Annotated in this window: 45 protein-coding genes, 3 tRNA genes and 1 riboswitch; of the genes, 19 read left to right on the top strand and 29 right to left on the bottom strand. The window is 51.5% G+C overall.

The genetic code is table 11. The features are described 5' to 3' along the window. Positions 1-235: 235 nt before the first annotated feature. The 7 genes from B4923_RS00245 to B4923_RS00215 all read right to left on the bottom strand — a co-directional run bounded on the left by B4923_RS00245 (position 236) and on the right by B4923_RS00215 (position 6,689). On the bottom strand, positions 236-988 hold the full coding sequence (locus tag B4923_RS00245) for an SDR family oxidoreductase (RefSeq protein ID WP_109052349.1): 753 nt from the start codon (positions 986-988) through the stop codon (positions 236-238). Positions 989-1,118: 130 nt separating this feature from the next. Continuing rightward, a complete protein-coding gene (locus B4923_RS00240) occupies positions 1,119-1,553 on the bottom strand; it encodes an acetyl-CoA carboxylase biotin carboxyl carrier protein (protein WP_109052348.1) in 435 nt (144 codons plus the stop codon). 93 nt (positions 1,554-1,646) lie between these two features. Beyond that, positions 1,647-2,570 (bottom strand): nitrogen assimilation transcriptional regulator NAC, encoded by a 924-nt coding sequence (nac, locus tag B4923_RS00235; RefSeq protein ID WP_109052347.1) that lies wholly within the window; start codon positions 2,568-2,570, stop codon positions 1,647-1,649. Between the two features lie 220 nt (positions 2,571-2,790). Continuing rightward, the gene (locus B4923_RS00230; protein ID WP_109052346.1) at positions 2,791-3,885 is read right to left on the bottom strand and encodes an ABC transporter ATP-binding protein; all 1,095 of its coding nucleotides are present in this window, start codon (positions 3,883-3,885) and stop codon (positions 2,791-2,793) included. 9 nt (positions 3,886-3,894) lie between these two features. After that, entirely contained in the window at positions 3,895-4,956 is a 1,062-nt protein-coding gene (locus tag B4923_RS00225; protein ID WP_170115988.1) for an extracellular solute-binding protein, read from the bottom strand. Between the two features lie 30 nt (positions 4,957-4,986). Continuing rightward, the gene (locus tag B4923_RS00220) at positions 4,987-5,790 is read right to left on the bottom strand and encodes an ABC transporter permease (protein WP_109052345.1); all 804 of its coding nucleotides are present in this window, start codon (positions 5,788-5,790) and stop codon (positions 4,987-4,989) included. After that, complete coding sequence (locus tag B4923_RS00215; RefSeq protein WP_109052344.1) at positions 5,787-6,689, bottom strand: ABC transporter permease; 903 nt, start codon at positions 6,687-6,689, stop codon at positions 5,787-5,789. Before B4923_RS00215 ends, B4923_RS00220 begins: the two co-directional genes overlap by 4 nt. Positions 6,690-7,189: 500 nt before the next feature. Here B4923_RS00215 and B4923_RS00210 point away from each other — a divergent pair, with 500 nt between their 5' ends. Further along, positions 7,190-8,410 (top strand): pyridoxal phosphate-dependent aminotransferase, encoded by a 1,221-nt coding sequence (locus B4923_RS00210; protein ID WP_109052343.1) that lies wholly within the window; start codon positions 7,190-7,192, stop codon positions 8,408-8,410. Next, positions 8,403-9,095 (top strand): SDR family NAD(P)-dependent oxidoreductase, encoded by a 693-nt coding sequence (locus tag B4923_RS00205; protein ID WP_109052342.1) that lies wholly within the window; start codon positions 8,403-8,405, stop codon positions 9,093-9,095. Before B4923_RS00210 ends, B4923_RS00205 begins: the two co-directional genes overlap by 8 nt. 10 nt (positions 9,096-9,105) lie before the next feature. On the opposite strand, the gene nac (B4923_RS00200) is transcribed toward B4923_RS00205, so the two are convergent. From nac (B4923_RS00200) to pxpB, 4 genes are read right to left on the bottom strand one after another with little or no spacing between them, the layout of a single operon-like run. Beyond that, a complete protein-coding gene (gene nac, locus B4923_RS00200; RefSeq protein WP_109052341.1) occupies positions 9,106-10,005 on the bottom strand; it encodes a nitrogen assimilation transcriptional regulator NAC in 900 nt (299 codons plus the stop codon). A 22-nt stretch (positions 10,006-10,027) separates the two neighbouring features. After that, complete coding sequence (locus B4923_RS00195) at positions 10,028-10,798, bottom strand: 5-oxoprolinase subunit PxpA (protein ID WP_109052340.1); 771 nt, start codon at positions 10,796-10,798, stop codon at positions 10,028-10,030. A 38-nt stretch (positions 10,799-10,836) separates the two neighbouring features. Beyond that, positions 10,837-11,823 (bottom strand): 5-oxoprolinase subunit C family protein, encoded by a 987-nt coding sequence (locus tag B4923_RS00190; RefSeq protein ID WP_109052339.1) that lies wholly within the window; start codon positions 11,821-11,823, stop codon positions 10,837-10,839. Then, complete coding sequence (gene pxpB / locus B4923_RS00185; RefSeq protein ID WP_245929468.1) at positions 11,820-12,488, bottom strand: 5-oxoprolinase subunit PxpB; 669 nt, start codon at positions 12,486-12,488, stop codon at positions 11,820-11,822. Before pxpB ends, B4923_RS00190 begins: the two co-directional genes overlap by 4 nt. 430 nt (positions 12,489-12,918) lie before the next feature. Here pxpB and B4923_RS00180 point away from each other — a divergent pair, with 430 nt between their 5' ends. From B4923_RS00180 to B4923_RS00165, 4 genes are all read left to right on the top strand, one after another. Further along, positions 12,919-13,845 (top strand): DMT family transporter, encoded by a 927-nt coding sequence (locus tag B4923_RS00180; protein ID WP_109052661.1) that lies wholly within the window; start codon positions 12,919-12,921, stop codon positions 13,843-13,845. 181 nt (positions 13,846-14,026) lie between these two features. Next, positions 14,027-14,701, top strand: a complete 675-nt coding sequence (locus B4923_RS00175) for a TetR/AcrR family transcriptional regulator (protein WP_109052337.1) — start codon at positions 14,027-14,029, stop codon at positions 14,699-14,701. An 8-nt stretch (positions 14,702-14,709) separates the two neighbouring features. After that, positions 14,710-15,438 carry an SDR family oxidoreductase gene (locus B4923_RS00170; RefSeq protein ID WP_245929461.1) on the top strand — a complete coding sequence of 243 codons (729 nt, stop codon included), beginning with the start codon at positions 14,710-14,712 and terminating at the stop codon, positions 15,436-15,438. A 737-nt stretch (positions 15,439-16,175) separates the two neighbouring features. Continuing rightward, positions 16,176-17,381 carry a benzoate/H(+) symporter BenE family transporter gene (locus tag B4923_RS00165; protein WP_245929460.1) on the top strand — a complete coding sequence of 402 codons (1,206 nt, stop codon included), beginning with the start codon at positions 16,176-16,178 and terminating at the stop codon, positions 17,379-17,381. A 425-nt stretch (positions 17,382-17,806) separates the two neighbouring features. Here the strand turns inward: B4923_RS00165 and B4923_RS00160 are convergent. Together B4923_RS00160 and B4923_RS00155 are read right to left on the bottom strand one after the other, a co-directional pair. Further along, positions 17,807-17,882: transfer RNA gene (locus tag B4923_RS00160), tRNA-Gly, on the bottom strand. Positions 17,883-18,128: 246 nt separating this feature from the next. Further along, positions 18,129-19,055: a D-2-hydroxyacid dehydrogenase gene (locus tag B4923_RS00155; protein ID WP_109052335.1), complete on the bottom strand. Its 927-nt coding sequence runs from the start codon at positions 19,053-19,055 to the stop codon at positions 18,129-18,131. Positions 19,056-19,351: 296 nt separating this feature from the next. Here B4923_RS00155 and nhaA point away from each other — a divergent pair, with 296 nt between their 5' ends. Both nhaA and B4923_RS00145 read left to right on the top strand, forming a co-directional pair. Continuing rightward, positions 19,352-20,539 carry a Na+/H+ antiporter NhaA gene (nhaA, locus tag B4923_RS00150; protein ID WP_109052334.1) on the top strand — a complete coding sequence of 396 codons (1,188 nt, stop codon included), beginning with the start codon at positions 19,352-19,354 and terminating at the stop codon, positions 20,537-20,539. A 77-nt stretch (positions 20,540-20,616) separates the two neighbouring features. Further along, on the top strand, positions 20,617-20,871 hold the full coding sequence (locus B4923_RS00145; protein WP_109052333.1) for a ribbon-helix-helix domain-containing protein: 255 nt from the start codon (positions 20,617-20,619) through the stop codon (positions 20,869-20,871). A 254-nt stretch (positions 20,872-21,125) separates the two neighbouring features. Here the strand turns inward: B4923_RS00145 and B4923_RS00135 are convergent. From B4923_RS00135 to orn, 3 genes are all read right to left on the bottom strand, one after another. Continuing rightward, positions 21,126-21,201: transfer RNA gene (locus tag B4923_RS00135), tRNA-Gly, on the bottom strand. A gap of 70 nt (positions 21,202-21,271) precedes the next feature. After that, positions 21,272-21,347, bottom strand: a tRNA-Gly gene (locus tag B4923_RS00130). Between the two features lie 212 nt (positions 21,348-21,559). Continuing rightward, entirely contained in the window at positions 21,560-22,102 is a 543-nt protein-coding gene (gene orn / locus B4923_RS00125; RefSeq protein WP_109052332.1) for an oligoribonuclease, read from the bottom strand. A 196-nt stretch (positions 22,103-22,298) separates the two neighbouring features. Here orn and rsgA point away from each other — a divergent pair, with 196 nt between their 5' ends. From rsgA to mscM, 3 genes are all read left to right on the top strand, one after another. Continuing rightward, a complete protein-coding gene (gene rsgA, locus B4923_RS00120) occupies positions 22,299-23,348 on the top strand; it encodes a small ribosomal subunit biogenesis GTPase RsgA (protein ID WP_109052331.1) in 1,050 nt (349 codons plus the stop codon). 71 nt (positions 23,349-23,419) lie between these two features. Beyond that, the gene (gene asd, locus B4923_RS00115) at positions 23,420-24,379 is read left to right on the top strand and encodes an archaetidylserine decarboxylase (protein WP_109052330.1); all 960 of its coding nucleotides are present in this window, start codon (positions 23,420-23,422) and stop codon (positions 24,377-24,379) included. Between the two features lie 44 nt (positions 24,380-24,423). After that, positions 24,424-27,747 carry a miniconductance mechanosensitive channel MscM gene (mscM, locus tag B4923_RS00110; RefSeq protein WP_109052329.1) on the top strand — a complete coding sequence of 1,108 codons (3,324 nt, stop codon included), beginning with the start codon at positions 24,424-24,426 and terminating at the stop codon, positions 27,745-27,747. A gap of 53 nt (positions 27,748-27,800) precedes the next feature. On the opposite strand, the gene epmA is transcribed toward mscM, so the two are convergent. Further along, complete coding sequence (gene epmA, locus B4923_RS00105; RefSeq protein WP_109052328.1) at positions 27,801-28,778, bottom strand: elongation factor P--(R)-beta-lysine ligase; 978 nt, start codon at positions 28,776-28,778, stop codon at positions 27,801-27,803. Positions 28,779-29,286: 508 nt separating this feature from the next. Between epmA and frdA the strand changes: the two genes are divergently transcribed. From frdA to frdD, 4 genes are read left to right on the top strand one after another with little or no spacing between them, the layout of a single operon-like run. Then, the gene (gene frdA, locus B4923_RS00100; protein ID WP_109052327.1) at positions 29,287-31,083 is read left to right on the top strand and encodes a fumarate reductase (quinol) flavoprotein subunit; all 1,797 of its coding nucleotides are present in this window, start codon (positions 29,287-29,289) and stop codon (positions 31,081-31,083) included. After that, on the top strand, positions 31,076-31,810 hold the full coding sequence (locus B4923_RS00095) for a succinate dehydrogenase/fumarate reductase iron-sulfur subunit (RefSeq protein WP_109052326.1): 735 nt from the start codon (positions 31,076-31,078) through the stop codon (positions 31,808-31,810). Before frdA ends, B4923_RS00095 begins: the two co-directional genes overlap by 8 nt. Before the next feature lie 13 nt (positions 31,811-31,823). Next, the gene (gene frdC / locus B4923_RS00090) at positions 31,824-32,219 is read left to right on the top strand and encodes a fumarate reductase subunit FrdC (protein WP_109052325.1); all 396 of its coding nucleotides are present in this window, start codon (positions 31,824-31,826) and stop codon (positions 32,217-32,219) included. Between the two features lie 14 nt (positions 32,220-32,233). Beyond that, positions 32,234-32,590 (top strand): fumarate reductase subunit FrdD, encoded by a 357-nt coding sequence (gene frdD, locus B4923_RS00085; RefSeq protein ID WP_109052324.1) that lies wholly within the window; start codon positions 32,234-32,236, stop codon positions 32,588-32,590. Between the two features lie 517 nt (positions 32,591-33,107). On the opposite strand, the gene B4923_RS00080 is transcribed toward frdD, so the two are convergent. Together B4923_RS00080 and efp are read right to left on the bottom strand one after the other, a co-directional pair. After that, positions 33,108-33,239: an entericidin A/B family lipoprotein gene (locus B4923_RS00080; protein WP_109052659.1), complete on the bottom strand. Its 132-nt coding sequence runs from the start codon at positions 33,237-33,239 to the stop codon at positions 33,108-33,110. 186 nt (positions 33,240-33,425) lie between these two features. Further along, positions 33,426-33,992 (bottom strand): elongation factor P, encoded by a 567-nt coding sequence (gene efp, locus B4923_RS00075; protein WP_109052323.1) that lies wholly within the window; start codon positions 33,990-33,992, stop codon positions 33,426-33,428. A gap of 39 nt (positions 33,993-34,031) precedes the next feature. Between efp and epmB the strand changes: the two genes are divergently transcribed. Then, on the top strand, positions 34,032-35,084 hold the full coding sequence (epmB, locus tag B4923_RS00070) for an EF-P beta-lysylation protein EpmB (protein ID WP_109052322.1): 1,053 nt from the start codon (positions 34,032-34,034) through the stop codon (positions 35,082-35,084). Between the two features lie 166 nt (positions 35,085-35,250). Here epmB and B4923_RS00065 read toward each other — a convergent pair whose 3' ends face one another. Next, on the bottom strand, positions 35,251-35,595 hold the full coding sequence (locus tag B4923_RS00065) for a DUF4156 domain-containing protein (protein ID WP_109052321.1): 345 nt from the start codon (positions 35,593-35,595) through the stop codon (positions 35,251-35,253). Positions 35,596-35,976: 381 nt separating this feature from the next. On the opposite strand from B4923_RS00065, the gene B4923_RS00060 reads away from it, so the two are divergent. Then, entirely contained in the window at positions 35,977-37,410 is a 1,434-nt protein-coding gene (locus tag B4923_RS00060; RefSeq protein WP_109052320.1) for a capsule assembly Wzi family protein, read from the top strand. Between the two features lie 58 nt (positions 37,411-37,468). Here B4923_RS00060 and pgi read toward each other — a convergent pair whose 3' ends face one another. Further along, on the bottom strand, positions 37,469-39,118 hold the full coding sequence (gene pgi / locus B4923_RS00055; protein WP_109052319.1) for a glucose-6-phosphate isomerase: 1,650 nt from the start codon (positions 39,116-39,118) through the stop codon (positions 37,469-37,471). Between the two features lie 169 nt (positions 39,119-39,287). After that, positions 39,288-39,483: riboswitch (Lysine riboswitch) on the top strand. A gap of 123 nt (positions 39,484-39,606) precedes the next feature. On the opposite strand from pgi, the gene lysC reads away from it, so the two are divergent. Next, complete coding sequence (gene lysC, locus B4923_RS00050) at positions 39,607-40,983, top strand: lysine-sensitive aspartokinase 3 (protein WP_109052318.1); 1,377 nt, start codon at positions 39,607-39,609, stop codon at positions 40,981-40,983. A 73-nt stretch (positions 40,984-41,056) separates the two neighbouring features. Here lysC and B4923_RS00045 read toward each other — a convergent pair whose 3' ends face one another. The 4 genes from B4923_RS00045 to metH form a co-directional block, all read right to left on the bottom strand. Next, complete coding sequence (locus B4923_RS00045) at positions 41,057-42,703, bottom strand: Na/Pi cotransporter family protein (protein ID WP_109052317.1); 1,647 nt, start codon at positions 42,701-42,703, stop codon at positions 41,057-41,059. Positions 42,704-43,035: 332 nt separating this feature from the next. After that, entirely contained in the window at positions 43,036-45,147 is a 2,112-nt protein-coding gene (foxA, locus tag B4923_RS00040) for a ferrioxamine B receptor FoxA (RefSeq protein ID WP_109052316.1), read from the bottom strand. A gap of 213 nt (positions 45,148-45,360) precedes the next feature. Further along, positions 45,361-46,317, bottom strand: a complete 957-nt coding sequence (locus tag B4923_RS00035) for a helix-turn-helix transcriptional regulator (protein ID WP_109052658.1) — start codon at positions 46,315-46,317, stop codon at positions 45,361-45,363. Between the two features lie 306 nt (positions 46,318-46,623). Next, on the bottom strand, positions 46,624-50,307 hold the full coding sequence (metH, locus tag B4923_RS00030) for a methionine synthase (protein WP_109052315.1): 3,684 nt from the start codon (positions 50,305-50,307) through the stop codon (positions 46,624-46,626). A gap of 192 nt (positions 50,308-50,499) precedes the next feature. Here metH and iclR point away from each other — a divergent pair, with 192 nt between their 5' ends. After that, the gene (iclR, locus tag B4923_RS00025; protein WP_109052314.1) at positions 50,500-51,333 is read left to right on the top strand and encodes a glyoxylate bypass operon transcriptional repressor IclR; all 834 of its coding nucleotides are present in this window, start codon (positions 50,500-50,502) and stop codon (positions 51,331-51,333) included. A gap of 45 nt (positions 51,334-51,378) precedes the next feature. On the opposite strand, the gene aceK is transcribed toward iclR, so the two are convergent. The 4 genes from aceK to metA form a co-directional block, all read right to left on the bottom strand. Beyond that, the gene (gene aceK / locus B4923_RS00020) at positions 51,379-53,130 is read right to left on the bottom strand and encodes a bifunctional isocitrate dehydrogenase kinase/phosphatase (protein WP_109052657.1); all 1,752 of its coding nucleotides are present in this window, start codon (positions 53,128-53,130) and stop codon (positions 51,379-51,381) included. A gap of 52 nt (positions 53,131-53,182) precedes the next feature. After that, complete coding sequence (gene aceA / locus B4923_RS00015; RefSeq protein WP_109052313.1) at positions 53,183-54,490, bottom strand: isocitrate lyase; 1,308 nt, start codon at positions 54,488-54,490, stop codon at positions 53,183-53,185. A gap of 31 nt (positions 54,491-54,521) precedes the next feature. Next, entirely contained in the window at positions 54,522-56,120 is a 1,599-nt protein-coding gene (gene aceB / locus B4923_RS00010) for a malate synthase A (RefSeq protein ID WP_109052312.1), read from the bottom strand. Between the two features lie 277 nt (positions 56,121-56,397). Further along, on the bottom strand, positions 56,398-57,327 hold the full coding sequence (gene metA / locus B4923_RS00005; RefSeq protein WP_109052311.1) for a homoserine O-acetyltransferase MetA: 930 nt from the start codon (positions 57,325-57,327) through the stop codon (positions 56,398-56,400). Between the last annotated feature and the right edge of the window lie 344 nt (positions 57,328-57,671).

Raw genomic sequence — 57,671 nt, 5'->3', positions numbered from 1 at the left:
TGTGTTGGTATAGGAGTAAGGTACAGAAATGTGATCGTTATCACCAATGCGTTCTCATTATCGAATCGATAAGTAATACCTTACTTGGCAATAGGCAATAACATCCGTTGCTGCGATGCAAAACGCACGCAGGCCAGACGCACCTTACGAATGGGAAGCGGTATATAACCAGTGAGAATTGCGACAAGGCCGGATTTAATTACGCTGTAGCGCGCCGATTTCCTCCGGCAGGCCCTTACTGCGAACCGTCATCGGGGCGCATGGTTGATAAACCGCCGGGGACTTGTAACGTTGGCGTGATTTCGATATGTCCGAAATTGACGGCAACGGGGGCGGCCAGCACGAAAGCGACGGTATCGGCAATATCTTTCGCCTGCGGCAGTTCAAATCCATCAATAAAACGACGGCGCGCTTCTTCTTTATCGCCCATGACGTTGCCAAAAATATCCGTTGCCACGCGCCCCGGGCAAATCTCGGTGATCCGAACCCGCTTGCCGTAGCAATCTACCCGCAACTGGCGCGACAGCGCGTGTACGCCGGCTTTCGTGGCGTGATAAATCGAGTTGCCGTTAAAATTATAAATGGCGGCAATGGAGGTAATATTAATCACATGGCCGCAGTCACGTTCCATCATTCCCGGAACCAACAGCCGGCAGAGATGCAGCACGGCACGCAAATTGACATCGACCTGGGTATCAACCGCCTCTTCATCCGCATTCAGAATCGATCCCGGACGTGAAACGCCAGCGTTGTTAACCAGAATATCGACCTGGATTTCACGGCATAAGCGGGTTAAGGCATCCAGATCGCCGACGTCAAGCACATGCGGAATACAACCGGTACGCCCGGCCAGCGCCGCCAGCGGCTCCGCACGCCGGGCAACGGCATGGACGGTAATGCCCTCCTGACAAAGGCGCTCGACGATCGCTTCTCCCATCCCGGCGGAAGCGCCGGTCACTAAAGCCGTTTTATAATCTGAAAATGGCATTTGCCTCTCCTGTAAATGCTTCGGCATTCGCCTATGCTGGGCCGAAAATAGTGTGTGATACGACTTTATCCACTAAATATCGACGGGGATAAGACATAAATGGTTTGAGGCAATAAGGGGGACTTATTACTTACATTGCCCTTATCACGGCAATTTCGCTGTCATATTCAACGCTATCGCCATGGTTCACCGTCAGCGACGCCACGACGCCCGCAGTCGGGCTGCGCAACGGCAAATAAATCAGGCCGACTTTAATCAGCGCCAGTACGGCGCCTTTCTGCACCGAAGCCCCTACCTCAGCAAACGGCTTGCCGTTCAGCGGATGAAACAACAATACGTGGCCCGGCATTGTCGAACGTGCACTCTGCTGAACGGGAGCCGATGCCATCATCGCATCCGGCCGCAGGCTGGCCTGTTCTGATACGGAGGCTATCCGCTGTCCCGGCTCGTATCTCAGGCGCACTTTGTAGTGGCGACTATTGATCTCAATATCAGACAAGCCAGCCTGACGCATTTTTTGCGCGACCTGGCGAATATCTTTCATCGCTAATGAACTGTGCTGCATAGCCCCCCTGTCAACTACCTTGAAAATAAACCGGTTTACAGCCGCCTCGGCGACCAGATAAGAGGTTTTTCCTTGCCAGCCCCGGCGTGCGTATCATCCAACCAACGTCAGCGGTCGATTATCCACCGTGCGATTGGCCAACAATGACAGCAAAATGGTTTTCACCGCTTCAGCAGGTTGCGACAGCGGCAAATGATCTGACATACAGAACGAAAGCGGGGCCAGTACTTCCGGATTATCAATTTTCGCCATCCAGGCATTGGCGGATTTCAACATGACGCGCGCCGCCGATTCCGGCAGCACGGTACAGCCTAAGCCGGCGGCCACCGCGTTGGTCAGCGTCGTGATGGATTCAATCTCACATTTCACCCGGTAAGACAGGTGTTGCTGGACAAAAGCCTCATCCAGCAGCTTACGCATAATATTGTAGATTCGCGGCAGGAACAGCTCATAATCCACGACGTCGGCCAGCGAAATTTTTTTCTGCGGCGCGCCCAGCCCCATAGGACAAATGAAATAGAGTTCTTCTTTCATCAGCGGCAGAAAACGTAAGCCGTGGATCTCACGATTGCCATAGATCACCGCCATATCCATGCGGCCATTCATAATCAGTTCGCTGAGCGTGGTGCCGAAATTCTCATTGAAATAGAGCAAAATTCCGGGATGCTGGCGATGAACTTCTTCCATTAAAGGAATAGCCAACTGCTGCGCCGCCGTGCCAGGCGCCAACCCGACAGAGACTTCGCCAGAGAGAGACAGCCCGGAACCATCAATCGCATTTTGCGCCTGACTGCACTGCCGTAAAATCACCTGGGCATGGGTGTAGAGAATTTTCCCCGCTTCCGTTGGCGTCACGCCACGCTTCGTGCGTATCAGCAGTTGCTGATTCACTTCGCCTTCCAACGTCGCCAGTTGCTGACTTAGCGCCGGTTGCGCAATATGGAGAACATCAGCGGCCTGCGTCAGACTGCCGACATCAACGATTTTAATAAAATACTTAAGTCGACGGAGATTCATGACTGATTCCTCAAAGCGATGTACCGGAAATTAAATGAAGCAATATTGATACCACTTTCGCCTCACCCATCGCCTTCTCAGTCGAAATCAACATAAACATAATAAAATCATAAAAATAGAGCGCCATCGTCGTTAGGTTTTCCGCCATGCCCGCCGCCGCATCGCGGCAGATACGGCACTGCCACAAGGCAAACCGCGATGGCGAGAGGCAATCACCGGTTCAGGCGGCAATCACATGATTACTCTCGGTGTGCCAGTCCAAACGCACCTTCGCGCCAACAGGATAGATTCCCCCCGCGTTCTCACCCTGGGTTTGCCGCCAGGCGATCATCTCCTCGCCCCCTTCCAGCCGCAGCGTGTAATGCAACATATAACCGCGATAAACCACCTGTGTCACCTCGGCCTTCGCGCAGTTCACACCGGAGACATGCGTCTCGGCCGACAAGGGCCGAATAGAAATGGCTTCCGGTCGGACGGTAACCATCACCTGTTCCGCCGGCATCTCGCACTGCGTCACATCGAGCGCCAGTCCCGATGGCGTAACCAGCCGGGTGCCGCTCTGATGACGCTGTTCAATACGCGCTGGCAGAAAGTTTGAGGCGCCGATAAATCCCGCCACAAAATGGTTGACCGGCCGCTGATAAATCTCTGCCGCCGGAGCAATCTGCTCCAGCCGCCCGTTATGCATCACCGCAATCTTATCGGCCATGGTCAGCGCCTCGTCCTGATCGTGCGTCACCATAATGGTGGTCAGCCCCAATCGTCGTTGGAGATTGCGGATCTCAAGCTGCATGCTTTCCCGCAGACTTTTATCCAACGCGCCCAGCGGTTCATCCAGCAATAGCATATCCGGCTCAATCACCAGCGCGCGCGCCAGAGAAACGCGCTGCTGTTGACCACCGGAAAGCTGCGACGGCAGGCGATCGCTGAATGTTTTCAACTGAACCATATCCAGCGCCCGGGTCACTTTTTCACCGTACTCAGACTTTGACATGCCGCGCATTTTCAGGCCAAAGGCGACGTTTTCCGCCACGGTCATATGCGGAAATAACGCATAGTTCTGAAACAGCATACCGACATTGCGTCGGTGCACCGCCGTCTCAACGATCGAGCGGCCCCCGACCAGAATGTCGCCGGAGGTCGGCGAAACCAAACCGGCAATCATACGCAGGCAGGTGGTTTTTCCGCAGCCGCTGGGGCCGAGCAACGCCAGGATCTCGCCGGCGTTCACCACCAGCGAGACGTCATCTACCGCGACCGTTTTGCCATAGTGTTTACACAGGTTATCTAAACGAACTTCAAAAGATCTCAACATAGAACGGCCTCAACCTGAAAACGTCTGGTTATATTTTTCCAACAACTCGGCGCGACGTGGAATAATGTAGGTCCAGTCTGGCGTAAACAGATTCAGCTCATTCATTTTGCTTTCCGGATAAGCCAGGTATTTCAACGTCTCGGCATCGAACTCAATGTCGCGAACCGTTGGCGCGCTCAGCGTCGCTTCCGCCAGCATTTTCTGCACGGAGGGCTCCAGCAGCCGGTTTATCCAGGCCAGCCCGAGTTCACGCTGCGGCGCGCCTTTCACCAGCACCAACCCATTTATTCCGGTAAAAGCGCCTTCCTGCGGATAGGTCATATCCAGCGGAATACCTTTTTTGGTGTGCGGGTAGATGGCCTTCGAATATTCAATGCCGCCGATCATCGCCTGCCCTTGCGCCACCATCATGACCTGAGATTCGCCATCGTAAACCGTCATGACATTAGGCTTCAGCTGCGCCAGTTTTTCCCAGCCTTGATCGATAAGATACTGCGCTTCTTGCAGCGGCTTACCTGTCGCCAGCGCGGCCGCGACAATCAGCATCAGAATGCTTTGGGTGTTTTTCGGCGTATTCAGGATCATTTGATGCGCATATTTGGGATCGAAGATCTCGGCATAGCTTTTGATGGGTTGCATCATACTGGTATTAATAAACAGCCCGGCCATCGAAACCGAAAAGCCGACGCCATAGTTGTCATTGAATAAATAGCGGTCGAACACATTTTTCAGGTTCGGGATTTCATCAATCGGCAACTGCTCAATCAATCCTTCTTCTTTCGCCTGCGGCACGCCGATATCATCCATCGACATCACGCTATAAATAGGTTTGTTTTTCGTCGCCCGCAGCGACGCAATGTTAGCCAGCGTTGCGCCTTCCGTCGTTAATACCCGACAGGTGTAGTCTTTCTCAAACGCCGGGATCACCTCTTTTTTGATCAGCGCGCCCTGTGCCGAGTTATAAACACCAACCTGTAATATGCGATCTGCCGCATTTACCCTGGTATTCAGATAAGGAAGCAGCGCGGTGCCCGCCATCGCTTTCAAAAAGGTACGTCGCTTCATGGTCATATCAATTCCTCTTCTGGTGTTTTTAAAATGCTATGCAGCCATGGCGCGACGCAAACCGACCAGCCGCTCAAGCGCCAGGACGACAATCGTTGCCAGGACGATAATCAAGGTGGACATTGTTGCCACCGAGGGATCAAACACGGTGCCTATCTGGCGATACAACACCACCGGTACGGGAGTGTTGACCGAGTCAGCCAACCACATGGAAACCGGGTAGTTGTCGAAAGAAACCATGAAACAGAAGATGGCGCCTGACATCACGCCAGGGGCAATCTGTGGGAAAATGACATGACGAAACGTGGCGGCGCGACTGGCCCCCAGGGTTCTGGCCGCTTCTTCCAGACTGGGATTCACCAGCTCCAGACTGGTCAACACCGTGCGCACCACGTAGGGCGAGGTAACCACGGTGTGGGCCAGCAGCAGGTTAAGTTTGACGTTACCCCAGCCGTAGCTGGAAAACAGTTGCAGCAATGCCAGACCGGTGATCAATACCGGGAAAATCAGCGGCGACATCAGCAGACCTTTACACAGCGAGGAAAAAGGCAGCTTGCCGCGCACCAGCGCAAAGGCGGCGGGTACGCCGAGCAGCAGCGACAGTAGCGTCGAACCTATCGCCAGCAAGGTGCTAAACAGCAGCGCGCCGGTAAACTCGCGATTGGTCAGCACATTACGATACCAGTCGAGGGTAAAACCGGTCGGCGGAAAACTGACGAAGTAACCGTCGGAAAACGAAATCACCACGATAAGCAGGATAGGCGTCAGAATGAAAATCAGCATAACGGCGGCCATAATGTAAAGCAGCAGGCCGGAGAAACCACTCAGACTGTTATTCATTTCGTTTCTCCGTGCAGGCGGCGCCCGCTAAGCAGTTTCATAGACAGGGTATTCACGGCAATGACGATAAACACCAGAATGGTGGCGATGGCGGCGCCAAACGGCCAGTCATAAACCGCGACGATTTGCTGTTCAGCGAGGTTGCCAAGCATTTGCGCCTGTGGTCCGCCGATCAACGAGGGGATCACATAAGAGCCCGCCGCCAGCGAAAAGACCAGCGTCATACCGGCGACCAGCCCGGGAAGACTCAATGGCAGGGTCACGCGCAGGAATACGCTCCAGGGCGGCGCGCCTAACGTGCGGGCCGCAGATTGCAGATTGGGATCGATTTTTCCCAGAGCCGACGCGAGCGGTAACACCATCATCGGAAAGAAAATATGCAACGAACCGATAATGACCGCCCATTCGGTAAACATCAACGCGTTAGGGCGTTCAATGATCCCCAGATGCAGTAACACATAGTTAATAAGCCCGCTGGGACCGTTATTTAAAATCAACTGCCAGCCATAGGCGCGAACCACCACGCTCACCGCCAGAGGGGCGATAATGATTAGCGTCAACACGCGGGAGAACCATGCATTTCCGCGCACCAGCACGATGGCGATCGGATAGGCCAACACCGCCGCTATCAGCGCCGTGATCACACTGATACGCAGCGTGGTCCAGAGGACTTTGCTATATAACGCCACTTCGAAAAAATGAATATAATGAGAAAAGGTATAAGGAGAACCAATATCACCGGTGGACGATTGCGTCATTACGCTAAAAGACATCAGACGAATAGCGGGAACAAAAAAGAAAAAAATCTGAAACACCAGTAATGGTACAATCAATAACGAAGGTGATTGCCAGCGTATTAATTTTCGTGAGCGATTAACGGACTCTGAAATATCTGTCATTGAATTTCCTGTAAGTAAACTCATTTCAATCTATGGCGAAAGTCATTATTACCATGCCGGCATATCAAAACAGGATACAGAAAATCGGAAAAGTGATGATAATTAATTGAAATAAAATGATCTTTATTAGCCATTCATTTCCAAAACGGTAATATAATTGACAAGATAAACAATAATACTTTTTTAGTATGCTTATATTCTCTCTTGTTATGGATGGTTAATAACGAATTCTCTTTCTCTATCACCTTGGAAATTAAAGACAAAAAAAGACATTCCTCACTAACCCCCACTATTTCTCTTTCTATTTTCACCTGCGCCTTACTCACTATCGTTTTATGTTATGTCACCACAACAAAGTGCTATTTGATTAATAAATCTTTTCTCCCGTACTCTTTTCACGACCCTATGTCATCACCCTTATTCGACTGCCGCGGAGAAAAATATCTGATGGATGTTTTCGTAACGGGCCGTCCTTCCCTGACTTTTTGGATCTCTGCACCATGCCTGAAATAGCCGATCGCTTAAAGAATGTTACTGTATCTGCCTCCGTCGCAATGACGCAGAAAGCACGGGATCTTGCCGCTCAGGGCGTGCATGTTATCGGCCTGTCTACCGGCGAACCCGATTTCCCCACGCCGGAACATGCCACAGAAGCCGCCTACGCCGCCGCCCGCGCGGGCGATACGCGCTATCCGCCGACCGATGGCACGCCGGCATTGCGGGCGGCGATCCAACGCAAGTTCAAACGGGATAACCATCTCAATTATGAGGTCAGCCAGATCCTGACCGCCGGCGGAGCAAAACAGATCATTTTTAATGCCATCATGGCAACCTGTAATCCCGGCGATGAAGTGCTGATCCCGTCGCCGTCATGGATCAGCTATGCGGATATTGTGAAATTCGCCGGCGCCACTCCCGTGCCGGTCAACTGCCCGCAGGACAATGGTTTTAAGCCACGGCCCGCTGACCTGGAGGCGGCCATTACCCCCAACACGAAATGGCTGCTGCTGAATTATCCCGGCAATCCGACCGGCGCCGTTTGTACCCGGGAAGAGATGCAGGCGATTGCCGAGGTAATGCTGCGCCACCCTCATGTCTGGATCATGACTGACGATATCTACGAACACCTGATCTATGACGACGTCACCTTCTACACCATCGCTGAAGTGGAACCACGCCTGTTCGACCGTGTTCTGACGGTGAACGGCGTCTCCAAAGCCTATTCGATGACCGGCTGGCGGCTGGGTTTTTGCGGCGGTCCCGGCGATCTGATTAAGGCGATGAGCAATGTCAATACGCAGAACGGCGGCGGAGTATGCACGCTGACCCAGGCAGCGGCAGTGGCCGCACTGGACGGGCCACAGACTTTACTTAAAGAACGTGCGGAAATTTACCGCCAGCGCCGGGATTATGTTTTGGAACGACTGAGCGCCATTGAAGGCCTGCGCTGCCATAAACCGCAGGGGGCGTTTTATCTGTTCGTGAATATTTCCTCACTGATTGGTAAAACCACGCAGGGCGGACGCAAAATCACCAATGACGCCGATTTCGTGATGGCGCTGATTGAAGAACAGCACGTCGTTACCGTACAAGGGGCGGCTTACGGTATGAGTCCCTTTTTCCGGCTCTCTTATGCCACCAGCATGGAAATATTGGCTGAAGGCTGCGATCGTCTGGCGGCTTTTTGCGCAGGCATGCACGGAGGAGAACCCCATGCTTGAAGCACATCCGCGCGTAGTAATGGTTTCCGGGGCCTCTCGCGGCCTTGGTTTCCACATTGTGCAGCGTCTGCTGCAATCCGGCTTTACCGTCTCCGCCGGGGTGCGTAACCCTGCGGCGCTGACCGCAACGGCGCGGTTGCACGTTTTCCACTACGATGCGCTGGAGGCGGGATCGGGCGAAACCTGGGTTGAACAGACCGCGGCCAAGCTGGGCCGCATTGATGCATTGATCAACTGCGCCGGTATCAACCCTCGCGTGCGCGTACTGGACGACGGAGAAAAGGCCCTCGACAACATGTGGCGTATCAATGTGAAAGGGCCGTTACGCCTGAGCCGCGCCGCTCTGCCCTTTTTATTTACCGCTGGCAACGGCAGAGTGATTAATGTCGCGTCGCTTGCCGGCCGCCGGGTGGGCAGCAATGTCGGCTATGCCATGACCAAATTCGCCGTGGTGGCGCTGACGCACGGTATTCGCCAGGAATGCTGGGAGAACGGCGTGCGGGCAACGGCGCTCTGTCCTGGCTATATCGCCACCGACATGACCGCAGGAGAAACCGAAGTGACGCGCGAAGAGATGACGCAACCGGAAGATCTCGCCGAGATGGTCGATTTGCTGTTACGGCTGCCCAATAATCTGTCCATCGCGGAACTGCTGGTGAACTGCCGCAAGGAAGCAATGCTGTAGATCAGCCGGCTTACAGCGACGACGTTAATTCCATAAGCAGATCGCGTACCGCCGTTGCAGGCTCAGATAACGGCGAGAGATCGGAAACACACAGCGACAGCGTCTCTTCGATCACGGGTGAAGCAATGGAGCGAATGATCACATCCGGCGACTCCGATTGGATCCGATCGGCAATGGCGCGCGGCATAATGGTCACCCCCAAACCGGCGCCGACCGCTTTAGAAATACTCTTTACCGCCTCCAGTTCACCGATAATATTCATGCTGACCTGATTTTGACTGAATGCCTTATCCACGGCGCGCCGGACGAAATTATATTCCGGCGGCAACAGCATCGGCAGCGAACTGAGCTGTTCGACCGCCAATGGGCCGCCATCATCGTCGATATCAAAGTTCTCGTGGGCCACCAGGAAAAACTCCTCCACCAACTGTGGCTCGTAATGCAGTCCTTTGATGCCGCCGGTGCCATGGATCAGCGCCATTTCCAGACGGCCATTCACAATCAGTTCGCTATAGGCCTGCCCGACGCTTTCCACAAGATGCAGAAGAATGCCCGGATGACGCTTACGCATCTCGGCAAACAGCGTCATGGATAAGGTGGCGGCCACGCTGAACGGCGCCAGGCCAACGGATACCCGGCCAACCAGCATCTGACCGGCATTCAGCACCTCCATCTCCGCCTGCCGCATCTGACGCAGGATCGTATTGGCATGGCTATACAACACCTTGCCGGCTTCCGTCGGGATCACGCCCTGCTGGCTGCGGATCAGCAATTTGCGTTTAAAATGATCCTCCAGCGAGACAAGCTGCTGGCTTAATGCGGGCTGAGCAATGTGCAGAGCATCGGCTGCGCGAGTGATACTTCCTATATCAACGATGGTGATAAATGATTTTAACCGTCTGATATTCATACTCACCCCGATAAAATAAAGGTTATTGCGCCAACACTGCCGCCGCCGGTGCCACGGTGCCGCCGTTGGCTTCAATTTCACTCCTCACGATACGTGCCAGTTCGAGCGAACCCGGCGTATCGCTATGGATCAAAATCGAGCGGGCTCTCACCGCGATGACAGCGCCGTCAAACGTGGTGACCGTGCCATCAAGTAAAAATTGACGCACTCTGGCGCGCACGGCGGTTTCGTCATTAATCACCGAACCGGCAATGCCGCGCGGCACCAGTTGGCCTTTATTATCATAAGCGCGATCGGCCAGAAATAAGGTCAACGTCTTGAGCCCGCACTGCTTCGCGGCCTGCTCTACGTAAGTATCCGGCTGCGAGAAAATAATCAGCGCCGGATCAACGCTTTTTATCGCTTCCATCACCATCAACGCCAGAGAGAAATCGCGGTTAATCATATTGCCCATCGCCGCATGAAAGCTCACGTGCGCCACTTTCGCACCTTCCGCTTTCGCAATCGCGTAAAGCGCCCCCAACTGATACAGCACCTGCTGGCGGATCTCTTCCGCACTAAACGGCAGTTCTTTACGACCGAACCCTTTGCGGTCCGGAAATCCGGGATGCGCGCCGATTCCGACCCCCTGCGCTTTTGCCAGGCGCACCATGCGCGTCATAATGTCCGGATCGCCGGCATGAAAGCCACAGGCGATGTTGGCAGAAGAGACCGCCTGCATTAGCTTGTCGTCGTCACAAAGCCGGTAGACGCCAAAGCCTTCCCCCATGTCGGAATTAATATCTATTTTCATGATATCGCTACCTTTTCATAAAACATCATAGAAAATCGTTATCTGTCGACGGCCTGTACCAGCGCGCGAACGCCGTGTTGGATCGTCGTCAGATAGTTCTCAATCGCCTGCTCCACCGCGATGGCCTCCGCGGCGTCACTCTCGACCAGTTGCAGCTTGTTGCCCGGCGGCACCTGCGCCAGCCGCCACAGGTCATGCTCAATGATGCCGGCAATTTTCGGATAGCCGCCGGCAGTGTTGGCATCGCTCAGTTGAATAATCGGCTCCCCGGCCGGCGGCACCTGAACGATGCCGGGGATCAGACCGTAAGAACGCATCTCCACCACCTTTTCCGGCCTGAGCGGCTCGCCTGACAAACGATAGCCCGTGCGGTTACTCTGCATAGAAATCGTCCACTGCTGCGACCAGAAACGGCGGGCATCGGCAGCGAACAAATCGTATTCGCCGGCAGGAATCGCGCGCAGTTGCAGCACGCCCTCCGGCGTATGAGGAAAAAACGCGTTCAATGCCACGGAAGGAGGCTCAACGCCGATACCACCGTCAGGCAACGACCAGCCGTCAACCCGCCCGACAGGCAACATGTCGCCCGATTGCAACGGCCGCCCCTGCCATCCCCCGAATCCCCCGCGTAATGCGGTGCTGCGCGATCCCATCACCAGCGGCACATCAATGCCGCCGGCGACGCAGAGATAGCCTCTTACGCCCTGAGCGGGATAACGCATTTCAAGCTGTTGGCCCGCGTGAACCCGATGCATCCACCACGGCGGCAGGGCAACATCATCTAACCGTGCGCGACAGTCAGCGCCGGTCAACGCAATCGTGGCATCGGCCAAAAAACGCACCCGAAAAGGAAAAAACTGGATTTCCAACCCCGCCGCGCCCTCGTCATTCCCCAGCATACGATTGCCCGCACGCAGGGCCAGGCTATCCATCGCGCCGCTTACCGATACCCCGAAATGGCGAAACCCGGTGCGTCCTAAATCCTGCACCGTATTCAGCGGCCCGGTTTTTAGTACCTCAATCACAGTTCAATCCTTTCAGGCAGAAAACGTACCCTGTCGCCGGGCGCCATCAATGCCGGCACCTCAGCCGCGGGATCAAACAGAGGAATATCCGCATAACCAATAGCGTTCCAGCCATTCGGGCCGGTGAGCACGGAAACCCCGGTTTGCATACCGCCGATGGTGACCGTGCCCTTAAGCATATGTAAAGATGGTACTTTTTTACGCGGCGTCGCCAGAATGGGGTCCAACCCGTGCAAATAGCCAAACCCCGGCGCGCTGCCCAATGCAAAGACGGTGTAACTGCCCTGATAATGACGGCGAATCACCTCATGCTCGGATAATCCGGTGTGCAGACAGACGCTGGCGAGATCCGTTGCGTGTTCGCCACCGTAGCAAACGGGAATTTCAATCAGCTTGCCAACATGACCGATAGCTTGAGCCTGCTCCCAATGCTCAAGGAGGAGGACGCAGACGCTATCGCTATCCGTCGGCGTGTGTTTGAACAGCACCAGCAGATTAGTGACGCCCGGGATCAATGCTTCGACGTCATCACGGTGTTCAAGCGCCGCCGCCAGCGCCCAAATTCTCCGCTGAGCGGGCAGATCAAACTCGCCGGGCGCTTCAACTAAATAGGCGCGGCTGCCAATGGTGGAGATCTTTACCTTTTCACCTTGACCGGTGAGCATGAACGAGGGACGCGTGCGAGCCTCTCCAGACAGAATGGTCATTTATAATTCCAAAGGATCAGATTAAATAGGCATTATCTTCTGTTAAAACAGGTCATTCCTTTCCGAATAATACCGTTTATGGTCATGACGCTTCGAATATATAAGCAACACCGGGACTTGTATAAGAGGGAAACTTTTTGTGGCAATACTAAATTTGTATGACGCGACCAAAATAAAAAATACCATCCGCAGGATGCCAACCCAATGGATTTCATTAAAGGAAGCCGACACAGCGGCGGCTTGAAAGATAAAGGGCATATAAGAAAAAACTATTCGGACAGAATAAAATTATCTTAACGGTGTTGCTCCCGGAGACTCTATGGTAGAAGCCGCTTTCCCGCCGGCAGGAAAGCGGCTCCAGTTTTATCAAACCAAAAGAGAAGGCAGCATGAATCCTAAAATGGGCGTATTACTTAAAATAATGTCGGCCCTCTGTGCAACATTGATGCTTGCCTGCGTAAAAGGACTTAATGGTGAAATACCCACCGGTGAAGTGATCTTCTTTCGCTCTTTTATTGCGCTTTTCCCCCTGCTGATCTGGCTGAAATATCAGGGAAATATTCTGGAGATGATTAAAACCAGAAATATTTTTGGCCATCTTATTCGTGGTATTTCCGGCACGGGCGGGATGTATTTCAACTATATCGCGCTGATCTATATTTCCCTGGCCGATGCGACCGCCATCAGTTATGCCGCCCCACTGTTTACCGTGATCATGGCGGCGATTTTATTAAAGGAGAGTGTACGCCTTTATCGCTGGCTGTCGGTTATTATCGGTTTTTCCGGCATCATCCTCATGCTGGCCGCACATTTGAGTACCAGCAGCGTTTTTTCCTCAGTCGGTTCAACCGCGGCGACGCCTGCTCTCGGCGTCATTTTTGCCCTGTTGGCCGCACTGTGCTCGGCAACCTCATCCGTACAGATTCGTTTCCTCAACGGTAGAGAAAAACCTGGCGCGATCGTTTTCTATTTCTCACTGATGACCATGTGCATTGGCCTGGTCACCGCATTTTTTGGCTGGAACATACCTAATGCCACTCAGCTTCTATTGCTGATTGGCTGCGGTTTTTTTGGCGGCATGGCGCAAATTCTGATGACGCTCGGCCTGCGTTACGCCGATGCTTCTTTACTGGCGCCTTTCGATTACACCACGCTGGTCTGGTCGATGCTGATTGGCTATCTCTTTCTCGACAGCATCCCCAGTTCCGCAACGATTGTTGGCGCAGCGATTGTTGCTGGCGCAGGGATATTTACCGTTTGGTGTGAACAACGACAGTATAAAGCACAAATAACGCGTTCATTAACTTCCCGCTGATGTTTCCTTAAATAGCTCGCCTATCCCGCGCAACGCGCAGTTAACCATCGCCATTTGATCGATGCGGTATATCCAGCTGCATCACTCACCCCAGCGTAATCGCATTTATATAATGAAATTTTAAACAACCACGGAGAAAACTTGCTAATATCCTGATGAAATCGAACCGATCGGTACACACATGAATTCGCCTTCAACCATCTCGCCATCTGCACCAGAAACAGGACAGGACAACCTCAACGAAAAGGCCCGCCTTGTGCTGAAGGCCGCCACGTCGGTATTCCTCGCGCACGGTTTCAGCGCGGCGACGACCGACATGATCCAGCGTGAGGCCGGGGTCTCAAAATCCACGGTCTATGCACACTACGCCAACAAAGAGGCACTGTTCGTTGCAGTCATCAAGACAGAATGCGCCACGTTCGCGCGAACGGTTCAAAATATCCGATTCCAATCCGGCGGGCTGCGCAAAACGCTGACGGCGCTCGGGCGCGCCTATCTTGAAATCCTGCTGTCGCCTACCGGCCTGGCGCTTTATCGGGTGGCGATCGCGGAGGCGCCGAAATTCCCGCAGTTGGCGCAGACGTTCTATCTGGCTGGGCCGCGCGTAATTGCCGCGATATTGACCGAGCAACTTGCCCATGCGGAACAGGCCGGAGAAATAGATACGACCACGGTTGGAGTGGAAACAATGGCTAGCCTGTTTTCCAATCTGGTGCGCGGCGAAGCTCAATTACAGTACCTGACCCATCCCGATCCCTCCCCTTCCGCCGCGCAAATCGATCACTGGGTGGAAGTGGCCGTCACCACGTTCCTGTGCGCTTTCGGGCGCACGCCAGATCCCTCATTCAAAGGCTGAAACACATTATGAGCATCCAGGATAAGACCATCGTTATCATTGGCGGCAGCTCCGGCATCGGACTACGCGTCGCACACCAGACACACGCCGCTGGCGCGCGACATCTGATACTGGGCGGCCGCAACGCACAGCGGCTGAAACAGGCGCGGGATGAACTGACCGCGCAGGGTGCGCAGGTCACGACCTTTCAGGTTGATGCACATGACGCCTCATCGCTCCAGGACTTCTTCGCGGCACTGCCCGTATTCGACCATTTGGTATCGATGGTCGGCGATGCGATGGGCGGCGGCTTCCTCGATGCCGACCTGACGGTGATCCGCCACGTCATCGACTCCAAGTTCTTCGCCAATATGCTGATTGCCCGTCACGCCGCCAGCAAACTCAACACCGGCGGCAGCCTGGTCTTCACCTCGGGTACTGGGGGACGGGCGCAGGACGCCTGCGCAAGCTATGTCGGCAATATCGGCATCAACGCACTGGTCGAGGCACTCGGTGTCGAACTGGCGCCGAAAGCACGCGCCAATTCGGTGTGTCCAACCTGGACCGTCACGCCGTTTTGGCGTGACGTGCCCGAGGAACAGCGCGAAGCCACTCGTCAGCGTTTCAACCAGGCCATCCCGCTCGGTCGCACCGCAACCATGGACGAAGTGGCTTCCGCCTACGTATTCCTGATGTCCAATGACTTCGTGACCGGGCAGCATCTGGCCGTAGACGGCGGCATTATGCTGGGGGGATAAACAGGCATCGGTCTTTAAAACCTCATTCTTAGCGTACGGCATTGATAGCCGCTAGCCGGAGATCAGGACGGGTGCGTCTCAAGTCGGTCCTCTCCACGGGGACCGACGCCGCAGACAAGCTGCACACGGTTCGTCGCACTCTGTCTCCGCTTAAATATAAATATTAGGAAGCTTATTATATCAATAACAACAGTATATGAGCAGCTCATTTTATTTACACACAACACACATGTAAACGACATAAATATAACAATTCAAGATCCATCATCCATAACTTTGCGAGTATCGGCTTCTTTTGTAATATTATTTGAAAACAAACCTGTTTCTATTTGAGATAAAAATCCTAGAAAATTTGGCTACATCTCATATGACTTTCTTATAAAATATATACAACAATCATTAGCAAATTATTGAAATAAACAACTGGATTTTATGTAAAAAAAGGACATAAACACTATTTTATTTAAATATGCTAACCAAAATACGGAAAGCAATCCTTGTACCAATAAAAAATCTCTCAGAAAAAAACTAATTTTCTTTGCTTAAAATCAATTTTAGCTGGCCAGTAAAACAAATCAGAAAATTAGCCCATGCAAAAAAAACTAGACATCGATTAATGCGCATATTAGTTTTCTAATGAAACAAACCGTCACAAAACGACAAGAAAATATAAAAACATCATTTCTGCCAATATTTAATATATTTTTATAATCAAAAAAGTTAACGAGGTAACTAAATTGTTTTTAACCCATTTCATAAAGGATTATTCCAATTCTGCGATGATAGCAGGGTTTATTGCTGTTCTTGTGTCTTATGCAGGTCCATTAGCTATTGTATTTCAAGCTGCTAATACAGTGAACATGTCATCCGAGTTGGTTACCTCCTGGGTATGGGCAATTTCAATTGGAAGCGCTATATCAGGTATACTACTTAGCTTTTATTACAGAATGCCGATTATTACTGCATGGTCAACCCCAGGAGCAGCTCTATTGGTAACCAGTTTATCACATTATAAATATGAAGATGTAATTGGTGCTTTTATTATTTCAGGAGCACTTATTTTTGTTTTCGGCATTACAGGTATCTTTCAAAATATAATGAGAAGAATTCCTACATCAATAAGTTCCGCGATGTTAGCCGGAATTTTATTTCATTTTGGCGAAGATGTTTTTATAAATCTGGGGATTGATCCAAAATTAGTTTTTCCTTTAATTATTATTTATCTTTTTGGCAAACGTTTTTATCCCAGATATGCGATTCTTTTCGCATTATGTTCAGGTTTTGTTTTAATCAGATCTTTTGGGCAATTTAATTTAAATAATTTTGAATTTTCTCTTGCTAAACCGATCCTTACCATGCCTAATTTCTCTCTCCCTGCTATGGTTGGCCTGGCAGTGCCTTTATTTATCGTTACAATGACATCACAGAATGTACCCGGGATAGCCGTACTCCAGGCCGCAGGCTATAAACCCAATGCTAACCCATTAATCTATATATCTGGTTTTATCTCTATGCTTTTAGCGCCTTTTGGTGCCCATGGAATTAATCTGGCAGCAATTACAGCTGCAATTTGCACAGGTCCTGAATCGCATGACTCCCCAGATAAGAGATATGTTTCTGGAGTCTTATGCGGTCTATTTTATTTTATAATTGGCTTATTTGGATCTGCTGTTGCAAGTGTTTTTTTCATATTACCCAAAGCATTAATAGCTACCATTGCAGGTTTAGCTCTCTTTGCTTCGTTGAGTAATGGACTCGCCCTGGCGATGAAAAAAGAGAAGGAGAGAGAGGCAGCATTAGTAACATTCTTGATAACCGTATCTGGATTTTCTTTACTTGGAATCGGATCCGCATTCTGGGGTCTTATCGGGGGAATAGCGACTTACTTATTGATGGTATACCAATACAAAAGTAAGTCTGCCACATTAGATGTAACAGATTAAATTAAGGATAGTCATGAAAATATTAGTAGCTATTAAACGCGTTATCGATCCTAATATTTCGCATTAATATTATAACAGACAGGACTAATATAGATTAAGAATATACAAAAACGACCATTAACCTATTTTTTGAAATTGCTTTAGAAGAAGCAATATGATTAAAAAATCTGATATTGCGAAAACATTGAAAAAAATTGACAAGCGCTCACAAGCTGAGACTCAGGCTCTATGTTTGTCGCTGTCTTGATTTGATCCCAGCAAACAATCCTCACCGATAACGCACCCGATTTTCGTGTACTAATTTATGTACTACTTCGGCGTGGTTGACAGTGGTTTTCAGCGGATTTCGCTGGATGCTCAACAGAGCGATTGGCCTGTTGAATCAGAGAGCTACCGACTTTGGTGGACATCTATAGAAAAGAAATTGGAGCGGGAAACGAGACTCGAACTCGCGACCCCGACCTTGGCAAGGTCGTGCTCTACCAACTGAGCTATTCCCGCATAAACCGGATTAATTATCCTTCACTTCTGGTGAAAAGCAAATTTTCACGATAACTCATCACTTTACTTGATGAATTACCCATAACATCATGAATTTTATAACTATTTACGCACAAGCGATTCAACGGCCAGCATTATGTACTAATCGGATAACGCTAGCAAGCCCTTTTCATGGAAAAATATCGCTGGCGAGTAACCTGATACACGCCATCTCCTACCGACCGATAATGCCATATGCGCCGCTTTTTAGTATTCGCGGGAGAAGTCCACTTCTCCCCGTAACGGGCCGCCTTCACGAAAACGCGCCAGATTATGAAGGAATAGGCGTCCCATCAGGGTCGGCACCATCGGGCCTGCAATATGGCCGGTAAGTGTCAGTTTCGGTTCTTGCCAGAACGGGTGCGCTGCTGGTAAAGGCTCCTGACGAAATACATCCAAGACCGCACCGGCGATTTGTCTTGTGCTCAACGCCGCCAGCAGATCCTCATCCACCACCGCCGTACCACGGCCTACGTTGATAAACAAGGCTGACGGTTTCATTGCGGCAAACACGCCTGCATGATAGATGTCGGTCGTTGCTGTCGTATCGGGCAGAATATTAATCACGTAATCCATATCCTGCACCGCCGTTTTCAGTTCTGCGATCCCTACTACACGCTGAAAGTGTGGCAAGGCTCGGGGCTTATTCACAATCCCGAATAATGCAACCCCGAAAGGCTGTAGAAAACCGGCCACTTCACACCCAATGTCTCCTGCGCCGACAATGAGCACGCGTCTGCCAGCCAGAGAACCCGGCAGACGGTGGTTCCACTCGCACTGCCGTTGACTGAGCAGGCGTTCATCAAGCTGTAGCTCATGCTTGAGCATATGGGCAATCACGTATTCGGCAATCGGTTGACCAAATACCCCTACCGCGCGGCTCAGACGATAATCGCGCGGCAATCCCTTCGCCAGCAATGGCCTAAATCCGGCCCAGGTCGATTGTAGCCACTTCGGCTTTGCTCCCTGCGCCAACAAGCCGGCGGCAACATCCGGTTCGCCAAGCCAGACAGGATAACCATGAGCCTGCTCCGCCGTTCCATTGGATAACACCAGTTCCAGTTCTGGGGCTTCATGATGTAACACGGGGACAATTTCATCAGCACGGGAATCCAACAGAAGCACAGAAGTCATAAGCAGGTTCCTTGAACAAAACCGAGAAAAAATGGAGCGGGATCAACGCATCAGAATAAGCGAAGAATACCATAGCATGAGACTTCACACTTAAATTGCAAGGCAAGATACAGACTTAACGGGCATCGGTCGCTGATATCTGTATCTCGACAAAAAAGTGCATTTAAAACAGGCCCACGGTAAACTTCCGATGAGTAATGAATATCAGGTGTATTAGGCGTGTGCTGCGTGCGCTTTGGGTCCCCATAAATACGGAGAACTAAATTCAACCTTTTATTGATGAATGAGAACAACCTATGTCTACATCCGACGTCAAGGCTAAACGTCCTGCCTCTTTTCTCCGTGCGTTTCTCGACAACAACTCTTCTGGCGGTATTGTTCTGATGATAGCGGCAGCCGTCGCGATCATTATCGCCAATACGCCTTTAGGACGCTCCTACGATGTTATCTTGCATACCTACGTCGGTGGTCTGTCGGTCCTGCATTGGATCAACGATGCCCTGATGGTTCTATTCTTCCTGATGGTCGGTCTCGAAATCAAACGCGAAGTCCTGGACGGTCAGCTATCTAGCTGGTCACGACGCATTCTGCCCGGAAGCGCCGCGCTCGGCGGCATGATCGGCCCAGCCTTGATCTTCCTGGCCTTCAACATTGGAGACGGCGGTCATCCTAATGGATGGGCCATCCCGTCCGCGACGGATATCGCCTTCGCGCTGGGAGTCCTGTCCCTGCTCGGTCCGCGCGTTCCGATATCGCTGCGCGTCTTCCTGACGGCACTGGCCATCATCGATGATCTGGGCGCGGTCATCATCATCGCACTCTTCTACACCAGTTCGCTCAGCATGGCCGCGCTTGGAGCCGCCGCGCTTGTGATCATTGCTCTCGTCGCCCTCAACCACTTCGGTGTCGTGCGTCTGTTGCCGTACTTTATTCTTGGCGCGATTCTTTGGTTCTTCATCCTCAAATCCGGGGTTCACGCAACGCTGGCGGGCGTGATTCTGGCATTGGTCATCCCACTGCGCCCCAACGCCGCACGGTCCGACGACACGAGTTCGCCATTGCTTCAGGTCGAGCATGGTTTACAGCCTTGGGTGACGTTCCTAATCGTGCCGCTCTTCGGTTTCGCGAATGCCGGCGTGTCCTTCGCCGATATGTCCCTCGCCGATCTTGCTCAGCCTGTCCCGCTTGGCGTGGCTTTCGGCCTTTTCCTGGGCAAGCAATTCGGCGTCTTCCTCACGTCTTTCGCGATCATCCGGTTTGGCTGGGCGCAGTTGCCAACAGGAGCAAACTGGAAGCAGCTCTATGGCGTCGCGATACTTTGCGGTATCGGCTTTACCATGAGCCTATTCATCGGCCTGCTTGCGTTCCCTGATGCGCCCATGTTGCAAAATGAATTGAAACTCGGCGTGCTGCTCGGCTCCGTTGTCTCCGGTGTCATCGGGGCATTCCTTTTGCGGGCCGTGGACCCCCAGAAAGCGAAATAAATTTTCTTATCGTGCTCCTGAGTTCCGGGTTGGGGGCACGACTCGCTCTTGCGTTATCCGAAAATGAGGAACTAATCATGTCCCGAACCACGACAATGACCGTTCGCCTCAAAGGGCCGTTAAGTGACTTCGTGGCCGCCAACGTAGGTGAACATGGTTCTTACGACAACGTCAGCGAGTATATCCGAGACCTGATTCGCCGGGACAAAGAACGGGTGGAGGCAGAAGCATTCGAACGGCTCAAAGCGGAACTGACTAATGCCTTCGCAGCGCCAGAATCTTCATACTTGCCCTTGACTGCCGCAGATATCATTGCACGCAACAAGGCCTGACCGTATGGCTAATGTACGCATACAGGAGGCCGCTTCTTATCGCCTTGACGAGATCTATCGTTACACACGTGAGAATGGGGAATACCGCAGGCCGAACGTGGCGGCCAGGCACCCGATTTTCATGTACTGATTTGTGTACTACTTCGGCGTGGTTGACGGTGGTTTTCAGTGGATTTTACTGGATGCTCAACAGAGCGATTACCCTGTTGAATCAGAGAGCTACAGACTTTGGTGAAAGTCTATAGAACAAGAATTGGAGCGGGAAACGAGACTCGAACTCGCGACCCCGACCTTGGCAAGGTCGTGCTCTACCAACTGAGCTATTCCCGCATAGTGGAGCAGACGATAATACGCCTGATGACTGCGCGCTATTTGTTTGGTGACAAACAACGATAAAACTTGGAGCGGGAAACGAGACTCGAACTCGCGACCCCGACCTTGGCAAGGTCGTGCTCTACCAACTGAGCTATTCCCGCCCGGAATAATGCCGTACCAGATATAAAATTCTGCATCGGTACGGGGTGCGCATTATACGAGAAATCTTTTTAACCGCAAGCCCCTGAAAATGAAAAAACGTTCAATTGCCGATAAAAAGAGCAAAGCGGTGTTAAAACATGCGTTACTCGATCTGAAGGCCGTCAGATTAATACGCCTGACGGCCAATCCGCCCATGAATGCCAGAATCAGCTTAAAGCTGAATAAAATGCTCGCGGTAATACGCCAACTCAGCCAGCGACTCGCGAATATCGTCCATGGCCTGATGCGTGCCCTGCTTTTTAAAGCCCGACAGAATTTCTGGTTTCCAACGACGCGCCAGCTCTTTTAACGTACTGACATCCAGATAGCGATAGTGGAAATAGGCTTCCAGCTCCGGCATATAGCGGAACAGGAACCGACGATCCTGACCGATACTGTTGCCGCAAATTGGTGATTTACCTGCGGGTACCCACTGTTGCAAGAAAGCCAGCGTAGCCAGTTCTGCCGCTCGTTCATCGACCGTGCTGGCTTTAACACGATCGATTAACCCGCTGGCGCCATGCGTGCGTACATTCCAGTCATCCATCAGCGCAAGCTGGCTATCAGGTTGATGAACCGCCAGAACAGGCCCTTCCGCCAACACATTAAGATTGGCATCTGTCACTAATGTCGCAATCTCAATAATACGATCTTGTTCAGGGTTCAGTCCCGTCATCTCAAGATCGATCCAGATCAGGTTATTTTCATCTACCATCGTTGGTATTCCCATTTAGCCGTGTATTGTTGCCCGTTGGCGTCGATTGTAACACCCGCATTGATGCCATCTGGCGGCATCAGTTAATTAAAATCAAATAGGGTGTATTATAGTCGCTTCAATCATCATGGGCGACAACCACGTCCTGTGGCGTTCATCGTACCATGGCGATCAATAGCGTATTAAGTGAGGCTTAGTGAGCAAAAAGAAACTGTCGAAAGGTCAGCAACGTCGGGTAAGTGCGAATCATCAGCGTCGCCTTAAACATTCTGAAAGCAAGATCGAATGGGAAGATAGCCAACTGGGTGATGCCCAGGAAGGTATTATCATCAGCCGATTCGGTATGCATGCCGATGTAGAAGCCGGAAACGGCGTTGTACATCGCTGTAATATTCGTCGAACGATTAAATCACTGGTCACAGGCGATCGCGTCGTGTGGCGGGCTGGTAACGAAGCGCTCGCCGGGATCAGCGGGATCGTTGAAGCCGTTCATCCACGCCATTCTGTCCTGACGCGTCCTGATTACTACGACGGCGTCAAACCGATCGCGGCCAACATTGATCAGATCGTGATCGTTTCTGCCATTTTGCCCGAACTCTCACTCAATATTATCGATCGTTATCTGGTTGCCTGCGAAACACTGGAAGTTGAACCGCTGATCGTGCTGAACAAGATCGATTTGCTGGATAAAGAAGCGCTTCTTTTCGTCAATGAACTGATGGATATTTACCGGGCGCTCAACTATCGCGTACTGATGGTATCAAGCCATACTCAGGAAGGCATTGCGGAACTGGAACAGGCGTTAACCGATCGTATCAGTATCTTTGCCGGGCAATCCGGGGTAGGTAAATCCAGCTTGCTCAACGCGTTGCTGACGCTTGGCGAAGAGCGCATTCTGGTTAACGAGGTTTCCGATAACTCAGGACTGGGACAACACACGACGACCGCAGCCCGTCTTTATCACTTTCCACACGGCGGGGATGTGATTGACTCTCCGGGCGTTCGTGAATTTGGTCTGTGGCACCTGGATCCCGATCAGATCACCCACGGCTTTATCGAATTCAGGGAATATATAGGCGACTGTAAATTCCGTGACTGCAAACATGACAACGATCCCGGTTGCGCCATTCACGCGGCCCTCGAGCGCGGTGACATTGCTGCCGAGCGCTTCGATAACTATCACCGCATTTTGGAAAGCATGGCGCAGGTAAAAACGCGTAAAACCTTTTCCGATACGGATAACTGACATTTATTGTATCCATCGCTACAATGCGCCCCTTTTACATCATGGCGCACCATTAACCCAAGAGGCTCACCGTGCTGGATAATATCAAAATCAAATTACAGTATTGGCTTCCCAAAATCTGGCTGACCCGTTTGGCCGGTTGGGGAGCGGATAAACAGGCGGGTAAGCTCACCAGGCTGGTGATCGATCTGTTTGTCCGTCGGTACAAGGTCAATATGCAGGAAGCGCAGCAACCCGATACCGCCGCCTATCGTACTTTCAATGAATTTTTTGTTCGTCCGCTGAAGCCTGAAGTTCGTCCTATCGACCCACATGCCCATCGCCTCGTTCAACCTGCCGATGGTGTTTTGTCTCAGTTGGGCCCCATTACGGACGGCAAACTGATTCAAGCTAAAAACCACCTTTATTCACTGGAAGCATTGCTTGCCGGTAACTATGTCATGGCGGAACTGTTCCGCGACGGCCTGTTCGCCACGACATATTTATCGCCACGCGATTATCACCGCGTGCATATGCCGTGCGATGGCGTTCTGCGCGAGATGATTTATGTGCCGGGCGATCTGTTCTCCGTCAATCTGCTGACCGCAGACCATGTGCCAAATCTGTTTGCCCGTAACGAGCGGGTTATCTGCCTGTTTGATACCGAGTTTGGTCCACTGGCGCAGATTCTGGTTGGCGCCACCATTGTCGGCAGTATCGAAACCGTCTGGGCAGGCACGATTACGCCACCACGGGAAGGCATAATTCAACGCTGGACATATCCTCAGGCAGGCGAAGACGCGGTTATTCTGGAAAAAGGTCAGGAAATGGGCCGCTTTAAACTGGGCTCTACCGTGATTAACCTGTTTTCCCCCGGCCGGGTACAGTTTGCAGCTCATCTCAACAGCCTTAGCGTTACCCGGATGGGAGAACCCTTCGCGGAAATGCTGTCTGAAGATCAGGAAACCACGACACCACAGGGTGAAGTGGTCGCACAAGTGCAATCTCATGATGTACATGTTAAGTCTGACACAACAGATAATCCGGGCTGAATGCCGTCAATTCCCCATCGTTGTTAGTGAAAGGTAGGCTAAACGTGCGTTTGATTCTGACTTTTCTGCTGAGTTGCTTATTATCAACTACCGTATTGGCGGCCCCTGCGCTCAATGAGGCTCAGCTACGCCAGCAATTGCAACAGGCAGAGGCCAATAAAGGCGCAGCCGATCAGGCGCAGATTGTTGAAGAATTGCAATCTGCCCTGAATACAACACTGGAAGCCAAAGAGTCCCACGAACGCGCGGCGCAGTACCAACGTATTATTGATGATTTTCCCAAGCTGATTCAGGAACTGCGCCGCCAGTTGGCAGCGGAAGATGAAAAACCATCATCAATCGCGAGCAATCTGTCGATTAACGATCTTGAACAGCAGATCCTGCAAACCAGTAGCCAGCTACTGGAGCAAGGTCGCCAGTTGCAGCAGGAACAGGAGCGGTCACGCGAAATCAGTGACTCACTCGGACAGCTTCCCCAGCAACAAACTGAAGCCAGCCGTTCACTCAGCGACATGGAACGCCGTATCCAGTCTCTCGGTACGCCGACGACGCCGTTGGTACAAGCACAGTTGGCGGCGCTACAGGCTGAATCGGCCTTGCGCAAAAGTCTTGTAGACGAGTTGGAACTGGCGCAGCTATCAGCCAGTAATCGTCAGGAACTATCCCGTTTACGCGCCGAACTGTATAAAAAACGGCATGACCGACTGGATATTCAGCTACAGGAGTTACGCAGCAGCATCAATAGCCTGCGTCAGAAAGAAGCCGAACAGGCGCTGGAACGAACCGAACTGCTGGCAGAACAAAGCGGCGATTTACCCGGCGTTATCAGCGATCAGTTAAAGATCAACCGGGAACTGTCCGTCGCGCTGAATCAGCAGGCACAGCGGATGGATCTGATCGCCTCTCAGCAGCGTCAGGCCGCCACGCATACGCTTCAGGTCCGTCAGGCGCTGACCACTATCCGTGAACAGGCGCAATGGCTTGGCGTTTCACCAGTATTAGGCGAAACCCTGCGGGCGCAAGTTGCACGGCTGCCGGAAATGCCCAAACCACAGCTGTTGGACAGCGATATGGCGCAGCTACGCGTTCAACGTCTGCATTTTGAGGATCTGATCAATAAGCCGCACGACCTTGATCAGGCGAAACAGGATGACGGTACGCCGCTGAGCACCGCCCAGCAGCGCATCCTGACCGATCAGCTGCGCACCCAGCGCGACTTGCTGACCTCATTAATCTCGGGTTGCGATGCTCAGATTCTGGAGTTAACCAAGCTCAAAGTGGCGAATAACCAGTTGGAAGATGCATTAAGAGAGACGAAAGAAGCGGCTCACCGCTACCTTTTCTGGGTAGCTGACGTCAACCCGATTACTTTCTCTTATCCGCTGAAGCTGGTACAGGATCTGACACTTCTGCTGTCTTTGGATACCTTTACCCAACTCAGCAGCGCCATGATCATGATGGTAACCAGCCGCGAAACGATCATCCCGCTACTGGGCGCTCTGTTACTGGTGGGATTCAGCATCAGTTCCCGTCGTCATTACCACGCCTTTCTGGAACGCGCCAGCGGTCGGGTAGGCAAAGTCACCCTCGACCACTTTACGCTGACGCTGCGTACCGTTTTCTGGTCAATCCTGACGGCGCTGCCATTGCCGGTGCTCTGGGCCGCTCTGGGCTACGGCTTGCAAAATGCCTGGCCTTATCCGGTTGCCGTGGCCATTGGCGACAGCGTTACCGCTACCGTTCCTTTAATGTGGCTGGTGATGATCAGTGCGTCATTCGCTCATCCTCAGGGACTGTTTATCGTTCACTTCCGCTGGTCGCCCGATCGGGTCGCCAGAGCGATGCGCTACTACCGTCTCTCCATTGCGTTTATCGTGCCATTAGTCATGGCGTTGATTACTTTCGACAATCTGGACGATCGCAAATTCTCCAGCACGCTGGGGCGCTTGTGCTTCATTCTGCTCTGTATGGCATTGAGCCTGGTGACCACCAGCCTTAAACGCGCCGGTATCCCGCTTTATCTGGATAAAGAAGGTTCGGGCGAGAATTCGGTTAACCGCGCCATGTGGAATCTGCTGATATGCGTTCCGCTGGTCGCCGCACTGGCATCCTGCATCGGCTATCTGGCAACGGCGCAGGCGCTATTGGTCAGGCTGGAAACGTCAGTATCCATTTGGTTTTTCCTGCTGGTTGTCTACCATATTATTCGTCGCTGGATGCTCATTCAGCGACGCCGTATCGCTTTTGATCGCGCCAAGCAGCGCCGTTCAGAAATTTTGGCGCAGCGGGCGCGCGGAGAAGAGGACACCCAGTCAGGTTCGACGCACGAAAACAGTTCAGAAGCGATTGAAGAACCGGTGGTGGATTTGGATGCGATCAGCGCTAAATCCCTACAGTTGGTTCGTTCCATCCTGACGCTTATCGCCCTGGTTTCCGTCATCGTTCTGTGGTCTGAAATTCATTCCGCTTTTGCTTTCCTGGGAAATATCAGCCTGTGGGACGTCACCAGTACGGTCAAAGGCGTGGAAAACGTTCAGGCGATTACGTTGGGCTCCGTTCTCATTGCCGTGCTGATTTTTGTGATTACCGCCCAACTGGTGCGCAACCTGCCGGCCTTACTGGAGCTGGCCCTGTTACAACATCTTGATTTGTCGCCGGGCAGCGGTTACGCCATCACCACCATCAGCAAATATATTCTGATGCTGATTGGCTGCCTGATGGGCTTCTCGCTGATCGGGATTGAGTGGGCAAAATTGCAATGGCTGGTTGCCGCGCTCGGTGTGGGATTAGGGTTTGGCTTGCAGGAAATCTTCGCCAACTTTATTTCCGGCCTGATTATCCTGTTTGAAAAACCGATACGTATCGGCGATACCGTTACCATCCGCGATCTCACGGGGAGCGTCATGCGCATTAATACGCGCGCGACCACTATTTCCGACTGGGACCGCAAAGAGATTATCGTGCCGAACAAAGCTTTTATTACCGAGCAATTTATTAACTGGTCTCTGTCAGACTCCGTGACGCGCGTGGTCTTGACGATCCCGGCCCCCGCTGAAGCGGACAGCAAGGAAGTCACCGATTTGCTGATGGATGCGGTCAGCCGCTGCCCGCTGATATTAGAAAATCCGCCGCCGGAAGCCTTTCTGGTCGATTTGCAGCAGGGTATTCAGATTTTCGAGCTGCGTATTTTCGCTGCGGAAATGGGTCATCGCATGCCGTTGCGGCATGAACTGCACCAGTTGATTCTGGAGAATTACCGTAAACACAACATGGTGCTGCCATTCCCACCATTCCAGGTGCGGATGGACAACCTATCGCGTAAAGGGAATACATTGACGTCCAAAAATCGGACAGCAGGAAGCTTATAATAACAAGAATCAGGGCGGGGGCAGCAACTGCCCCGCCTTTTCGCAGCGAAATATCAGGAACGCTCGACCGAAAACGCGATCACATCACTCAGCTTTTCCGCGTTCAATGCCAGCATAATCAGGCGATCGACGCCCAACGCCACCCCGGCACATTCCGGCAGGCCATGCTTCAGCGCAGCCAGCAGGTTTTCATCAATAGGCTGCTGGGGCAAACCGCGCGCCGCGCGCTTGCGGTTATCCTGCTCGAACCGCTGACGCTGCTCATCGCTGTCAGTCAGTTCGCGAAAACCGTTCGCCAGTTCAATGCCTTTGAAATAGACTTCAAAACGCTCGGCGACACGATGATCCTCGGTGCTGATTTCAGCCAGTGAGGCCTGCGTTGCCGGGAAATGGTAAACAAACGCCGGTTTGTCGCGGCCGATGTTCGGCTCTACGCCAAAGGTAAACAACATTTGCACCAGCGCATCTCGATCGTCTTCACGGCAGGCGATGTCGCCCAGTCCCAGCTTTTCCGCCGCTTCGCGCAGTTGGGCTTTGTCCACAGACAGCGGATCAATCTCCAAATGACGCAAGAAGGCCTGTTGATACGAAAGCATCTCCGCACTTTCGCAGTCCAGTACCTGCTGTAGTAAATCATCGACTTCATTCATCAGTCGGTACATGTCGTAATGCGGCCGATACCATTCCAGCATGGTAAATTCCGGGTTATGGTGTCTACCGGACTCTTCATTACGAAAGCTGCGGCATAGTTGAAAAATCGGACCGCTGCCTGCGGCCAGCAGTCGTTTCATGTGGTATTCAGGGCTGGTCATCAAATACAGCGTCACCCCATCAGCAGCACCTGGCCCAACGAAACGGGTCTGAAACGGGCATAAATAAACGTCCGTGACCGTCGCCTGGCTCATCGCCGGCGTTTCAACTTCCAGTACCCCACGATCGGTGAAGAAACGCCGGATAGCTGAAACTATCGACGCACGCTTCAACAAATTAGCGACAGATGCACTGGGTTGCCAACTTGCCGTCTCGCTCATGGCTATTACTCCAAAGTCAAACAGGTGGAGCAGTCTACCCGCATCGGAGCGGGCAGACAAACGCCGGAGCGTTTTTTAGCAACGCGCGGCGTTGATCCGTCAGGGGCCGCGGCATAAGTGCGACAGGAAACCCGCGTACCTGCAACGCAAAAGCGGGCAGCGATATATCCAGTGAAACATTTTCCTGTATAGCCCGCAAAAGAGTTATTAAAGAAATAAAAGCACTATTTTTATAAAAATAAGCCTTTCGATCACGTTTTTATCTCTTATTACCGTACTCCCTGAAAAAAAAGCAAAATGCTGGATCACATCAAATTTCATCTACCTATAATTCGCTATACTCATTCCCATACAAAAAATAGAGTTATGTCTATTCTTAATATGTTCGCGAATCAATTTTTCATACAGTTACATGCATAAAGCGTTCCGCGGATATATGTGGATATATAAAGATAGAAATGAATAGATATTATTTTTTTATTTTAACTTAAGTAACTGGAGGAATGCAGTGCAAACCTTTAATGCCGACTTGGCCATTATCGGGGCCGGGGGCGCTGGCTTACGAGCGGCAATTGCTGCCGCTGAAGCTAATCCCCAACTGAAAATTGCGCTGATCTCAAAAGTCTACCCTATGCGTAGCCATACCGTGGCGGCAGAAGGCGGATCAGCAGCGGTCACTCAGGATCACGATAGCTTCGATTATCATTTCAACGACACCGTTTCGGGTGGCGACTGGCTATGTGAACAAGACGTTGTCGAACACTTCGTCAAACACTGTCCTGAAGAAATGATCCAGATGGAACAATGGGGCTGCCCGTGGAGCCGTAAACCTGATGGTTCTGTTAACGTTCGCCGATTCGGCGGAATGAAAATAGAACGAACCTGGTTTGCCGCCGATAAAACCGGCTTCCACATGCTGCATACGCTGTTCCAGACCTCGCTCAAATACCCACAAATTCAGCGTTTCGATGAGCATTTCGTTCTGGATGTGCTGGTTGATGACGGCCATGCACGCGGTGTCGTCGCCATCAATATGATGGAAGGCTCATTAATCCAGATACGCGCAAACGCGGTGGTTATCGCCACCGGCGGCGCGGGCCGGGTGTATCGCTACAACACCAATGGCGGCATCGTTACCGGTGACGGTATGGGCATGGCATTCCGCCACGGCGTACCCTTGCGCGACATGGAATTCGTGCAGTATCACCCGACCGGCCTGCCAGGCTCCGGCATTTTGATGACCGAAGGCTGCCGTGGCGAAGGCGGAATCATGGTCAACAAAGACGGCTATCGTTATCTGCAAGATTACGGCATGGGACCGGAAACCCCGCTGGGTCAGCCGAAAAACAAATACATGGAGCTGGGCCCGCGTGACAAGGTGTCTCAGGCGTTCTGGCATGAGTGGCGTGCGGGACGCACCATTTCCACGCCGTTGGGCGACGTGGTCTATCTTGACCTGCGCCACCTTGGCGAGAAAAAACTCAAAGAGCGTCTGCCGTTCATCTGCGAACTGGCGCAAGCCTATGTTGGCGTTGATCCGGTAAAAGAACCGATTCCGATTCGGCCTACCGCACACTACACCATGGGCGGCATCGAAACCGATCAAAACTGCGAAACCCGCATCAAAGGTCTGTTTGCCGTCGGTGAATGCTCGTCTGTCGGCCTGCACGGCGCAAACCGTCTCGGTTCCAACTCGCTGGCGGAACTGGTGGTATTCGGCCGCGTCGCCGGCGAGCAAGCGGTACAGCGCTCCCAGTCTGCGGCGCCCGCCAACGGCAGCGCGCTGGATGCGCAAACCCGGGATATCGAACAGAGCCTGCATGGTCTGATGAAACAAGAAGGTACTGAAAACTGGTCGAAAATCCGCGATGAGCTGGGCTTATCAATGGAAGAAGGCTGCGGTATTTACCGTACCACGGACCTGATGCAAAAAACCGTTGATAAAATCACCGAGCTGAAAGAGCGCTTCAAACGGGTAAAAATCACCGACCATTCCAGCGTGTTCAATACCGATCTGCTCTACACCATCGAATTGGGCCACAGCCTGGATGTTGCGGAATGTATGGCGCACTCCGCCATCAATCGTAAAGAATCCCGTGGCGCTCACCAACGTCTGGATGAAGGTTGCACCGAGCGTGATGACGTTAACTACCTGAAGCACACGCTGGCTTTTTATAACCCTGAAGGTGCGCCACATCTGGAGTACTCCGATGTGAAAATCACCAAACTGCCGCCGGCCAAACGTGTTTATGGCGCCGAAGGCGATGCTCAGGATAAAAGCAAGAAGGAGCAGGCGAATGGCTGAGATGCAAACCCTGAAAATGGAAGTCATGCGCTACAATCCAGAACAGGACAGCGAGCCGCATTTTGAGACGTTTGACGTTCCATTCAACAAGCAGACTTCCCTGCTGGACGCGCTGGGTTATATTAAAGATAATCTGGCGGCGGATCTCTCCTACCGCTGGTCCTGCCGTATGGCGATCTGTGGTTCATGCGGCATGATGGTGAATAACGTGCCCAAGCTGGCCTGTAAAACCTTCCTGCGTGATTATCAGGACGGGTTGAAGGTTGAAGCGCTGGGTAACTTCCCCATCGAACGCGATCTCGTGGTCGACATGACTCACTTCATTGAGAGCCTGGAAGCCATCAAACCTTATATAATCGGCAACGATCGTAAACCGGCTGACGGCCCCAACAAACAAACCCCGGCGCAGATGGCCAAATACCATCAGTTCTCCGGTTGTATCAACTGTGGTCTCTGCTATGCCGCCTGTCCGCAGTTCGGCCTGAATCCTGAATTCATTGGTCCGGCAGCGATCACACTGGCGCATCGTTACAACCTGGATAACCGCGATCGCGGTAAAAAAGAGCGTATGCCGCAGTTGAACGGTGATAATGGGGTCTGGAGTTGTACCTTTGTAGGTTACTGCTCAGAGGTTTGTCCGAAGCATGTCGACCCGGCCGCTGCAATCCAGCAAGGCAAGGTGGAAAGTGCCAAAGACTTCATGATTGCCATGCTGAAGCCACAATAAGGGAGGGGCAATAATGACATCCAAACGTAAAGCGTATGTCCGTGACATGTCGCCAACCTGGTGGAAAAAGCTGGGATTCTATCGCTTTTACATGTTGCGTGAAGGTACGGCCTTACCTGCCGTCTGGTTCAGCATCATATTGATGTGTGGCGTGTTTTCACTAAAAAATGGCCCGGAAAGTTGGGCTCACTTTGTTGGATTCCTGCAAAACCCACTGGTATTGCTGATCAATATCATTGCTTTGCTGGCCGCCGTGCTGCATACCAAAACCTGGTTTGAGCTGGCGCCGAAAGCATCCATCATCATAATAAAAGACGAGAAAATGGGGCCAGAGCCGATCATTAAAGGTCTCTGGGTTGTCACCATTGTAGTAACGGTAGCGGTACTGGCTATCGCCTTACTATTCTGATCAGGAGGAATAACGTGATTAATCAAACGCCAAAACGTTCCGATGAACCCCCTTTCTGGGGTTTGTTCGGCGCCGGTGGTATGTGGAGTGCGTTTTTCGCTCCCGTCATTATCCTGCTGGTTGGTGTACTATTACCGCTTGGCCTGTTTCCGGATGCGCTGACCTATGAACGTATCGCGGCATTCAGCCAAAGCTTTATCGGTCGCGTCTTCCTGCTGCTGATGATTATCCTGCCAATCTGGTGTGGCCTGCATCGTCTTCACCACGCCACGCACGATCTGAAAATCCATATTCCCGCCGGGAAATGGGTGTTTTATGGTCTGGCAGCGATTCTGAGCGTCGTAACTATCATTGGTGTCGTCACGCTGTAAGCGAGACCTTGTCTGCTATTAACGGCCTGCCTATGCAGGCCGTTTTCTTTTCCAAATTAGCAGAGACCGCTGCACATTCGATGATTCCCCGGCTAATTGATTAATTCATCTATCCCAATAAGCCGGCTAATCGGCAAAAGGCGGAAACCATAATTAAAGGAACGGCTGAAAATGTCAGAAATCAATAATCAAAATGGGGGAGAAAAGCAGAATATTAATCAGTGAGGAATAATTATCATTTAATAAATGACCTGTTTATGATGCAGGCCCTGACAAACTATGCGACTTAACAAATAACCATTTTAACTAATGTTGATTACAAATCATGATTGAGTTCAAACAGGCCGGACTCAGAAATGAGTATCACCTCATGGCTTTATCCCGGGGCATAAAGAATACTCTCTCCATCGCCCAAATATAACCCGTTTGAAACAACCTTTTTAAATAAGTAACCTCATCGCCATCCAGAGGAAAACGCCATGGTAACGCTTCCCTCATATGAAGAACCTTTTACCGCTTACTGCGCACTACGCTGTATCGCTTCCCCTCCGGCTTCAACATCCTGTCCAACACCGCGGGTAGTGTTACACCCCACAACGGCTGATAGAATTAGCACAGAGAGAATAGCAGCAAGACTTTTCTTCAACATAAGTAATTCCTTCTTAAAGGTAAGAGAGAGCGTCTCCTTAAGCATAGTCAATATTGACTATTTCGTGGCACTTTTCATGCTTAATGAAGGAATCAGGCTTATCCAGACAAAAAAACCGCCTATCGAACTGTCCAACCTGCGGGTGACAGCTCGATAAAAGCGGTGTTTTTTTAAAAAAAGAATTAATTACTTAACGCGGGATACGTACTCGCCAGAACGGGTATCCACTTTGATCACTTCGCCAATCTGCACAAACAATGGCACTTTTACTACCGCGCCAGTGCTCAGAGTCGCAGGTTTACCACCTGTACCGGCAGTATCGCCTTTCAAACCCGGATCAGTATCGGTAATTTCCAGTTCAACAAAGTTCGGCGGCGTCACGGAAATCGGCTGACCGTTCCACAGCGTTACGATACATTCGGCCTGATCAAGCAGCCATTTGGCGTTGTCGCCAACCGCTTTCTCATCCGCAGCCAATTGCTCGAACGTTTCGTTATTCATGAAATGCCAAAACTCACCGTCGTTGTACAGGTAAGTCAGGTTCATATCGATAACATCCGCACCTTCGGCAGAATCCGTGGATTTGAATGTTTTTTCGATCAACTTGCCAGTCAGCAAACGACGCATTTTCACACGTGCGAAAGCCTGGCCTTTACCCGGTTTGACGAACTCACTTGATTCGACGGCATAAGGTTCGCCTTCGAACATGATTTTAAGACCGGAACGGAAATCGTTGCTAAAATAAGTCGCCATAAAGGCCCTCTACATTTGATACTGGTACTAAGCCAAAAAATGGCACACATTGTAACCCTAAATATACCTTCCAGAGAAGATTGGTTGCAGCAACTTGCAGACGTAATTACCGATCCGGAAGAATTACTGCAACTTTTGGCGCTGAGTGACAACGCCAAACTCCGGCAAGGCCATGATGCCCGTAAGCTTTTCCCGCTGCGTGTTCCCCGAGCTTTCGCGGCACGCATGCAAAAAGGCAATGCGAACGATCCGCTATTACTACAGGTGCTCACCTCAGGCGAAGAATTCATCGTCACACCGGGATTTAGCCATGATCCGCTGGACGAGCAGCACAGTGTCGTACCGGGGCTACTGCATAAATACCACAACCGCGCGCTACTGCTGGTAAAGGGCGGCTGCGCCGTCAACTGCCGCTACTGCTTTCGTCGGCATTTTCCCTATCAGGACAACCAGGGCAACAAGACAAACTGGCGTCAGGCGCTGGATTATATCCAGGCGCACCCCGAACTGGATGAAATTATCTTCTCCGGCGGCGATCCGCTGATGGCGAAAGACCATGAGCTTAATTGGCTGATCACCGAACTGGAAAACATACCGCATCTGAAGCGACTGCGTATCCATACACGCTTGCCCGTGGTGATCCCGGCACGGATTACCGATACGCTGTGCCAGCGCTTATCACAGACATCGCTTCAGGTTTTGCTGGTCACGCATATTAACCATCCGCAAGAGATTGACCCTGATTTAACACAAAGTATGGCTCGTTTGCGCCGCGCAGGCGTCACTCTGCTGAATCAGAGCGTCCTGCTGCGTGGGGTGAACGATAACGCGGACACATTGGCAAACTTGAGTAACGCGCTGTTTGACGCAGGCGTACTACCTTATTATCTCCATGTTCTGGATAAAGTGCAGGGCGCCGCGCATTTTCTGGTCAGCGACGATGAGGCCCGCTCGCTGGTAAAAGCACTGATGAAAAAAGTGTCTGGCTATCTGGTTCCCCGCCTGGCACGAGAAATCGGCGGAGAAGCCAGTAAAACGCCGCTGGATTTGCGGCTCCGGCAAAGTCATGACGAAGACGTCACGCTCAGATAAAAAACACCGGGCGTGTTTTTCAACGTCGCTTGCGACGGCCCGCAGGGTAGCGGGCAGGGACAGCCCGCCATAAAAAACCGGCGCATGCACCACTGCGCATACGCCGGACTATTTATTAAATACAATTTGTTGAATACAAGACCCAGTCAGGAAAAAAGCCTCTCGCTTAAGGACACTTGTACACGCTGCCAACCATCTTGCTGTCTAATGGTGCAAAACTTGACCAGAAAGTTTCACTCGGGCTGGTCGTACCATAAATGGTATTCCCCCCCATCGCCGCAGCTTTATTACGCAAATCGTTCGCCGCACCGCGCATTGAACTGCCATCGCTCCCATGACCAGATAACCAGTTAGACTGGCTACCGCTAACCTGCCCCAGTAACTGGCACTCATCACCCGGTTTGGTGTCCGTAAACGTCACAGCCTGCCCTGCGGCACTGAGTTGATTGGTTGTATTACAGCCGGCAAGCAAGATGACCGCGGAGATACCCAGTAACATGCGAATCTGCATTTTCCCCTCCATGATATTGAAAATAAAAGACATCGGCAGAGAACATCACACAACTCACGCCTACTGAAATTATTGTTAACCCATACCGCTATTCTATACTTTAAAAACTGCACAAGCGTTCCGTGATTTAATACAATGATATTCATATAGAAAACCACGAATAGAGAGCAAATGGGATCAAATGGACTTTCAGTATTATCTGAAAAAAACCGCTAACGCAATTTATGTTTTTTTCAATCATTTAACGCTCTGTATGCTGTGCATGGGACATTTTAGCTACATCTGTCATTTATGCATCTCTCAGCGATACCTTAGGTAAAAGGAATATTCGCTAAACGAAAGATAGCAAGATAATGTTGCGCCATAAAGGAACCTGACAATATGTCTACCAACAAACTATTAATGGCCATCAGTGGCATGTTTTTATGTGTGTCAACCAGTCAGGCCGCTGGTTTAATTACGCCGGATAGCACTCTTCGCAACGATCTCGCCTGGCTGGCCGATCGTGGCGTCATCCAGACCAGCCTCTCTACCTGGCCGCTAAGTCAGGAAGAAATTGAATCCGCGCTGGCGCAGGCTACCCCCGTTACCGATACGGAAAGGCGTGTTATCAGCCGAGTTGAGCAACGAATCGGCCAATTAAAATCCAACGTTCGTATTACAGGCTATACCTCCACCGATAAACCGGGTTTACCTCAGGGATTTGGCAGTACGCATGCCAGCGATCATGCTTTGTCTATTGGCGCGGGGGCCAGTGATGAGTTCTGGGATGTCAATCTTAAAGGGACGGTTGAAGGAAATCAGCGAATTGAAGATCAGTCCCGCTGGAATATGGACGGCTCCTACGGCGCCGTTAAGATTTTTAATCAATGGTTATCGTTCGGGAAGGTAGCGCAATGGTGGGGACCCGGCTATGACGGCAGTCTGATTCGCTCCGACTCTGCCCGTCCGGTTACAGGATTCATTTTACAGCGCGCCGATCAGTCACCGTTTGAGACCCCCTGGCTTTCATGGATTGGCCGCTGGCAATATCAGCTGTCGGCAGGACAGTTGGAGCAATATCACGCTGTTCCCGAGACCAAGTTGGTTGGGGGGCGTTTTACCATGATGCCGACTAATTTCATTGAGTTAGGCGCATCTCGCTACATAATGTGGGCCGGTAAGGGGCGCCCGAACAGCTGGGGCTCTTTTTGGGATGCCACCACTGGCCGTGATAACACCGGCGACCCTAATCGTGATCCAGGCAACCAGTTGGGCGGTTTTGACGTGAAATTGAAATTACAGCCGCTTATTGGTTTACCGGTCAGCATTTATGCCCAATCGACGGGAGAAGATGAAGCCGGTTTCCTTCCATCGAAAAATGCCTATCTGGCGGGTATTGAAGGCCATCCTGAATGGGGTACTTCTACAATCCACTGGTACGTCGAGGCTGCCGACACCCGTTCTGAATTCAAAGACAAGAATGTGATCTATAACCACTTTATTTACAAAGGTGGTTACTATCAACAAGGTTATCCTCTGGGTCATGCCATGGGCGGCGGCGGTCAATCCCTGTCAGGGAAAATAGAGCTGGCGCTTGACGATGGACAACGCTGGAATACCCGTCTCATGTACGCGAAAGTTAACCCCGCCAATCAAAGCTTCAACAAGGCTTTTCCCCGCTCTGATACTTTGAAAGGTATCGAAGTAGGCTGGGGCTATGACTTCCAGTCCAAAGTGAAGTTTGATACCAGCGTGTGGTATACCGATAGCGATCACAATACCAGCGACGATGTGGGCGCCGGCATTGGTATAGAAATACCGATTAATCTTTAAGGATTACAGAACTAAAAAGGTGGGGACTCCCCCACCTTTTCTTCTCATGCTGTCAGAATCAGGCACGCCATTTTTTGAAGCGGTTAATCAGGCCATTGGTTGAACTGTCATGGCTGGACACTTCTTTTGCATCTTCCAGCTCCGGTAAAATACGATTAGCCAGTTGTTTACCCAACTCCACACCCCACTGATCGAACGTGAAGATGTTCAGAATTGCGCCCTGAGTAAAGATTTTGTGTTCATAAAGTGCAATCAATGCCCCCAGGCTGTAAGGCGTAATCTCACGCAGCAGAATCGAGTTAGTTGGGCGGTTCCCTTCAAAAACCTTGAAAGGCGCCACATGTTCAACCTCTTTCGCCGTTTTACCTGCCGCGGCAAATTCCGCTTCGACGACGTCACGGCTCTTACCGAATGCCAGCGCTTCCGTTTGCGCGAAGAAGTTGGACAACAGTTTGCTGTGGTGATCGCTCAGTGGGTTATGGCTCAATGCCGGCGCGATGAAATCGCAGGGAACCAGTTTGGTTCCCTGATGAATCAGCTGGTAAAACGCATGCTGACCATTGGTACCCGGCTCCCCCCAGATAATCGGGCCGGTCTGATAATCCACTGGATTACCGTTGCGATCGACATATTTTCCGTTGGACTCCATATTTCCCTGTTGGAAATAGGCGGCAAAACGGTGCATATATTGGTCGTAGGGCAGAATCGCTTCTGTTTCGGCCCCGAAGAAATTGTTGTACCAAATCCCGATAAGCGCCAGCAACACCGGCAGATTCTGTTCCGCTGGCGTTGAAGCGAAATGCTTGTCCATCGCATGAGCACCGCTCAGCAGTTGCTCAAAGTTATCAAATCCCAGCGAAAGAACAATCGACAGGCCAATGGCTGACCACAGAGAGTAACGTCCGCCAACCCAGTCCCAGAACTCGAACATGTTGTCGGTATCGATGCCGAATTCACCAACAGCTTTTGCATTGGTAGACAAGGCCGCGAAGTGTTTTGCGACATGCTTGTCGTCCTGCGCCGTTTTCAGGAACCAGTCACGGGCACTGTGCGCATTGGTCATGGTCTCCTGAGTGGTAAAGGTTTTGGAAGCGACCAGGAACAGGGTGGTTTCAGGATTCAGCGGCTTCAGCGTTTCTGCGATATGCGTGCCGTCCACGTTGGAGACAAAATGCATATTCAGATGATTTTTATAGGGTTTCAGCGCCTCGGTCACCATGTACGGGCCCAGATCGGAGCCACCGATACCAATGTTCACCACATCAGTGATTGCTTTACCGGTATACCCTTTCCAGTCGCCACCGATAACGCGTTCGCTGAACAGCTTCATTTTTTCCAGCACCGCGTTCACTTCCGGCATGACATCCTTGCCATCGACCAGAATCGGGGTATTACTGCGGTTACGCAGAGCGACATGCAGCACGGCCCGCCCTTCCGTCTGATTGATTTTTTCACCGGAGAACATGGATTTAATCGCTCCCGCCAAATCCGTTTCCCGCGCTAATGCCTGTAGTTTCTCCAACGTTTCATCTGTGATGCGGTTTTTGGAGTAGTCCACCAGCATCTGATCGTCAAACGTTGCGGAAAAACGGCTGAAACGGTTGCTATCCTGTGAAAATAACTCACTGATTTTCAGGTCTTTAACCGTTTCAAAATGCTGTTGCAATGCTTTCCATGCGGCAGTCTGGCTTGGATTGATCTTCTTCATAACGATACTTTCTCTCTCAGTATGAATTCAAAAGTTACTGAATCGATTGTATCCCGTAAAACGCCGATTGAGATCCCTTTTCTTGCTAAATAACCCTCACCCGCTTTTGTTTATTGACAGCAGCAGGATTACCCGTTATTTCTAACGGTGTACTTGCACATTCAGTGTGCAAGCCAGAAGAGGAGCGTTGCCCAGGTAAGGTATCGGAGGAACCGTAATCCGATGATGATACCCCAGGGGGAGCCACGCCGAGGTGATGTGTAATACGGTATTCATATCATCGACCGCAGGGGCTGAATCCTCTGGGTTGTCACCCGGTTCGTCCTGATTAAGGGCGTTCAGCAAGGTGGAGCGCTTCTGGGTGTATCGTAGTTTTTTACTTCTACGTCTGCTCCCTGCTTACCGCTCTTCCCTTGTGCCAAGGCTGATTAATGGACTGTGGTTGTTCACCCTGAAACAACCGCGCCCCTGACACGAGGTTTTTTGACATGTCTGCTACTGAAGTTTCTACACCAGCACCCCCTATCGTTATTGCCAAATTCGGCGGCACCAGCGTGGCCGATTTTGATGCCATGAATCGTAGCGCCGATGTCGTGCTTTCCAACCCTGCGGTACGGGTTGTTGTTCTGTCCGCGTCGGCAGGCATCACCAACTTGCTGGTCGCGCTGGCTGAAGGCCAGAATCAGGAAGAACGGACTCAGCATCTGGCCAGGATTCGTCAAATCCAATATGCCATTATCGATCGCCTGGAACAGCCTGACGTCATCCGCGATGAAATCGATCGGATGTTGGAAAACGTCACCACGCTGTCGGAAGCGGCTGAGCTGGCAACGTCCAACGCCCTGACGGATGAATTGGTGAGCCATGGCGAATTGATGTCCACCCTGCTGTTCGTTGAAATTCTGCGTCAGCGCAATGTGACTGCGGAGTGGTTCGATGTTCGTAAAATCATGCGCACCAACGATCATTTCGGCCGTGCGGAACCCGACTGTCAGGTGCTGGGCGAGCTGACGCGCAGCCAGTTGCAACCGCGACTCGAGCAGGGGTTAATCATTACCCAGGGCTTTATCGGCAGCGAAGCCAAAGGCAGGACCACGACGTTAGGACGCGGCGGCAGCGATTACACTGCGGCACTGCTGGGCGAAGCCTTGAACGCCGGCCGCATTGATATCTGGACGGATGTTCCCGGCATCTATACCACCGATCCTCGCGTGGTGCCGGCGGCAAAACGTATTGATGAAATTATGTTTGAAGAAGCCGCGGAAATGGCAACGTTCGGCGCGAAAGTGTTGCATCCGGCAACGCTCTTGCCAGCCGTTCGCAGCGATATTCCGGTATTTGTCGGTTCCAGTAAAGATCCGGCCGCAGGCGGTACGCTGGTTTGCAATAAAACTGAAAATCCACCGTTATTCCGTGCGCTGGCGCTGCGTCGCAAACAAACGCTGCTTACGCTGCACAGCCTGAATATGTTGCACACACGCGGTTTTCTGGCCGAAGTATTCAGCATCCTCGCCCGTCATAATATCTCTGTGGATTTGATTACCACATCAGAAGTCAACGTGGCCCTGACGCTGGATACCACAGGCTCGACGTCGACAGGCGATAGTCTGCTGTCCAGCGCCCTGCTGACCGAACTGTCTTCACTGTGCCGGGTGGAAGTGGAAGAAAATCTGTCGCTGGTTGCCCTTATCGGCAACAAGCTGTCTCAGGCCTGCGGTGTGGGTAAAGAAGTCTTTGGCGTACTGGAGCCGTTCAATATCCGCCTGATTTGCTATGGCGCCAGCAGCAACAACCTGTGCTTCCTCGTTCCCGGCAGTGACGCCGAGCGAGTCGTACAGACATTGCACCACAGTCTGTTCGAGTAACGAAACTCGCGCTCACTATTCGTCCTCAATAATGGGGGAAATATTCCCCCATTATTGACACGCTTAACAACAGCTACAGCGTCAACGGCGATTCTTCCCGCTCGTCATCGCCATCCGGCGAGACGATCAGCACGTTATAAGCCACGGAACAAAACAGCGAATTCAACCGATTCATATCCCCCAGCAACCCCAGGTGCAGCGAACTGGTTTCCAGACTCTGCACGTTCTGCTGATGCAAGCGATCGACATGGGCATGCGCATAGCGACGGTTCAGAATGCGGAAACGATGTTTGGCGCGGCGTAGACGCTTGGCGCTGGTCATATCTTCGGAAAGGAACACCGCCAGCCCAAGCCGCAGATTTGCCAATAGCTGTTCATGCAAATGATTCAGCTCTTCCAGGCCCTGAGCGGAGAAGGCTCGGCGCCCCGTCGATGAGTTATCAGCGACGTCATCCGCCATTCGCTCAATAATATCGCCCGCCTGCTCGAGGTTCAGCGCCACCTCTATCACTTCGGCCCAGCGGCGGGAATCCCGTTCATCTAAACCCTCTTTCTGGATCTGCGCCAGATAGAGTTTGATCGCGGTATAAAGCACATCGACATCGTCATCAAGCCGTCGAATCTCCCGACGCTGCATATGATCGCCCTTCATCACCTCCCGATAAAGCCGTAACATCTGCTCAAGCAAATCGCCGATACGCAAGGTTTCACGCGCGGCATTCGTCAGCGCCAGAGCGGGCGTATCCAACGCACTGGTATCCAGATGCCGGGGTTTCATCTGGATATCCACCTCCGGCGAATCGGCGATCATCACGCAGGACAACCGGGCAACCATCTCGGTAAACGGAATCAATATCAGACAGCGAATAAGGTTGTAGAAAAGGTGGAAATAAATAACCAGCTCTTCCGGCTCGAGCGGTAACCGCGCCAACCAGCGGGATAATGGCTCGACAAAGGGCAACACAATCACACAACCAATCAGCTTGAACAGTACGCTGCCCAGCGCCACCCGGCGACCCGCCGCACTCTGCGCCGAGGAGCCGATCATGATCAGCAACCCGCTGCCCAGGTTAGCGCCGATGACCAGACACATCGCCACTTCCAGAGAAATTACACCGCTGGCCGTCAGGGTTGCCGTCAGCAACACCGCCGCTAAACTGGAATAGCTCACGACAGCGAACAACGCGCCGACCAACGCATCCAACATAACGTCACCGGTCAGGGACGAGAAAAGCACTTTAACGCCTGCGGTTTGGGTGATGGGCGTCGCTGCCGCCACGATCATTTCCAGCGCCAGCAGAATCAGCCCCAGACCGATCGCGACCCGGCCAATCTGACCAACACGCGTCTGCTTACGACTGAGGAAAAAAATAACCCCAAGAAAAATCAGCAGCGGAGAAAGCCAGGAAAAATCGAATGTCAGTATCCTCACCATCAGCGCCGTACCGACATCCGCACCGAGGATGATAACCAGCGCGGGCGCCAATGCCACCAACCCCTGAGAGACAAAGGACGTCGTCAGCAACGCAGTGGCATTACTACTCTGCACCAGGGCGGTGACACCAATTCCCGCCATAAATGCCAAAGGTTTCTTCTCAACACTTTCGCCCAGTATCCGCCGCAAGCTGGCGCCATAGACCCGCATGATCCCGGTACGGACAATGTGAGTCCCCCAGACCAGCAACGCAATTGCAGCAAGCAAATGCAATAGTGTTAACACAAAGTTAAATCCTCTAAGATAAATGTGAATTTGAACATTCAACAGTCACCATATTACCAGATGTTCCCTAGCCGGGCTGCGAGACGAACCCTGCATGTGGGGAAACCAGCTGACAGGATTCAGTATGTCTAGTTAATTAGATAGCAATATTTAGAAAATAGAATTCAAATCAATAATACGTATATTTCTTCTTTAGCTGTAAGAAAAACGGATGCAGACCAAAACATCGTATGGCATGCATTGTATTAAAATGCCGGATGTTTACCGCATGTAAAAAAGCAGAGCGGGATAAATCCCGCTCTGCTTGGTTTTATCGCTGCAAAAACATGGTGTTAGAAAGAATAGGAAACGCTGCCTACAATACTGCGCTCGGCGCCAAAGTAGCAGAACTCCAATGAATTACAGGCCGCAACGTAACGTTTATCCGTCAGGTTATTTACGTTCAACTGGGCGCTAAGCCCTTTCAAACCGACCTTCGACAGATCGTAGCCTACCGCCATATCCACCAGCGTATACGAGGGCAGCGTGTGCGCATTGGCGCGATCGGAGGTGACGCCGTTGACATAACGCACGCCGGTGCCGATGGTCAGGCCATCCAGCGGGCCATTTTTCACATCATAACTGGCCCAGACGCTAGCCTGATTACGCGGCGCATAAACAGCGCGTTTTCCCTGTTCGCTCACATCATTGCTTTTCCTATAGCGGATATCCGTATAGGTATACGCGGCTTGCAGTCGCAGATTGTCAGTAATATGGCTAACGGCTTCCAGTTCCACCCCTTCCGATTCGATTTCACCCACGGAACGATAAGGATCGGTCGGCTGATTTTTGGTTGCCACATTCTTCTGATTAATGCGGAATACCGACAGGCTGTACTGGCTTAGTGAACCTTCCGGCTGATATTTCATACCGGCTTCCCACTGCCTGCCTTTCATCGGTTCAAGCACATTGCCATCCTCTCCAACAAAGCTGGTCGGCGTGAACGCGGTAGAATAGCTGACGTAAGGAGCAAAGCCAGAATCAAACAAATAGAGTAATGCCGCACGGGAACTAAAATTATCCTTGTCCAGCTCGCTACGTGCGCCATCGTTCTTGCTGATATTGGTCACTTTCACCCGATCGTGGCGACCGCCCAGCGTGAAACGCCAGCGCTCCCAGGTCATCTGGTCCTGAACGTAAATGCCCGTTTGTTGCAGCTTGTGCTTCTCAAGCGTTGAGGGATACATGGCCGTCGGCAATGCCCCATAAACGGGGTCAAAGGCATCAATACCCGGGAATGCACCTGAAGGCCAGTCCACATCGTTATGGCGCTGCTGATAGTCTATTCCCACCAACAGCCGATGGCTGACAGAACCCGTATCAAAACTGCCATCAAGCTGGTTATCCAGCGTAAGCGCAGAAAGTGATTCACGCGATCCGGAGTAGTAACGATTTAATGTGTTGCCCGTACTCCAGCCGTAAGCGTAGACCTGATCCAGGTGGACTTTAGTATGCAGATAGCGCAACTTCTGACGTACGGCCCAGCCGTTATCAAAACCGTGTTCGAAGTTGTATCCCACCATATTTTGCTTACGGTCATATTTCTCGTAATTCTCTTCACCTTCATAGAAATGGTTAGAGATTTTCTGACCATTATGGGCAATCACCGTACCTTCATACGGTAAACCCGAATGGCTGCCACCTTTCGGATCGCGATGCAGGTAAGCCATCAGATCCAGCCGGGTCTTATCAGAGATACGCCACGTCAGGCTAGGCGCGACGGCGTAACGCGCTTCTTTCAGCGGCCCGAACTGGGTATCAGCATAACGCGTCATACCGCTGAGGCGAAATGCCAGACGATCATCATCATCCAGCGGTCCAGTGATATCAAATGCCGCTCCACGCTGCGCGTTATTACCGGCAAACAGTTTGATCTGCCCGCTGCGCTCAAACGATGGCAAACGGGAGTTCAGCGCCACAATCCCACCCGGAGAAGCACGGCCATACAACACAGACGCAGGCCCCCTTACGACTTCGATACTATCCAGAAACCAGGGATCGACAACCAGAGAACTGTGGGAATTGGTATCCCCCATCATTTTCAGACCGTCAAGATAGACGTTATCCAGACTACCATCAGAAAAACCGCGCAGAACCATATAGTCAAAACGGTTAGATGCGCCTATTTGGTTGCTGAACACGCCGGGCGTATAGCTCACGGCCTGTCGGACGCTGATAGCACCTTGTTCCTGAATCTGATCGCGCGTAACGATAGAAACGGCCTGTGGCGTTTCTATATCTGGCGTAACCAGCTTGGTCGCACCGCTTTGTGTCTGAGAGGTAACCACCACCGTATCGTTTTTGGTAGAGGACGACGATGTCGTTTCTTCCTCTGCCATCGCTGATGCGCTGAAGCCGCCCGCGATACATCCCATCACAAGCGCCAGCCGCGTTTTTCTGAACATGTCAATCTCCGCAAGACCTTTGTTGTAAATAAGAATTATTACTGTTTTTGCGGACGCCATAGCTATGCGCAATGACGGTTTACGTATGCGCGATGACAAAAGTGCTCAGTACCGGGAACTTTGAGAGAAACGCCTCACCTTCCTGCATCAGGAAACCCGAACATTCATGGAAAAAAGCGATTCAGAGGAAAGAAAACGGTCAGGAGAACCGTCTCAGGTATTGGTTCGAACAACGCTCGGCGCGAAACCGTAGCGTCGCCGAAATGCGGTGGCAAAATTGGTGGCATGCTGATAACCAGACATCCAGGCCGCCTGCTGGACGCTATAGCCTTGCTCCAGATAGCGGCGGGCCAGCTCCAGCCGGCAATCCCGCAGATAATCGAACACCGCATGCCCGTAAGTTTGGCGGAATTTGGTTCTCAGGCTACTGGGACTCATGGCAGCCGTTTGCGCCAATTCCTGTAGCGTGTAAGATTTTTCAGGCTGCTGCCGTAATAACTGACGAACATGCTCCAGTCGATTTTGTTCGCCGGGCGAAAGTAATCCGCCGCGCTCCCGGCCCATCGGATCCGCTGACAGACTCTGCCCCAGAAGCTGCAACATAACGCCTTCCAGCATAAACTGGCGCGATATCCCCGATATATTACCGTCGAGCGCATATTGCAGGCCGGACAGGAGATGGCCTGGCACCTGCCACACAAACGCCGGGCTTTCACCGCATTCCCATTCATGCAACAAAGATGAAATCAGCGGTTGGGGCCGGAAACTCGCAGGATTAATGCCAAGCGTCAGGGTTTTGAGGTGATAATCCGCCTGGTGGCTGGCATTCATCACTAGTTGCTCACCCAACCGGGTACTGAACGCCATGCCCGACTGCACGATAAACTCGCGATTATTCAGCCGAATGACCACCCGGCCTTCCAGCACGATCAGCGTATACAGGGGGGAGCAATGCAGCGAGGTGGATTCATAGGGTTGTAAAACCTGCACATTGGAATTCGTCAGACAGATGCCCGACGACAGCACCATCTCTTCAACGTTTCCCTGTACGACGGTACGCTTTGCTTTATAACGATCGCAGCTCCCTGCCAGCGCGGGAAAATGGTAACGAATCCCATAGCGCTCGCCAAAATCAAAAAAATCTTCTATCGAAAAGTGGCGTTTCAACATCGCGGGAGAGTGTGCGTTCATCATACTTCGCATCAACCATCAGGCCAGACCAATCTGGCGAAAACAGCACCAGAGTAATGATTACGATGCTCACCATATCATTAGCCCTTCCAGCCATCAATAATATTGATAAGCATTCTCATTAGAGTATTTTTTATAATATGAAAAACCATCAGGTAACACTGGGTAAGTTTGGCGGCAACGGCGCATAGTGCGGGTGCATAGTGCAGGGGCATTCTGCACTATGCAAAACACGCTTATTTTTCGTGCAGGATAAACCGCAGATTTTCGCTGTCAGGCGCAGACTTAATCCGCATCATATCCCAGATTCGGCGCCAGCCAGCGTTCCACCTCGTTTATATCCATCCCTTTACGCCGGGCGTAATCTTCTACCTGATCGCGTTGAATCTGCGCCACGGCAAAATACTTGCTGTCAGGATGGCTGAAATACCAGCCGGATACCGATGCCCCCGGCCACATGGCATACGACTCCGTGAGTTTCATACCGGTATGTTTTTCAACATCCAGCAACTGCCAGATCTGCGCTTTTTCGGTATGATCGGGACACGCCGGATAGCCGGGAGCAGGTCGGATCCCCTGATAGTTTTCGCGGATCAATTCGTCATTACTGAGATTCTCATGCGCGGCATAACCCCAATAAACTTTGCGCACCCGCTCATGCAGATACTCGGCAAAGGCTTCTGCCAGTCGGTCTGACAATGCTTTCACCATGATCTTATTGTAATCGTCATGCAAAGCATCCCATTGATCGGCCAGCGTATCTTCTTCCAGACCGCCCGTCACAGCGAATGCGCCAAGATAGTCCGGTTTGCCGCTGGACTTCGGTGCCACAAAGTCGGACAGACAATAATTCGAAAAATCCGTTTTTTCTGTTTGCTGACGCAAATGATGACTGACTACCAGCACCTCATCACGTCGTTCGTCCGTATAGATCTCCACATCATCCCCGACCCGGTTGGCCGGGAACAGTCCGACCACCCCGCGAGGATTAAGCGAACCGTTTTCAGAGAGCGCGTCCAGCATGGCATTGGCGTCCGTAAACAAACGCCTGGCCTCTTCGCCCACCACCTCGTCTTCCAGAATACGCGGGTATTTCCCCGCCAACGACCAGGTCATGAAGAAGGGCGTCCAATCGATATAATTACGTAGCGTTTCGATGCTGGCCGTGACGGCCTGTACGCCCAAACGATGAACAACCGGGGGGATATAGTTTTCCCAATCCAGCGCGGAAGCGTTATCACGGGCGACGTCCAGCGTAACCGGTGGCGTTCTGGGTTTTTTACGGGCGTGCTGAATACGTACCGTATCGTATTCCTTGCGGGTGCGAGCAACAAAATCATTGTACTGAGTGGCGGATAACAGCGCCGAAACCACCCCTACCGAGCGGGACGCATTCTGCACATAGACCGTCGGGCCGCTATAGTTTTGTTCGATTTTCACCGCCGTATGGGCTTTAGAGGTTGTCGCCCCGCCGATTAACAACGGCATCGTAAACCCCTGACGCTGCATTTCCTTCGCCACGTTCACCATTTCATCCAGCGAAGGGGTAATCAAGCCGGATAACCCGATGATATCCACCTTTTCTTCCCGCGCGGTCTTCAGGATTTTATCCGTTGGCACCATCACGCCAAGATCGATAATGTCGTAGTTATTACACTGTAATACCACGCCGACAATGTTCTTGCCGATATCGTGTACATCCCCTTTCACCGTCGCCAGTAAAATCTTTCCGGCCGTGGTGCCTTTGGCTTTACTGGCTTCGATATAAGGTTCGAGATAGGCCACCGCCTGCTTCATGACGCGGGCAGATTTCACCACCTGCGGCAAAAACATTTTCCCGGCGCCAAATAAATCGCCAACCACATTCATGCCATCCATCAACGGCCCTTCGATAACCTCAATGGGGCGTGTCGCCTGCTGACGGGCTTCTTCGGTGTCCGATTCGATAAATTCGGTAATGCCTTTGACCAGCGAGTATTCCAGACGTTTGTTAACCGCCCAGCTTCTCCATTCAGCCTGCGGTTTGTTACTTTCGTCTTCTGACTTGCTACCACGGTATTTTTCGGCCAGATCGAGCATACGTTCCGTCGCATCATCGCGGCGGTTAAGGATCACATCTTCAACGGCATCGCGCAGTTCAGCCGGAAGATCGTCATAGATCGCCAACTGTCCTGCGTTCACGATCCCCATATCCATGCCGTTACGGATCGCGTGATAAAGGAAAACGGCGTGGATGGCTTCACGCACCATATCGTTGCCCCGGAAAGAGAACGATACGTTGGAAACGCCGCCAGAAATCATCGCATGAGGTAACTGGGCTTTGATGTCCGCGCAGGCCTCAATGAAATCCACCGCATAGTTGTTGTGCTCTTCAATCCCCGTCGCCACAGCGAAAATATTCGGGTCGAAAATAATGTCTTCCGGCGGGAAACCCACTTCTTCAGTCAGTATCTGGTAAGCCCGGCGGCAAATTTCAATTTTCCGGGTGCGGGTATCCGCCTGCCCCACTTCATCAAATGCCATCACCACCACGGCCGCGCCATAACGCCGGACCAATTTGGCATGGTGAATAAAGGCTTCAACCCCTTCCTTCATGGAAATTGAGTTAACGATGCCTTTGCCCTGAATACATTTCAGCCCCTGCTCGACGACGGCCCATTTTGAAGAGTCAATCATGATCGGCACACGGGCAATATCAGGCTCGCCAGCGATCAGACTAAGAAAACGGATCATCGCGGCTTCGGCATCCAGCATGCCTTCATCCATGTTGATATCGATGATCTGAGCGCCACTTTCTACCTGCTGACGGGCGACATCCAGCGCTTCATTATATTTTTCTTCTTTAATCAGCCGCTTGAATCGCGCAGATCCCGTCACGTTGGTGCGTTCACCCACGTTAACAAACAACGTATTGGCATCAATATTCAACGGTTCAAGACCCGCAAGGCGGCAGGCAACCGGTATTTCGGGTAATTTTCTAGGTGCAACGCCTTCGACAACCCTGGCGATAGCGGCAATATGCGCCGGCGTGGAGCCGCAGCATCCCCCCACAATATTCAGAAAACCGGACCGGGCCCATTCCCCGATATGTTTCGCCATCTCTGCCGCATCCAGATCGTACTCGCCGAAGGCGTTAGGCAACCCGGCGTTCGGGTGCGCCGATACGTAGCATTCAGCGATACGCGACAGTTCCGCTACGTACTGGCGCAGCTCATCCGGTCCCAGCGCGCAATTCAGGCCAAAAGAAAGCGGGCGGGAATGACGCAGTGAGTTATAAAAGGCTTCCGTCGTCTGGCCGGACAAGGTGCGTCCGGACGCATCGGTGATCGTGCCGGAAATCATCACCGGCAGTTCGACCCCCAATACTTCAAATTCGCTTTCAACCGCAAATATCGCCGCTTTGGCATTCAGGGTATCGAAGATGGTTTCGATCATGATCAAATCAACACCGCCTTCGATCAACGCACGGGTTGATTCACGGTAGGCATCGACCAGTTGATCGAAGCTGACGTTACGAAAGGCAGGATCGTTCACATCCGGGGAGATTGACGCGGTTCGGTTGGTCGGCCCCAACACGCCGGCGACATAGCGAGGTTTATCCGGCGTCAACGCGGTCCATTTATCGGCGCAGGCACGCGCCAGCTTTGCCGCCGCCGTATTGATCTCCGCTGACAGAGACTCCATCGAATAATCCGCCATCGCGATCGTCGTGGCGTTGAAGGTATTGGTTTCGAGAATATCAGCGCCGGACTTCAGGTAAGCATCATGGATTTCCGTAATTACCTGTGGCCTGGTTAATACCAGAAGATCGTTATTGCCCTTAACGTCACTTGGCCAGTCGGCAAAACGCTCACCACGATAATCTTCTTCCTGCAAGCGATAGCTTTGGATCATGGTTCCCATACCACCATCCAACACCATAATGCGTTGCGCCAACTGACGGCGCAATTCGTCTACCCGATTAATCACAATAACCTCATTCCCAATTCCCAGCCGATAGATAACCCGCCATATCCTAACATAAGTTGAGAATCCGCTAACGTCACGCCACATGAGACTTTTTCAGGCAGAATGGTTATTTACGCGTCAGAGAAAGAAGTGTTGCATTATTTGATAAAAAAACGAAAATCAATTCCATTATCACAATAGGGAATCAACGCTATGACGCCACCAGAGCCAGTCAAAAGAGGCAAAAAACCCAGAGCCAGTGCCGCAACGCCAGCCCACGCCACTGGACAGGTGCAGTCTCTGACGCGCGGTTTGACGCTATTGGAATATATCGCCAAAGCAAACGGCAGCGTCGCGCTGACCGACCTGGCCCAGCAGGCCGGATTACCCAACTCCACCACCCACCGTTTGCTTACCACCATGCAGCAACAGGGATTTGTCCGGCAGGTGGGGGATCTGGGGCTATGGACCATCGCCTCTCACGCTTTTATTGTCGGCAGCAGTTTTCTGCAAAGCCGCAATTTGCTGGCAATTGTGCATCCTATCCTGAGAAAACTGATGGAAGTATCCGGTGAAACGGTCAATCTGGCCGTGCTCGATCAGGCCGATTGTCAGGCTATCATCATCGATCAGGTTCAATGTACCGCGCTGATGAGAATGTCCGCGCCGATTGGCGGCAAATTACCGATGCATGCTTCCGGTGCCGGCAAAGCCTTTCTGGCGAATTTACCAGAAAGTCAGGTAACCCAGTTGCTGCACAAAAAAGGGCTGCATGGTTATACCCCGCATACGCTGAACTCGCCGCAAAACCTGAAAGACAACCTGTCGCTGATCCGCAAACAAGGTTATTCCTTCGATGATGAAGAACATGCGCTGGGATTACGTTGCATCGCGGCCTGCATTCTGGATGAGCACCATGAGGCCTTTGCCGCCATCTCGATCTCCGGCCCGGTTTCACGAATTACCGATGACCGAGTGACCGAACTGGGTGCGTTGGTGATTAAGGCTGCAAAACAGATCACCAACGAATACAGCGGCATACGCTGAGACGGGGAGCGACGTTAACGCGCGCGCCCCCGTCCGCTCGTGGTTTCAGGCGATAGCCTGCACGGCATTGCCTTCCAATGTTCGCTGACTAAAACGCTTCCTGCGACGATAAGCGTAGACATCTTCAATATGGCCGTTACGGATACGCTGCTGCAACGCCCGCCAGTAATCGGCACGAAACAAATCACCGTGCATTTCCTCAAATAGCGAGTGCAACTGGCGGTCGCTACACAAAAAATGGCGAAACTCTTCAGGAAACACATCGTTGGGCGCGACGCTATACCAGGGCTCCGCGGCCATCTCATCTTCGGGATAACGCGGCGGCGGAATATCACGGAAATTCACTTCGGTCATATAGCAGATTTCATCGTAGTCGTAGAACACCACCCGCCCATGTCGGGTTACACCGAAGTTTTTAAATAGCATATCGCCCGGGAAAATATTGGCGGCAGCCAACTGTTTGATCGCATTGCCATACTCTTCAATGACATCGTGCAGTTGCTGTTCTGTCACTTGTTCAAGATAAAGATTCAGCGGGGTCATTCGTCGTTCCATGTACAGGTGACGAATCACGATCCGCTCGCCCAGGTCCTCCAGTTTTTCCGGTACTTCGCGCTGTAATTCCTCCATTAACTCAGGGCTGATACGGTGTTTCTCAATGACAAAGTTTTCATACTCTTGCGTATCAGCCATTCTCCCCACGCGATCGTGCTCTTTTACCAGACGATAGCAGGCCATAACCCGCTCGGCGTTAACGTCTTTTTGCGGCGCGAAACGATCCTTTATCACTTTAAATACCCGATCGAATGATGGCAGCGTGAACACCAGCATCACCATACCTTTTACACCGGGCGCAATAATAAATTGCTCCTGAGATCCGGTAATGTAATGAAGATATTCGCGGTAATACTCCGTCTTACTGTGTTTCTGGCAGCCAATAGCCAAATACAGCTCAGCAGTTGTTTTGCCTGGGAGAATATCGCGTAACCAGGTCACCAACGCCGAAGGCAAAGGGGCATAGACCATAAAATAGGAACGGGCGAAACCGAATACAATACTGGCTTCAGACTGGCTGGTCAGGCAGGTATCAATGAATACCGCGCCGTGTTCGTTATGGTGAATCGGCAACAGAAAAGGGAACAGCCCCTCGGGCAATGACAATTTCCCCACTAGCCAGGCCGCTTTATTACGATAGAACAACTCATTGGCAACCTGTAACGTTGCCTGAGAGAGCTGTTCCGCCGAGAAGGTGCGCTGAAGATAATTCATAATGTATGAAATATCTCTGGGCAGATTTTCCCACGGTAAACGCAGAGGTAAATCCCCTAACAATCTTTCCAGCATTGCCCGCCAACCATCGGAGGGGAGAAACGTACGCGCAATAGGACGAGGGATCTCCCGGAAACGTCTTTCTGGCTGGGAACTGAAAACAAATAATTTATCGGGAGTGAGTTCCCGATGGTTAAACAGTCGGCAATAAACTGAATTGAAAAAGCTTTCTGCAATTTCAAAGCGCGGATAATCAGGCAACAGCTGCGTGTAGATCTGCTTTACCCGGCCGAGGAAATCCGCGTCATAACATCGCTGGCCGGAAATGCAGCGCAACTGCTCAACCACCAACCCGACATGATGATCGTAAAGATGGATACGTTGCTTCATGGCCTGCTGTACGGCTGGCCAGTCCGCTTGCTCGAATCGCTGCTGCGCCCCTGAAGTGACCTCCAGAAAACGACCGTATTGCGCATCAAACCCCTGCAAAATCGTCTGTGCCACCAGTTGTTCAAGGTCACGAACCATCATTCATGCTCTCCACATGCAGCTCGGCCAGCACCAGTCTGGCCGTTTGGTCTCAGAATTGCTGCTCTTCCGTCGATCCCGTCAGGGCAGTGACGGAAGACGCTCCGCCCTGAATAATGTTCGTCACCTTATCAAAATAGCCCGTACCGACTTCCTGCTGATGTGATGAGAAAGTATAACCATCCTTTATCGCGTCAAATTCCGGCTGCTGTACTTTCTCGACATAATGCTTCATGCCTTCCCCGCGAGCATAAGCATGGGCCAGATCGAACATGTTGAACCACATACTGTGGATCCCAGCCAGCGTAATGAATTGATACTTGTAACCCATTGCCGACAGCTCATCCTGAAAGCGTGCAATCGTGCGGTCATCCAGATTCTTCTTCCAGTTAAAGGAGGGAGAACAGTTATAAGCCAGCAGCTTACCGGGATATTTAGCGTGAATCGCCTGTGCAAAACGACGCGCCAGCGCCAGATCAGGCGTGGAGGTTTCGCACCACACCAGATCGGCATAAGGCGCATAAGCCAGACCACGACTGATAGCCTGTTCTACCCCAGCCCGGGTGCGGTAAAAGCCTTCCATGGTTCGCTCACCGGTAATAAACGCTTTGTCATATTCATCACAATCAGAAGTCAACAAATCCGCAGCATCAGCATCGGTTCGCGCTACCAGTAACGTCGGCACCCCCAGCACATCCGCAGCTAAACGGGCGGCTACCAGTTTCTGAATAGCTTCCTGGGTTGGCACCAGGACCTTACCGCCCATATGCCCACACTTTTTGACAGAGGCGAGCTGATCTTCAAAATGAACCGCCGCCGCCCCCGCTTCAATCATCGACTTCATCAGTTCAAAGGCATTCAGGACACCGCCGAACCCCGCTTCCGCATCGGCGACAATCGGCAGAAAATAATCGGTATAGCGTTTGTCACCCGGCTCAATTTGATTGGCCCATTGAATCTGATCGGCTCGCCGGAACGTGTTATTGATTCGTTCAACCACCGTCGGCACCGAGTTAGCTGGATACAATGACTGATCGGGGTACATACTGGATGCCAGATTCGCATCGGCAGCAACCTGCCAGCCAGAAAGATAAATAGCCTCAATTCCCGCTTTTGCCTGTTGCAAAGCCTGTCCACCGGTCAATGCGCCCAGACAATTGATATAGCCTTTACGGGACTCGCCGTGTAACAGTTTCCATAATTTGGCGGCCCCCAACCGGGCCAGCGTACATTCAGGGTTTACCGAACCACGTAAATTAATCACGTCTTCAGCACGGTAAGGACGGGTAATGCCTTCCCAGCGAGTACTTTTCCATTCCTGCTCAATCTGTTGAATCTGTTGGGTACGAGAAGTCGTCATAGCTGCGATTCCTTTTTATTATCAGTCAGAATTAGTCAAGCAATGCATAACCAGGTAACGTCAGGAAATCGATCAATTCATCCTGCGTCGTGATTTGTTCCATCAGCCGGGCAGCGTCATCAAACCGACCACCGCTAAACTGCGCGTCTCCCAACTCCTCCTGGATCACCAGCATCTCTTCAGCCAACATCTGCTGAAACAACGCTTTGGTGATCGTTCGTCCGTCACTCAAGGTTTTCCCGTGATGAATCCATTGCCAGATTGAAGTACGTGAAATCTCAGCGGTCGCCGCATCCTCCATCAGCCCGTAAATTGGCACGCAGCCATTGCCCGAGATCCAGGCTTCGATGTACTGCACCGCGACGCGAATATTGGCGCGCATCCCGGCTTCGGTTCGTTCGCCGGGACACGGCTCCAGCAATTCCCTGGCACCGATCGGCTCATCGTTCTCACGCCGAATGTCGAGCTGGTTTTGACGCGTCTCAAGCACCCGATCGAAAACCTCCATTACCGTATCCGCTAAGCCGGGGTGGGCAATCCAGGTACCGTCGTGACCGTTTCTGGCTTCGAGTTCCTTATCTTTACGCACTTTGTCCAGCACCCAGGCATTCCGATCGGGATCCTTACTGGGGATAAAGGCCGCCATTCCCCCCATTGCAAATGCTCCGCGGCGGTGACAGGTTTTGATCAATAATCTTGAGTAGGCATTCAGGAAAGGTTTCTCCATCGTCACTGACTGACGATCGGGCAGGACACGATCGGGATGGTTTTTCAGCGTTTTGATATAGCTGAAAATGTAATCCCAACGGCCACAGTTCAATCCAACAATATGATCGCGTAAATGGTAAAGGATCTCGTCCATCTGGAAGACGGCTGGCAGCGTTTCAATCAATACTGTGGCTTTAATCGTTCCTCTCGGAAGCACAAAACGATCTTCAGCATAGCAAAAGACCTCATTCCACCATGCAGCCTCTTGCCACGACTGCATTTTTGGCAAGTAAAAGTAGGGACCGCTGCCTTTCGCCAGTAGTTCTCGATAGTTGTGAAAGAAGTAGAGTGCAAAATCAAACAGACTTCCGGAAATCGCTTCGCCTTGAGCCGTCACATGTTTTTCAGGCAGATGCAAGCCGCGTACACGACAGATCAGAACGGCAGGATTTGGCTTTAACTGATAAATCTTTCCCGTCTCATTGATATAAGAAATCGTTCCTCGTATGGCATCACGCAGATTAAGCTGACCCTCTATCACCTTGTCCCAGCCAGGAGAAAGAGAATCTTCAAAATCAGCCATAAAAACCTTTACGTTGGCATTCAATGCATTGATAACCATCTTGCGTTCAACAGGGCCGGTAATTTCAACACGCCGGTCTTTCAGGTCATCAGGAATGCCGCGGACTCTCCAGTCATCATCACGAATGGAAGCTGTTTCCGAAATAAAATCTGGCAGTTGGCCATGATCAATCTTGCGCTGCTGCACCTGCCGTTCAGCCAATAGCTGATTCCGTGCAGATGTAAAACGCCCGACTAATTCAGTCAAGAAATCAACGGCTTCATCCGTGAGAATTTGTCTTTCAACATCACCAAAACGCTGACTGAACGCCAATTCTCTGCTTATTGTCTGTTGCGTCATTTCACTATTCCTTTTCAGAATCCTCGTAGCTAATCGACTTATCTGGCCGGCAGATGAAATATGAACATTTCTTAACCGACAGTTTTAAGCGTAATCCAATAAAACAAAAAATCAAAAACTATTTCCATTTTAAATGTTAAATGCATTTAATTAATTGATATATAAATACATTAATTTATAAAAATAAAAGAAAGCACTTTCATAACGCAAGATGATGAGAAAGATGAAAACAAAAAAGGCGCCTGAAAGGCGCCTTGAGAAGAACAATGGAGAGCGATTATTCCAATGTCGGATTCATACGACGTAAATCATATGGTGTGATCTGATAAACGTAGTAGTTCAGCCAGTTCACAAATAACAAGTGGCCATGACTGCGCCAGGTTGCTTTCGGTGCAATCTGCGGATTGTTGTCAGGAAAATAGTTCACTGGAACAATCGGCTCCAAGCCTGCGTCGTAGTCACGGAAAAATTCATCCGCCAAAGTATGAGCATCGTACTCAGGATGGCCAGTGACAAAAGCCAGACGTTTATCCTTACTGGCGAACAGGTAGGCTCCAGCCTGTTCGGACTCAACCAGAATATCCAAATCGGTATACTGGCGAATGACCTCAGTTGGGAAATCCGCATAACGGGAATGTGGCGCTAAAAAGGTTTCATCAAAACCGCGAGTCAGCAATGCATGCGGCAGCAAGGTTTGATGTGAATAAACACCCGACAGCTTTTCCTGACGAGTCATCTTAGGAATGTCATACAGAATATTCAATGCTGCCTGCACGGCCCAGCATACAAACAGCGTTGAGGTGACATGCTCTTTTGCCCATGCGATGACACGTTCTATTTGTGGCCAATAAACCACATCACAGAAATCTACCAACCCTAATGGCGCCCCGGTAACAATCAAGCCGTCAAAATTTTCATCCTGAATATCGTCGAAGTTACAGTAGAAAGTATCCAGATGTTCTGCTGGCGTATTCTTTGACTCACGGCTATCTATGCGCAACAGTTGAATGTCGATCTGCAATGGAGAATTCGATAGCAGCCGTAGAAACTGGTTTTCCGTTTCGATCTTCTTAGGCATCAGGTTCAGCACCAGCACTTTCAGAGGACGAATTTCCTGCGTTTTAGCACGCGAGGAAGTCATCACAAAGACGTTCTCGTTGCGTAGAAAATTGACGGCTGGTAACTCATCAGGAACCCGGATTGGCATGACCTTACATCCTCACAGCATACGTTTATATGTTTATACGTTTAGACTTCTAGATGCCCGAAAAGATAGCGAGTTTTTATACGAATGTCGAGCGATCACTGACTAAGGTGAAAATGTTTCATCACTATTCAAAATAAGTTTATGCACTTTTAGTATATGCAGAGATGAGTTATTGCCGAAAGAAAACAGAAAGACGGTAAAGGTAAGTTTAATCAGCAGGTTATATAAGATTCGAGATAAAACCGATCTCATGCCTTACAGAAATCATGTGATAAAAAATGAGTAGCGCTACAACGCAAAAAGCCCCCGTCTTTCGACGAGGGCTTCTCACTATTTGATGCCTG

Origin of the sequence: Brenneria roseae subsp. americana (assembly GCF_003115815.1) — a bacterium.
Classification (GTDB): domain Bacteria; phylum Pseudomonadota; class Gammaproteobacteria; order Enterobacterales; family Enterobacteriaceae; genus Brenneria; species Brenneria roseae.
Note: the sequence above shows the minus strand (reverse complement) of the source record. Positions and strands in the feature narration are given on the sequence as shown.

Bases quoted from the DNA above. Each gene is read 5' to 3' on its own strand.
- B4923_RS00205 (WP_109052342.1), top strand. From the start codon at position 8,403: ATGCTTGAAGCACATCCGCGCGTAGTAATGGTTTCCGGGGCCTCTCGC.
- B4923_RS00220 (WP_109052345.1), bottom strand. From the start codon at position 5,790: ATGAATAACAGTCTGAGTGGTTTCTCCGGCCTGCTGCTTTACATTATG.
- B4923_RS00065 (WP_109052321.1), bottom strand. From the start codon at position 35,595: ATGCAGATTCGCATGTTACTGGGTATCTCCGCGGTCATCTTGCTTGCC.
- frdC (WP_109052325.1), top strand. From the start codon at position 31,824: ATGACATCCAAACGTAAAGCGTATGTCCGTGACATGTCGCCAACCTGG.
- iclR (WP_109052314.1), top strand. From the start codon at position 50,500: ATGACGCCACCAGAGCCAGTCAAAAGAGGCAAAAAACCCAGAGCCAGT.
- nac (WP_109052347.1), bottom strand. From the start codon at position 2,570: ATGAATCTCCGTCGACTTAAGTATTTTATTAAAATCGTTGATGTCGGC.
- foxA (WP_109052316.1), bottom strand. From the start codon at position 45,147: ATGTTCAGAAAAACGCGGCTGGCGCTTGTGATGGGATGTATCGCGGGC.
- aceK (WP_109052657.1), bottom strand. From the start codon at position 53,130: ATGGTTCGTGACCTTGAACAACTGGTGGCACAGACGATTTTGCAGGGG.
- B4923_RS00080 (WP_109052659.1), bottom strand. From the start codon at position 33,239: ATGTTGAAGAAAAGTCTTGCTGCTATTCTCTCTGTGCTAATTCTATCA.
- B4923_RS00145 (WP_109052333.1), top strand. From the start codon at position 20,617: ATGTCCCGAACCACGACAATGACCGTTCGCCTCAAAGGGCCGTTAAGT.
- lysC (WP_109052318.1), top strand. From the start codon at position 39,607: ATGTCTGCTACTGAAGTTTCTACACCAGCACCCCCTATCGTTATTGCC.
- nac (WP_109052341.1), bottom strand. From the start codon at position 10,005: ATGAATATCAGACGGTTAAAATCATTTATCACCATCGTTGATATAGGA.
- orn (WP_109052332.1), bottom strand. From the start codon at position 22,102: ATGGTAGATGAAAATAACCTGATCTGGATCGATCTTGAGATGACGGGA.
- aceA (WP_109052313.1), bottom strand. From the start codon at position 54,490: ATGACGACTTCTCGTACCCAACAGATTCAACAGATTGAGCAGGAATGG.
- B4923_RS00170 (WP_245929461.1), top strand. From the start codon at position 14,710: ATGAGCATCCAGGATAAGACCATCGTTATCATTGGCGGCAGCTCCGGC.
- B4923_RS00060 (WP_109052320.1), top strand. From the start codon at position 35,977: ATGTCTACCAACAAACTATTAATGGCCATCAGTGGCATGTTTTTATGT.
- pgi (WP_109052319.1), bottom strand. From the start codon at position 39,118: ATGAAGAAGATCAATCCAAGCCAGACTGCCGCATGGAAAGCATTGCAA.
- aceB (WP_109052312.1), bottom strand. From the start codon at position 56,120: ATGACGCAACAGACAATAAGCAGAGAATTGGCGTTCAGTCAGCGTTTT.
- metA (WP_109052311.1), bottom strand. From the start codon at position 57,327: ATGCCAATCCGGGTTCCTGATGAGTTACCAGCCGTCAATTTTCTACGC.
- B4923_RS00035 (WP_109052658.1), bottom strand. From the start codon at position 46,317: ATGTTGAAACGCCACTTTTCGATAGAAGATTTTTTTGATTTTGGCGAG.
- B4923_RS00240 (WP_109052348.1), bottom strand. From the start codon at position 1,553: ATGCAGCACAGTTCATTAGCGATGAAAGATATTCGCCAGGTCGCGCAA.
- nhaA (WP_109052334.1), top strand. From the start codon at position 19,352: ATGTCTACATCCGACGTCAAGGCTAAACGTCCTGCCTCTTTTCTCCGT.
- B4923_RS00230 (WP_109052346.1), bottom strand. From the start codon at position 3,885: ATGTTGAGATCTTTTGAAGTTCGTTTAGATAACCTGTGTAAACACTAT.
- epmA (WP_109052328.1), bottom strand. From the start codon at position 28,778: ATGAGCGAGACGGCAAGTTGGCAACCCAGTGCATCTGTCGCTAATTTG.
- B4923_RS00155 (WP_109052335.1), bottom strand. From the start codon at position 19,055: ATGACTTCTGTGCTTCTGTTGGATTCCCGTGCTGATGAAATTGTCCCC.
- B4923_RS00245 (WP_109052349.1), bottom strand. From the start codon at position 988: ATGCCATTTTCAGATTATAAAACGGCTTTAGTGACCGGCGCTTCCGCC.
- B4923_RS00180 (WP_109052661.1), top strand. From the start codon at position 12,919: ATGAATCCTAAAATGGGCGTATTACTTAAAATAATGTCGGCCCTCTGT.
- pxpB (WP_245929468.1), bottom strand. From the start codon at position 12,488: ATGCTCACCGGTCAAGGTGAAAAGGTAAAGATCTCCACCATTGGCAGC.
- B4923_RS00210 (WP_109052343.1), top strand. From the start codon at position 7,190: ATGCCTGAAATAGCCGATCGCTTAAAGAATGTTACTGTATCTGCCTCC.
- B4923_RS00225 (WP_170115988.1), bottom strand. From the start codon at position 4,956: ATGACCATGAAGCGACGTACCTTTTTGAAAGCGATGGCGGGCACCGCG.
- B4923_RS00215 (WP_109052344.1), bottom strand. From the start codon at position 6,689: ATGACAGATATTTCAGAGTCCGTTAATCGCTCACGAAAATTAATACGC.
- B4923_RS00175 (WP_109052337.1), top strand. From the start codon at position 14,027: ATGAATTCGCCTTCAACCATCTCGCCATCTGCACCAGAAACAGGACAG.
- efp (WP_109052323.1), bottom strand. From the start codon at position 33,992: ATGGCGACTTATTTTAGCAACGATTTCCGTTCCGGTCTTAAAATCATG.
- epmB (WP_109052322.1), top strand. From the start codon at position 34,032: ATGGCACACATTGTAACCCTAAATATACCTTCCAGAGAAGATTGGTTG.
- B4923_RS00195 (WP_109052340.1), bottom strand. From the start codon at position 10,798: ATGAAAATAGATATTAATTCCGACATGGGGGAAGGCTTTGGCGTCTAC.
- B4923_RS00095 (WP_109052326.1), top strand. From the start codon at position 31,076: ATGGCTGAGATGCAAACCCTGAAAATGGAAGTCATGCGCTACAATCCA.